Genomic DNA, 54,487 nt, shown 5'->3' with positions numbered 1-54,487 from the left:
GCGCCTCCTCGGACTCTGCCAAAGCTGCCTGCGCCTCGGCGAGGAGCGCCTTCAAACGCTCGTTCTCTTCCTGGAGAACCGTCAGATTCATGCACTAAATCAAGCACATGAGTGCCGATAACGCCATTGGAGACAAGGCACCTGAGTCACTGTGCCACACTCATCCGGCCAGCTGCGGACGCCGTGCCCGCTCGGGGCGAACCAGTCTCCAATCCAGCCCTTCGAACAAGGCCGCGAACATCGCCGGCGACATGCGCATCACGCCGTCGCGAACCTGCGGCCAGACGAACTTCGAGCCCTCGAGCCGCTTGTGAACGAGCACAAGGCCGGTGCGATCCCACACCAAAATCTTGATCCTGTCAGCCCTTTTGGCCCGGAACACGAAGGCTGCCCCACAGAACGGGTCGAGGCCTAGCATCTCCTGCACAGCCAATGCCAATCCGTCCATGCCGCGCCGGAAGTCAACCGGCCGGGTCGCCACGTAGATCTTCAGATCGTTGCCCGGTGCAATCATCGCGAGGCCCGAACCGCTCGGATCACCTGCGACAGCTGCTCGAGGTCAACCGCCGTTCGGATCACCATGTCGTCGATCACGATCTCCACCTTCGCCGGCGTCGATTTCGATGGCCTCATCCTCCGCTGAGGCACCGATGAGTCGTCCACCATCAACTGCGCGAACATCGGCGCCATGCTTTCCGGCAGTGCCAGTTGTCCCTGACGAAGGCGACGCCGCCAATCGTAGACCTGCCAGCGGGTCGCGCCATGCTTGCGTGCGACCGCCGCCACCTGCACCCCCGGCATCAGGCTCTCGGCCGCAATCCGGGCTCTCTCAGCCTCCGAGCGAACCCGCCGTCCCGTTGGACCTTCCAGAACCTCGAGCCGGCCTGCGTAGCCAGCTGTTGGGACGTCCAAATCGACGTCCATTTTGCCGTCTGCTCCCACGTAGGCCCTCCGTCTCTCGCGATCGGCGGGATTCTTCGCACATTCACCTCATGCCCCGCACGAGGGGAGCGGCGTGGCGCTTACGAAACACCGCTTACGGTCAGCATGCCATCGAGTGTTTTGCTCGCCAGAAAGGTTGGTATCGCTGCTGATAGCGCAGGTCCGGAAACACCGCCTACGCAAATGGACCAACTCGCAAAGGACGACTAACTGGCAGAACTTATGCGGATTGAGAGCCGGCCTTCTCCGAGGATACAAATTACGGCGTCACTAGGATGGAGTTCCGATTGGAACAAACAGTTTGTCACCGTTGTGGTCGATCTCGATCATCTCACTCTTGTGGCTTAAGCGTTGCGCAAATCCTTTGTGGAAGATGATGGCGTTCATATAGGCAAACGTCATCGCCAAGGCCTCGGTTCGCAGAGGATAGTCAACCAATGAATGAATGAGAAGGAAAGATACTGAGAGAAAGGCGGCCTTCTGAAAGGGGTCGCGGCGAACTCTGCCCAATGCCGCAAAAAGCAATACCAAATAACCTATGACTAGGACTACAGCTGGAATTCCGCCCTCAAGGGCCAACTCAAGATAATCATTATGAGCATGATTAACGTACTTGCTATATATCATTCCCTCCTTCTCGTAGATCGGATAGACTTTTTGAAAGTTCCCGAATCCGACTCCTGTCGTCCAATTGTCTTTTATGCCCTCAATTGTGGTTCTGGCGAATTCTCCACGCCCAAATGCCGGATCTAGCCCCTCCGCGTCCAGCTTCGTCCAGGCCCCCATTGTATAAATAGAGAGTCCGATGAACATCGCAAGTATGCTGAACCCACTCGCTCTGTTCCGCGCCGAGAGGAAGACGATGGACATAATTGTAATCGCCAATCCAATCAGAACACCAGCGCGTGAGCCGGCAGCCAAAAGAAGGAGCAAAAGCGCGGCTAATCCCAGCGATCCGGACCAAAGATGCCCACGAAACAAACCGTAGTAGACGACGAAAGGAGGCGAAATGAAAAGCAACGCGGAGAAATGATTAACGTTGGCAAACAGGCCAGCATTGATGGTAAAGGGCAACAACCCCTCTATAGCGATGCTATCTGACAGTGAATATTGAATCGCTCCCGCCAAGCCATTGCAAATAACACCCATAAAAAAGAAAGGAAGAAGCGCACTCACCTGCTCAGCACGCAAACGCAGCATTGCCAAAAAGAAGGTCGCCGTGGCCAAAAAATAGAATGCAGCTTCGACCGTCCTGCCAACCCCGACACTGATGAAGCGGTACCGGGTCTCTCCTATCCAAGGATTTCCGAGCAAAGCAGCTGGCCGCAACCCGCTGAATATCGCCGCCGGAAGTGGTATGATTTGCAGAAAAAACAATACTACCGCACACACGAACAACCACAGAACGGAACGGGAAATTCGTTGGCCAGAGGCTTGCGAAAAAACAACCGCCGCCGAGACAATTGCTGCGAGCTCAATCAGCGTGTCGGTGTAGAGACCGCTTGCCGTACCGCCGCCGATCAGCATCGATACAAACAGCACCGACCCGAGGAGGTATTTGTCCCATTCCGATGGCCGGTCGTTCAAGACGGAACTCTCTCAATGCTCAATTTGTGCATTATTAGCGTGCCGACATAGCGAAAGCGCCAGCTCTCAGCAATGGCGGCGGTCGTTAGCTTCAAGACTTGCATGGGGCACGCACCCGGTCCAACGGAAAACTCCTGGCTTAGACTTTGACGATTAAAGCTCCCCTCCGGAATGTCGAAGCGGGCTATTTCGCCGACTGGTTCGACGCAGTTAATTGACCAGAACAACCCCTTTGGGAGCTTTAGGTTCGTCGCAGACGCGATGAGCGAAATCTTATACGAACCTGGAGGCAATGCGACGTACTGCTGGAGGGCTGTACCCTTGACCGGGGTATTCAAGAAACGAACTGTTGCCCCCCTTTCTCCTCCGCCCTCCGGGGCATTTTGGGAAGTGGCAAACGTCACCTCCACTCCGGGTTGATCGTGAGCCTGCCAGTCAAAAGGCTTACCGCTGGGCATCGAGCCAAAAGTGCTGTTGAAAATGTACCCGCTGAACGTGCGTTCTTGTTCGGACAGGCTGAAAAGAAACAATCGGTAGGCCGACCCATATTTCTTTTGGCCGATATAACCGCCAATCACGGTGGACAGTTCTCTTGACGTCGGCGGCGCGCCTGAGCCGGTCAAATCCAAGAGAAGACGATTTGCAGAATCGAGCCCCCCGGCGGTTGTGCGAAGAGCGGCGAACAGGTCTGCTCTCCATGGTGCCTCCGCTCTAATGGCGGTCAGCATAGCCTGATAGCCATCTGGATTCGACAAAATTGCCGGCAAACCGTCCGTGACAGCTGGAAATTGGTCCGGCCAACGACGCAGCAATGTGTCGATCTCATTGACCGCCTTGGGCAAATCCCCTGTTTCAATTGCATGGCTAATTGACCTCTTGAGCGCATGAATCTCGGTTTTAGATAATTCTCGGGCCTGATCGAAAAGCCCATACGCCTTGTCTTTTTCGCCCTGTCGGTACTTGATTTCGCCGATCAGACTGTAGAGACGCGCGTCGGCAACATTGAAGCGAAGTGCGCCTTCGGCCTCATCAAGCAGCGAACCAAGATCGGGAGCATCCGCAGTGTCATTCAGATGTTCGGTGATTTGTTCAATCAATGCGTCGACATTAAACGGATCCAGCGCAAGAGAAACGGCGGGCGCTTTGACCTCAAGATATCGACTTAGCCCGATCGATGAAGCCACCAACACTAGAGCGGATGTGACGAACCAAACGGCTGAACGCCGGAGATTTCGGGTAAGCGGGCTGGCCTGCTCCATCATCGACTTGGCCCTCAATTTTCGGAATGCTCGTACCGTAGTCATAATATTGATAGTTCATGTATTTGTAAGCGTAATTGTAGTCGAACTTGTTCACTGAAAATTTTGACATCGCGGCTCCGACCACATTCGCGCCAGCCGCTCGCAGTCGTTTTAATGCAGTCTTGGCCGATTTGCGTGTCACCTGATTGGTTGAGATGACCATCAACGTGCCCTCGGCCAAACGGCTGAGAATAGGCGCATCTGAAAGGCCAACGATCGGGGGGGCATCGATAATGACAAGATCAAACCGCTTGCCCAAATTGGTGACGATCAACGCCATCTTTGGCGAAGATAGCAGATCCGCCGGGTTTGGAGGAATTGTTCCGGAGGTCAGGACGGTGACATTAGGATATTTCGTCGCTCTGAAAATGTTGGTCAGGTCCTCCTTGCGAACGGTATTTGTCAGGAGATTGCTTAGGCCAATTGTGTTGTCCAGGCCGAACATGCGGTGAAGGTTTGGCTTTCGGAGATCGGCATCGACAATGAGAACTTTTGCGCCGAGTGCAGCAAAATCCTGACCGAGCTTGAACGAGGTGGTTGACTTGCCCTCCGAGGGCTCGGAACTTGTAACCAGAAGTGAGCGTGGTGCTCCTTCCGCGCCAGAGAATTGCAACGAGGTTCGAAGGGAACGGTACGCCTCAGACAGCCCAGATTTCTGATCGGCGATGCTGGCTATAAGCTCGCGGTCGTCGACTAACGGCAAGATCCCAAGCATCGCCAGACCCAATTCTTTTTCGATCTGCTCTGGATTGGTGAAGGTGTTGTTCAACAGCTCGAGGACATAAACAATTGATGCGCTCAGAGCCATAAAGAGGCCAATTGCGATCGCAAGATTGATGCTTAAGCGCGGAGAATACGGCATAGTCGGCTGGGCTGCAAAATCGACAATTGCGGCGCTCTGTGTCTTTAGCTCTGAGCTAACACCGACCTCGTTCAGCTTGGCAATGAGGCTATCGTACTGAGAACGGTTGGAATCGACCTCACGTTTAAGGATGGTGTATCTAATGTTTTTGTCGTTGAAGACAACCTGCTGCTTTTCCATTTCGGCGAGCTTGCTCTTAAGATCGACCTCCTTATTCTGCGCTTCTTGGTATTTCAGCCGTAGTGAATCCGTAATAGCCAGTACGCCATTGTTATAAAGCCGTTGTAATTCCTTGATTTGCGACTGAAGCTGCTGCATTTCCGGAAATCCAGGCTTTAGAATTCCCAGCTTCTGCTGATACTGGCTAGTTAAATCAGCCAGCTTATCGCTGAGCTTCTGGAGCCCTTCACTTTCCAAGACCGGGGCCAGGCTCGACCCGCGACCTCTGTCAATCTGTTCAACCATCCGTCCAGCGTCTAAGCGATCCTGGATAGCTGTCGCAAGCGCCGTGTTCAGTACCTCGATGTTCGACCCTATCAGCGATTTGTCGTCGCCCGTTATCGTAATACCAGCATCTTTTGCATAGGCAACCAGCTCTTCTTCAGATTTCTGAAGCTTTTGTTTTACTTGCAGCACTTGTTCCTGGATGAATTGCCGAGCCAATTCGGACGTCTCACTGGTCTGGTCGAGGCGCTGATCGATAAAACTTTGTGCGACTTGATTCGCTACGTCGCTGGCGTATTTCGGTTTTTGGTCGGCAAATGTAATGGACAGCAGGCTTGTATTAGGTACCAAAGTAACCGTTAGATCTTTTAGAACGCGACCGATCGCAATAGCCTCCCGCTGCTCCGGACTTCTCTCCTGGATAGAAGGTGCCTTGGTAATTCCAAACGCGCGGTAAAAGATATTGCCGAGCGAGAAGTCCGGCGTCGGAAACAGAAAATCCGGCTTTTCACCGAGACCCAGTTGAAACACCACCCTCTGCGCCAGGGCCCGGCTTTTGAGCTTTTCACGTGCAGTCTGAAAGGCTCGTAGGTCGCTGTTCTCAGAAACCACCTCGATGTCCTGGAAGACTTTGGCCGAGGGAACAAGGACTTCCAACTGCGTGGTTGCCTGGTATTTTGGCGTCTGCATCATGGTCACGATGATGCCGGCGACACATCCGGCTGCCGCCATCATAACTATTAGCCAGCGATACTGGATAACGTAAAAGAGCAACTTTAGCGGATTGAAGCTCTCTCCGCGGTCCGAGTATTCGCCACCATATGAGCCGTAATTTTGCGCCCCATCATAATACAGGTCGGCGGACATGGCCTGGGCGTGTCCCGGACCTGCTATTTGATGCTGCCTGTTGCGATCGAGCATGATGGGGATCATCCTAAATTCGTCTACATTCTGACCGGCCGTAAATTACAAGCCGGGGACCACAGCAATCCGGGCCGCACTTGAGGCGACACCGAGGGCGTCCTTAAGATTGTTCATAGCAATTTTCGATTTCGAGGCGAAGACCACAATCTTGTCGCCGCCATAAATGCGTGGATTGCGGCTTTTGCCACCACGAATCTCCTCAACGTTGTAGTTCGCAACCAACGTGTTTGGGCCGATGGTGCGATAGATAAAGACCTTTTTTGCATCCCCAACGGTATTGAATCCTCCAGCAAGGGCGATCGCATCGATAAGGGAGGAGTTGCTCGATACCGGAAAGATACCGGCTCTGTTGACTTCGCCGTCGACGGTTATGCGCTGTCCAATCGATTCCTTTACGAAAATCGTCACATCCGGGGACTGCAGGTACTTGGCGCCGTAGGCAGTTTCGATTTCTTGCTCCAGCTGGCGGACGGTTTTCCCTGCCGCGGTAACGGTCCCGATAAGCGGAAGCGAAATTTGCCCGCCGGAATCCACTTGAACGGTTCTGTTCAAATTATCGACTTGGAACACGTTGACCTCGAGCACATCATTCGGAGACAAAGGCTGCTCGCTGCCGTTTTCGGTGTTTTGCGGCGCTGGCAGGTCCTTTACAACTTGCAGAGCGCCACCGCCCGAAAGCGGCGCTGATGATGATGTTAATTGCAACGCGTCGACCGAGTTCGATGAAGATGATGTCGTCGAGGAGGTGCTCGTGCATCCTGATGCAGCAAATAAGAGAAGCAAGACGAATGCCTTGCCTATATGGCTTCCTACGAAACGATTGCGCATCACTCAGTCCCGCCCCTGAACAAGCGGACAAATCCCCCAAAACGGCTGGTGTTGCCAGCGTCTGATTTTTTCAGATGTGCTTTTCCGACCGGCTCAAGGGGACGGTTCGCTAATATTGCGCCTGGACGTGTTAACACCATATTGCGGGCCTCATCCTCCCCACATCGTTTGGCAGCAGCCTCAACCGCGTGTGAAAGACCAGGGCGCCGGCGGCTAGCACTATGACTGTCCGACGCGATAATATCCACCCTCCCCTCGTCAATCAGCTTTTCCGAATAGTAGAGCGCCGTGCGTCCAAAAGCACCAACAATCGAGTCGGCAGTAAGCTGAATGAGGCATCCCACTGCATTCAACCTCTCGACAACGTCATAATTCGTTTTGATCCAGGTCAAACGCTCAGGATGGGTGAGAATGGGAACAAACCCGGCGTTAATGAGGCGAAGTGCGAGATCTTCCAGCCGCGGGGGTAAAACGTGGTGGGGAGGCTCGAATAGAAAATAGCGGGATCCGTTCAAGGTAGGCACATTGCCTGCCGCCAATTGGTTCGGAAGATCAGGCGCCACGTGAATATCTCCCCCGACGAAGAGAGCAAGTGGTATTGCAGCGCGCCGCAGCGCTTGGTCTAACCCGTGAACTGCTCGGATAATGCTGGATGTTCCGTTGTCGTATACGCCCGGGGTCACGTGCGGCGTGCACGCCATGTGGGTCGTTCCGTCGGCCACGGCGAGTCGAGCCATTTCCAGCGATTCAGCAATACTGGGCGAGCCGTCGTCGAGGCCGGGTAAGATATGGGAATGTAGATCGATCATTGGCATTTCTGGCCACATTCAGGCAAATCGCAAGGATGGCCTCGCGACTGGAGTAGCGTGTGAGACGCAAATACCACATTGCGGAGGATCGATCTTGATCGCCGTGTTTGCCGGGACGACGACTTATCACTCGCATCAATGCGGACAATTGCGATCCACTCTTCACGCCGGGCCACTCTGCCTCGCCGACTGTGGTCGCCTCAGCACTCTACCATGGGTCACCGCAGAATGTCCCCATCCGGGATGCTTACCGCAGGACAAGGATATACCAACCAGGTGGCGCAAAGGCACCACTAGCGGCCATTGAGGCTCCGCCCGGACAAAGGGTCATTCCAGAATCCGATGGCAAAGTGTCACTCCTGCCCCTCTGCTTAACTGCCGAGCGGCGAGCCAAAACGAGTTACCCCGACTAGCTACAGCAACAGAGCACCACCAGTGAAGATAGCACAGAGCCACGTCGCAAAAACAAAACGCAGCAGAGACAGAACACCCCTGCTGCATCGCTTGTTTGCCGGCCACCTTATGGGCTAACACCACCGTGATGTTTGTCCGCCGTTGCAGCCAAAATACCGGCCCCAAGAGCCATGCCACCAAAAATGATGAGCGGCACCTTGCTATTGTTGTTGTTCGAATTCTGAGTTTGGGCGGTCTTCTCGGAACCTAGAACATTGAGGCAAATCTTGTTCTCAACGCGCGAGATATCGAGCGTTGAATTGGCCGGCACGCTCAGATTGCAGCCACCGACCTGAACCAAAGCCGAGCCTTTATCACCAACCACGACACGACTGCCAAAATCCAGCGCGCCGCCCGCTTGCGCCGGGCCGTAGCCAGCAACTTGCGAGATCATTACGTCGCCATTAACGCGCCCGAACGTTCCAATCGGATTTACACCATTATAGGCGGTTGCACAGGTGCACGACGCATCCTGCGCGAAAGACGACACCGGGGCGAAGCCGGCCAACATAACAACGCCAGCCAACGCACTTCTCAAAACTACGCTCATCCGCATCAATCCTTCTATCCCACGTTACCTAAGACCCGCCCAACCACCAAAGTCTCCGAAATCAGCGCGTAACAGCTTTTCGCGTGAATTCCAACCCAATTCGCAGATGCGAGATGATTTTCAGTTTCGGTGTGGTGGACAGAACACACAATTAGTCAAAGCTAACGCACCATCCGTGCAGCGGGCTTGGATCGCGATTGGCCGAAAGCCGATCCGAGGGCCTTTCCGGTCGCCGTACAGCATCCGTCCGGATGTGGTGCAGCGTCTTCTGCTGATGGCAGCCAGCCAAAAAGTCTCGCTAGCAAGTTCGGTAGGTCGAGCCCGCCTGGGCGGGTTGGCCGCACAGCAAGCCGCTCTCGATCAGCCTCTCGGCCAAATCGGTGCCATCGGCCATAAAGCACTGAACAACGACGGCGTCGCCCAATTTCGACGCCATATTGCCGTCACAGGGGGTTCCTGTGCCGACTGGCCTGCAGGTAACAACGAGACCGTTATAGTCGCGGCGCAATGCTTCAGTCATTAGAGCCCGCATCGACCACGGCTTTCTAAACGCTACGCCGCACAACAAGATCTTCCGACTCCCGACACGAAAATCATCAATTGATTGAATGGCCAGTTTCCCATCAAGCGGCTTAAGCGCAGCGGATGCCCTTACGCTCGTTGCAGTTGGTCCCCTTTTCGTTGTCACTGTGATGACGAGGAAGGCAGTCGCAAAAACTGCAACCAAGAGTGCAAGGATTGCGATTTTCTTGATTGGCAAAAAGCTCTCCATCTTTCATTCGTTGACATCATGTGATGTGGGCCCGGATCCTGAGGATTGCTGGAGGGGTGCGGCCCGTCGAGTTACGATGATCTTCCTAGTGTGGTGATCGACAAATCAGTTACATTCTCGTGACGTTGAGGAGGAGACGAGAATGGCGAAGGGTCGAGCCGTGGCGATTGTACTAGATGATGCGGAGGAAGGGGAGTTGACGGCGCTGACGCGCAAACATGGAGCACCGCAGGCCTTGGCCGAGCGGGCGCGGATTGTTCTGGCAGCGGCGAGCGGACTTAACAACAAGGAGATTGCGGCCAAGGTGGGGGTCTGTGCAGCGACGGCCGGCACATGGCGCAATCGCTTCGCCGAGAAGCGTATGGACGGGCTTTATGACGAACCACGCCCTGGCGCCCCACGGGAAATCGGCGACGACGAGATCGCAAGCACGATACGCAAGACCCTGGAGACGCTTCCCCAAGGTGCGACGCACTGGAGTTTGCGAACCATGGCCAGAGAGATCGGCCACGCGCCCTCCACCGTGCACCGCATATGGCGCGCCTTTGGGCTGCAGCCGCATCGTTCGGAGACCTTCAAGCTATCCTCCGATCCGCTCTTCGTGGAGAAAGTGCGCGACATCGTCGGGCTTTACTTGTCGCCGCCCGAGCGTGCAGTCGTGCTGTGCGTCGACGAGAAGTCGCAGGTGCAGGCGCTCGACCGCACGCAACCGCTGCTGCCGATGCGGCCCGGCCAAGTCGAGCGACGCACGCACGACTACAAAAGACATGGAACAACATCGCTGTTTGCGGCGCTCGATGTGAAAGTCGGAACCGTCATCGGCAAATGCATGGTTCGGCACCGCGCGCAGGAGTTCCGCAAATTCCTCGACGAGGTCGAACGCAACGTGCCCGTCGATCTCGACATCCATGTCATTATGGACAACTACGGCACCCACAAAACCAAGCTGATCCGCAACTGGTTTGCCAAGCGCCCGCGCTGGCAAGTGCACTTCACGCCGACGTCGGCTTCATGGCTCAACCAGGTCGAACGCTTCTTCGCGCTGCTGACCGAGCGCGCCCTCAAGCGAGGTGTGTTCAGCTCCGTCAGCGAGCTTGAAACTGCCATCAAGACTTACATCGAGGCCACAAATGCCGATCCAAAGCCCTTCCGCTGGACCAAGACTGCCGACGACATCCTCGCCAGCATCCAGCGCTTTTGCCTTCGCACGATCACTGCAAACGCATAGAACGAACCGGACTTCGGAATCAGGACACTAGGAATAGTCTACATAGCCGCATACACAGCAATGCAGTCAGGCAGCCATCAACATTCGGCCCAATCAAGATGGTCGCCAGGGGCGCTGCTGCCATCTGATACGGCGGCTGCTGCCGATCAGCAGCGGCCGATCATCGAGACCGCGGCCGTGGATCATGGCCATCTAGATCTCCGCTTTCCTCGTGACCGTCATCGCCGGCGGATTGTGCTTGGTGCCCTCCAAGCTCGCCTCTCAGCACCCCTATGCCATCTCAGCTACACACGGCAAATGTGACGGCGTGACGACGTCGCCGGCGAGAGCTACCCCGAACCACTCACCAACCGCTCGATGGCGATCACATTTCAAGGTCATCTATAAGACAATACGGCAAACTACTTCAAAAACCATGTTCAAGAGCTCATCGTCTGGCATCCCGAGTACATCGCTAGCTGCGCTAAAACTCACTCCACTCACCCTCGAGCGTCATCCAGCCATCGCTGGCTCCCTCTGATCGCGCGGCCATCACTTGGCCGTCGACGACGCTGAACGTCACGAAGTCCTCAAAACCTGGAGAGGGGAGCGTTGGCCCAATCCACCCCCAATGAATATTATCCCCGGCCCGGTCCAACGCAATCACATACATTCCTACCGTGACGGCATCCGTCGAGCGCTTCGTGGCTGTGACTCTGAGCCAGCCATTGCCGTTAGCCGGAACGCCAGTAGCGGTTGCAGTAGATTCCAGAGCAAGCCGCCCTGTTTTCTTAATCCCAGGCTCATCGCGGCGGACTGCCAAGACGGCAGCATTAACTGTCCCAGCAAAGCAATTCAGCAGCGTTATTGCACAACCCCTCGATTGACCATTCCCGTCAATCAAGTTGCGACGTGAAGGGTTGCCTCCCCGAATGATGATATTGCAGTTCGACGCCATCAATCGAGCGAAAATACCATTCCTTTGGCCTCGGCCATCGGTAGATTTGCTAATCTTGTCTACATCGAGCTCTGTTGATATGTTATTTGAGCTATCTATGAGGATGTCGATTGGTAATCCGTATTCGGCGACGACTTTCGATCCGCCGCCTTTTACGCTTGACGTTGCAAGCTGCATTCCACGACTGATCGTGTAAGAATTCGTGTTGACCTTAGTAACAACCGACTTACCATTAGGTTCAACGCCGCCGACACTGCTAGCTCCTCTTATGTTAATTTCGTCGCCGGTAGCAAGACCATGGGCTCTATGCCAGACTGCAATTACTCCTGAACCTCTAGTAGTGGTCAAAGGGTGCATTTGTAAGGCTGCAGCGGCTCTCGGTTTGATCCGCCCGTTTTGCTCAAAATGGCTGGCGCCCAAAATCTTAAGTCGTACGTTGTTAATGTAGAGTCCTGCTCCATCGTTTCCTTCGAAGGTTGGAGAGTCCATTGTCAGCTCGGATAGGCTGACCCCGACATTTTCGATGTGAACGCCAGTGACTGCTGTTTGTGATGCACGAATATTGCTCAAGGTCGAGCCGTTCATCCCAGCATTGGCTCGCCAGTAGATGCCGTGTTTACCCCCTTTCAAAATCACAGATTGCATCACGCCAGCATACATAGGCATTGTCGAATTGATGCTTGCTATCACCGGATTAAGACCACGGATGTTCCGGAAATAGCTGCCCTGTATAATGACCGCCAATTCGCCACCAGCGTCAAACAAGGCTCCATTCATGGCAGTTCCACTACCGTCTATTTGAAAGTCTTCCCATTGAACCACGATATTAGTAGAGGTGTTAGCATGGAAAACGGCATCAATCCCCCCGATCGCCTTGAAAGTCGAAGCGTACATGCCGGCCCCGCGGATAAAAGTGTCTCCGCCAATGAGAGCCTTGACTGATGTCCTATAGGTTCCCTTCTTTGCTATGAGACGGAACCCGTTCGCTTGGCAGTAAGCGTTGGCGCTCGGCCAACGGGCCCCATTGTCGGTCGAATTGTCGCCGACCAGACCAAGCGCTTCGCAAGTAATCTCACCCCGCGGCACGACAAGTTCGCCCCACTTTCCGTCGCCAACGGCTACCTTGCCGAAGTGCGGAGGCTCCGAGTTTCTCACCGCGTAAAGCCAGCCACCACCATCATCAACAGCGCTATACCCACGTGTCTCGAAAGCGGCTACCCCAGCTGGAAGCTCGACCGCGGACATGCCAACTGCCGTCGCATAAACGGGGACATTGCCCCAGCTGGCGGCATCCGATGCACGAGCCGATATGGATTTATGTGCAAGGTTGGAGAAAACGGCTGCAGGCGCAACGGCCTTCAGAAACGAACGCCGGGTGGCAATTGGAGGTTTCATTTGGTGATCTTTGACACTCAGGGTGCATTGGCTGAGGCAAGCCGCACATCCAAATCACAACTCCGTGAGTCGACTCACGTCGGCCGTGCGTTCTTGAGAGCTGTTGTAGGCCTCGCGCGTGAGGGCATTCGTGTAGGCTGGTTTGTACGAAGCATTCGGTTTTAATCTCGGGCGTGTATAGCCAGGTGAAAATCCGCCGCTGCCGAGGCTTGCGGGGTTCTCTGAAAAAACCCTTGGCCGGTAGCAGGAGCCGTTGTCGGTCGTCAAGCGTTCGACCCGAATGCCGAGCTTGGCATAGTAGCTGGCGGCGGCCTCAAGGAAGGCAAGGCACGCTCCCTTCGCTCATCGGGCATGACTGGACGAAGCTACAGGCGAAGTATCGTCGATGGTAGTGACGTTGCCCCCAAGTTTTATCCAATCCTGAGTTCGCTCCGGCGATCAATGTGGCCCTGTTGGGCGGTTTGAGCGACGGGCACAGGCGCGGAGCTGATCACGGTGCGCAGCGCTGTGTCCCGTCGCGGGGTGAAGGTGTGGGCGAACTCGAAGGGGGTCTGCCATCCGAGGCGCGAATGTGGGCGATTGAAGTTGTAATCTGTCCGCCAACTGGCCAAGACCGCGCGAGCCTGTGCCAATGAGGTGAACAGCGTCTCGTTCAGCAGTTCGTCACGGAGGCGACCGTTGAAGCTCTCGATGAAGCCGTTCTGCATTGGCTTGCCCGGCGCGATATAATGCCAGTCCACGCGGCTTGCATCGGCCCAGGCAAGGATCGTTGCTGGTCAGTTCGCTGCCATTGTCACTGACCACCATCTTCGGCTTGCCGCGTTCGACGATGAGCCGATCGAGTTCGCGGGCAACCCTCACGCCGGACAGGGACGTATCCGCGACCAACCCCAGGCACTCGCGCGTGCAGTCGTCGACGACGGTCAATATCCGGAAGCGACGGCCATCGGTCAGCTGATCCGACACAAAATCCAGTGACCAACGGTCGTTAGGTGCAACGGGGGCCATCATCGGTGCCCGCGTTCCAATGGCTCGCTTGCGGCCGCCACGGCGCCGAACGGCAAGCCTCTCCTCGCGATAGAGCCGGAACAGACGCTTGTGATTGACCACATAACCTTCCCGCCGCAACAGCACGTGCAGGCGGCGATAGCCGAAGCGCCGGCGCTCATGCGCGATCGCCTTCATCCGCTCCCGCACGTCACCATCGTCGCCACGGCTCGCCTTGTGGCGAACCGTCATCCGACAGCAGCCGATGGTCTTGCACGCCCGCCGCTCGCTCATCTCGAATGCCGTTCGAAGATGCGCGACAGCCTCCCGCTCGGCAGCGGGCGTCACCATTTTTTTCCGAGAAGATCTTTCAAAGCGGCATTGTCGAGCATGGCCTCCGCCAGGAGCCGCTTCAGACGAGCGTTCTCATCCTCCAGCGTCTTCAGCCGCTTCGCTTCCGACACGTCCATGCCGCCATACTTCGCCTTCCATTTGTAGATGCTGGCGTCGCTGACCCCGTGCTTGCGGCACAGATCGGCCACCGAAACTCCGGCCTCGTGCTCCTTCAAAATCCCGATGATCTGCTCTTCACTGAAACGGCTGCGCTTCATTCTCTGGTCCTCGCGTTGGGCCAGAGCGAACTTCAAACCGGATTAAGCCAAAGGGGCAACGTCACCCCGAGAATCACAGAAGCTTCGAAATCCTCAGCTTTCCCCGTCCGGACCAGATGGACAAACTGCTAAAAGCCCACACCTAGCCACCCACTGCACGGAGCCTCGTCACCCTGGGTAAAGCACCTCCTCGGGGCATTTTTGCTAAGGGGCGCCTTCGCCACGTCTTAAGAGCTGAGCACAGGTCACTTTGGATTGAAAAAAAGATTTGCGCCGTGCTCTCTCAATGAACCTCGTTGACTATAATTATATCGTTCCATTATCTCAAGAGTCTTCCGTTTGTCTGACGTAACTTCGCAATAAAGCTTTGGTCTGATTGTCGAAAGGATCTTAGTCATTCCATCCAATACCAGATTTTCTGCTCCCTCAACATCTATCTTTACAACCGACGGAGGCGCACAATAGGCTAATAAGCTGTCCAGCTCGAAGGTTGGAACGAGGGCACTCGACCTTGCGCCGCCAGATTGTGTGCTTCCAGTCACTTCATCCAAATGATTCGATGCCCGGCCGCGGCGGGCAATCAAAAACTTCTGAATACTTGTTCTGTTAGATGCCGCAATAGGGAGCACCTCAACCCCATAGCTTCGATTCTCTTCCAACTCAAAGGTCTTTCGCAGCATGTTCACTAGCCAAAGGTCAGCCTCAATCGCCACAACTTTCCCTGTTCCGGAACGATATGCCGAAGCCAAACTAAACACTCCCATATTCGCCCCAACATCCCAGATCGTGTCCCCACGGTCCACAAGTTCATCCACTGCATTCAACAGCTGTGGGTCGAATGCCACACTCCCCGGCTTGAGCACCTTCAGTTGCGCATCAGGGCTGACGTAGATTGGCAGCGAGCCAAATTTCTTCGGTAGACGCCGTTTAAAAATCCAATTTCTCATCAAGATTTCTGCTATATGTCGCACAGCATCTCACCTCTTCGCTCCAAGGTCACAACTTACGGGACAAGCAAGTATTGGTTAGCACCGCCCAGGCCCCTAGTCTTCCAAGGCAACTAAAGCTTCCTAAAATACTCAATTGTCCGCCGCAACCCTTCGCGCAACTCAACTGTTTGCTGCCAATTCAAAATCTCACGCGCCGTTGTGAGGTCGGGACGTCGCTGACGTGGATCATCTCCTGGCAATTCCCCATTCACTATAACAGACTTTGAGCCTGTTAGCTCTATAATCGTCTCAGCAATGTCCCTTATAGCGAACTCATTATCGTTACCTAGGTTAATCGGACCGGGATATTTTATACCTTCATCCATAAAATCGATGAACCCTTTGATTAAGTCATCAACATAACAGAACGAGCGTGTCTGCTGTCCATCCCCATATATCGTGATCGGCTTCTGATCGAGTGCCTGCACAATGAAATTCGAAATTACACGTCCGTCGGCAGGATGCATTCGAGGCCCGTATGTGTTGAATATCCGTGCAACCCTAACGTCCAGATTCAACTGCCTGTGGTAGTCAAAAAATAAGGTCTCCGCGCAACGCTTACCTTCATCATAACAGGACCGGGGACCTATCGGGTTCACGTTCCCCCAATACTCTTCCGGCTGAGGATGCACAAACGGATCGCCATACACTTCGCTCGTAGACGCCTGAAAAATTCTGCAACTTAATCTCTTTGCAAGTCCGAGCATATTTATTGCGCCATGCACCGACGTCTTTGTGGTCTGAATCGGATCATGCTGGTAATGAATAGGGGAAGCCGGGCACGCAAGATTATAAATCTCATCTACCTCGACATATAGCGGAAAGGTAATGTCATGGCGGATAAACTCAAATTTCGGATGGGTTGCGAGATGTTCTATATTCTTCTTGGTTCCCGTGAAGAGATTGTCAACACATAAGACCTCGTTGCCAATATCAAGTAATTTATCAATAAGGTGAGAACCAAGGAATCCGGCACCACCAGTTACCAGGATTCTCTTCGCGCTTTGATACAGCCGTGGCACAACTACCTCCAAATTGAATGCGAACCAAACACTAAGGACATTTTGCGGCCCCCTCGTCGTGCTCTATGATTAGGTTTCGTATAGTGTGAAAGTACCATGTCTTATAAAAGGCATATGAAAAGCCTGGCCATCCGTCAAAGACCCCTCCCTTCACAAGGTAACTGTAAAAAAAGTAAGCGAATGCATACCAGCGAGCAGCGAGGTGTCTATACTTTAAGCTCTGTCGCTTTGTCAGGTTCGCTTTGCTGCCTTGCGACCGGAGCAGCATATAGCGGCGAGCCTCCCAATTTGCATAGGCCTGATGACGACTTATGAACCTGTCAATGCCCCGAAAGTCACGATGGTCAACGAACGCTTCAATCTGCCCAATCCGACCCGACAATATCGGGTGCTCGTGAACCTCCATGTCCAAACTGCTCCAACGGTCCTCATCGATGCGCTCATACAAACCTGAACCGGTTCTAAATAGCGCAAGTTTTTTCTGCGTAACGCCGAACTTTAATTCTTTCCCCATGAAATAGTTTCTATATCTTACCCAATATCCAGAACATTCATCAGATATTGTTCTGATCTTTACTTCTTCACAGAACGTGTCGTCGATTACCTCGTCGGCATCCAGAAATAGTACCCAAGGGGTGTGAATCGTATGGTTAAGAAGCACCCAATTGCGTTTCTTTGGATATAGGCCATCCCAGCGAAAGTTAAGGATTTCGGCGCCGTACTCCGCCGCGACTGCAGCGGTATTGTCTGTACTGTCTGAATCTACGACAATAACACGCTCGAATGCGCCGAGCCTCTCGAGACAGCTCGGTAAGTTCTTCTCCTCGTTCCTGACCGGAACGACCACGGTGATGGGAATCTTCTGCACAGGAAGCCTTTACCAAATTGGTTCGTCAATGGGTGCATTCGTAATAGACACGAAACTCACAACGTCACGGGTCTCTGGTTGTCTGCGCCGACACATACATGCTTCGGCTTCCTACACTACGGGCGGGATTGCCTACGACAATCTCATGCGAAGGCACATTCCTCACCACGACGGCCCGCGCACCCACAATCGCCATAGAGCCGATAGATACTTTCGGACCAACAAATGCGTCGGCGCAGATCCAAACACCGTCCGAGATGTCTATGGCCGCTTTGATAAGCGGCATCGACGAATCACGATAGTCATGAGTTCCCGCACAGAGGTGCGCGCCCTGCGAAATCGTAACTTCTGCGCCAATATTGATGGGGCCAAGCGCATATAATATCACCCTAGATCCCACAGCAGAGTTGTCGCCGACAGTCACGTTCCACGGAATCAAAATGCATACGCTCGGGTATATATGGACGTGCTTGCCGACCTTAGCTCCGAAACACCGGAGCAAAAAAACTCTCCATTTCCAGCACGGCCGAGGACTGAGGGTGAACAAAGGACTCGCCAAGGCCCACAACACGCGCCCGACTTGCTCGGCCTTGCTCCACTTTCGCGCCCGTCGGTTCTTTCCTATGTCAAGCATTGGTTGATTTCGCTGCGAACACAACCTTTTGCACCGCCCTCTCCCCTTTCAAAGCTGGCGAAGGTAAGCTACTACGCTTTGACCACGTTTTCACAGACAATGCCCCTACGAGCAAAGCAGTTCCGTGTATCCACTATCAGCCTGGCATGTTTCGCTAGCATGCCATAGTCAACCAGATCATGATCCGTGGCAACAAGAACCGCGTCATAACCTGAGAGCGAATCCGCTGATAACTCAACGGAACTCCGCCCGGCCAAGACCGGGTGCTCCCGAGTCTTTGGAATCTCCTTAACGTGGGGGTCGTGGTAGTCCACTGTCGCGCCTCGCTTAAGCAAGCTTTCGAGCATAACAAGAGTTGGGCTTTCTCTGATATCAGATACATTTGGCTTGTAGGCCAACCCGACTATTAGTATGGCGGCCGCGCTCATTGAAACCTTGCTCCTCATGTCCAATGCGTGCTCGAGCTTGGATATTACATAGCGAGGCATTCCAACGTTTATCTCACCAGAAAGCTCAATAAAGCGAGTTGAAAGACCGTATTCCCGTGCTTTCCATGTTAGGTAGAAGGGATCAACCGGGATGCAATGTCCGCCGAGACCTGGTCCAGGATAGAAAGGCATATATCCAAAAGGCTTTGTCGACGCTGCGTCAATTACCTCCCAAATGTCAATGTCCATGGCATCGTAAATTATTTTAAGCTCGTTAACGAGAGCGATGTTTACTGCTCTAAAAATATTTTCAGTGATTTTGACGGCTTCAGCCACCGATGGGCTTGTCACCACCACAACTTTTTCAACGACCAAGCTGTAAAAGGCCTCCATTAGTTCTGAAGCTTCAGCACCATCTCCCCCTATTACTTTCGGTATATTGACTGTGGAATACCTCTTGCTTCCTGGGTCTTCCCGCTCGGGTGAAAATCCGATCCAAAAATCCAATCCGGCCTGCAACCCACTCGCTGCCAAAATCGGTTTCAATACGCCTGTCGTTGTGTCTGGGTAAGTCGTTGACTCAAGGACGATTAGCTGCCCCGCGCGTAAATGTCTGGAGATCATTTCGGCTGTATCTCTGACATAGCTAAGATCTGGTTCTCGCTGTTTAGATAGGGGAGTGGGCACACAAATGACTATCACATCGCACTCACTCAGGTATTTAAAATTTGTTTCAGCTCTAAACTTTCCATCTTTTACTTTTGACACCAGTTCGGATGATCTAACAGCGTCTATATAGGAAACTCCATCGTTCAGCTTCCGCACTTTATCTGGATCGATATCAAACCCAATAACCCCAAATCCTCCGCGCGCGGCGGCAATTGCAAGCGGCAGCCCGACGTACCCCAATCCAATAACGCCTATAACCGCCTTACGAGACATTACTTTCGCAAGTAATTCAACTCCAGCCCTTCGTTCCATTGTCAAATCCACAGCCACTTTCTTGTCGCCTTTGGTTTCAGTTTAGGTGCGTTCTTGGCCAATATAGGCCGGCGTTGCAAAATCGACCCACTTGAGTTCCACAAGGTGATGTTGACAAAACCTAAAAAACGATGGTCGAGGGAACGGAACCCTCATCCCGTATCCAGCGGTACGCCTCAAGCATCCGATCACCGATTTCTGCCCACGCGAAATCCCGCATCATCCAACCCTGGCCACGGGCGCCCATCGCATTCAGTTCCTCGGTCCCGATTGAAAGCGCAGCATCGAGGGCTTTCTTAAGTGGCTCGACTCCATGGTCAATCCACCATCCACACTGGTTCGTTTCGAGCCCTCGCCAAGGCGTTGCTTTAGTGGTAATGACCGGGGTACCGCATGCTAGGCTTTCCGCAACCGTCATGGCAAAGTTTTCGGACGAGGATGGCAAAACAAACAGTCCGGCTCTTCGGTAGAGCTCGTGCTTCTGGTCCCCGTACGCCGCGTCCCCAAAAGTGCATCGCTTTAGGCCTAAGCCTACGGCCTCCTGGGTCAATTTCCTTACGTAGTTCGGTTCACCCGGACCTCGAATTTCGAGCTTCCAGTGCGGAAAGTGATCCTCTATTGCAGCCCAAGCTTGTATGAGCGTTTCAACTCGTTTGATTGGGTGCAGTCGACCAAGGTAGAGAACGACGGCTAAACCCCGGTCCGGCGGATCAAGTCGTTTGCGAGCAGGCCAATGGTGAATTCCCACCCCGTTCGGCAAAATAACAACGGGTTGTCTTAGGCCAAAGGCTCGGATATCCTCGTATTCCTGCTCGCTCGTGGCGTGTATCAGGCTTGCTGCCTCAATAGCCGCACGCTGGGCAATGACCCAAAAGACAGATTTGATCGACTTAGAATATTCTAGAGCCGCGGGACTGAGCATACCTCGCGTTGAGACTACAAATGGTACTTTGTGAGTTTTCGCGATCTGGGCGGGATAGACATTCGGCATCATCCACAGTCCATGGGTATGCAGTATTTCAGCTGTAGGCGCGATCTTCACTAATTTGCTCTTCATTCCGGAGGACAAACCAAGTTTCTTCAGTTGCGGGAGCCCCCGGAAATCGCGATCAAATTTGCTAACTTTGACTCCCTCTTCCACGGTGCTAGACGGCTCCCCCAAGGACATTAATTCCACTTGGTTGCCTGTCCTCGCAATTGCTCGAGCGAGCTGCAAGACGGAATAGGAAGGACCGGCCGCCTCGGCGTCAATCGATCCCACTATCTGGACAATTCTCATACGGTTCTTGTCAACTGCTTCGCCAGTCAGGAGCGGAAGACAATGTTGCCGGACAGACCGCTCTTATTTTTTTCCCCGAATACAACTGCCCGATAGCCAAAGCCTCTCATGAAATCTACGATGTCAACTGACGTATAGCCGAAGGCCTTTTGATTTACCTCACTAGTTTCCAAAACGATTATTTTTGGCCTGAGTTCAGGATCAGCCAGGACTGTTTTGGCACCTCGCATCACAGCAAATTCAGCCCCTTCAACATCTACCTTGATCAGCTCAGCTCTCTGTCCCTTCGCGAAGAGGAAGTCATCAAGTCGCCTCTGAGGAACGGTAATCTTTGAGTTCACGATCCGGCGCTTCGTATCACGAAGACCGGAATATCCAGAGTCGTCGGAGCGGAAGAATTGTGCATCGCCGTCAGAATCTGACAACGCTACTTTAGCCACCATACTGGCATCATAACCATTAAGCATAAGGTTGAATTCCGCTAGAGTAGCAATCAAGGGATCCGGTTCAAACGATATTACCGCTCCCGTTTTCCCGACCTTTTTCCAAATATAACAGGATATAAATCCGATATTAGCACCAATGTCGACACAGAAACTGCCATCCGATAGCTCAGCGTCGAAGAAGTCGAGCAGCTCCGTTTCATACTCTCCTTCCCAATAGAGCCGCCAACCAACTGTTTCGTGAAGTGGCACCACAATTGTAAGGCCACGTACGTTGACCGTTCTAAATGTGGGTGTCGTAGGCCGTCGAAAGCCTCCTACACGAGAGCGAACCTTCTTAAATATTGCCACGTCGTTTCTCACTCTTTAATTTTGGCATCACTTTCGACCTTTTTTACGAAGGGTATGTTTTCAAAAACACCGGACGATTAGCGCTTCGAGCACAGCTCACATAACCGAATAGCACCGTCGAACCCCTGGACCATAGCCTCAACACCGAGCCGCTCCAGGTAGAATTTCCGTGCGTTTCGCGAAAGCTTCTCACGCAGCTCAGGATCCAGAAGCCGCTCCATCGCCTCCGCCAGACCACTAACACCTCCATGGTAGAACAAAGCATTGTCCCCATCCGCGCAATATTCGAACTCGGGCGCATGACGTGTACCAGGTCGAGTTACCATTGGAACCCCGGCCCAAAACGACTGAACGACAGATAGGCCAACGTGCCAGGGCGAGATGGTTCCGATGGCGCGATCCAAAAATCTCTTTAGCCCCTCCGGTGTGCTTGTCCTCGGGTGGAATTCAATGCGGTCGGAAAAGCCGCTCCTCGCCGCCCTCGTTCTTAGAACCGCTTCTGCCGGCCCATTTCCAACAAACACAAGCCGTAATTTTGGATGTGTCGCCGAAAGCACGGAAAAAGCGTCTACAAGTTCTGTCAATCCCTTCTCGTCGCGATAGTCGCCAAAGTAGAGATAACTATCACGCTGCGCGTTCAAGTCAGCCTCGAATCCTGTGAGCGCAATCGTGTTTCTTGCTACAAAGAGCTTCTCATTTGCGATCCAACGAGCAAACTGATCCCTGCCCGAATCGGTATAAAATATAGAGGCGGTTGCCCTAGCAGCCGCGGCTATGCGCAATGGTCGCACGAAATGGCTCCCCCATCTCCGCCCATATCCATGGCTCCAGATCACCACATGACGCGCTGCACCAAATATTATTGAAAGCAGCGATAGATTGCGTAGATCAAGCCCAGTTACAAGGATATCCTCCTCGGGATCAAACCGAATATTCCATGAGTTTAAGCCAAACTTCCTTCGATCCATTTTCAAATGGACCCATCTGAACTTTACCGCCTGCTTGGGTGGTTCCTCGGTGCAAACCACAATATCAGGCCGCAATTGACAAATTTCCTCGAATACTTTAATTCTATACTCGGCAATTCGTTTCTGTAAGATGTAGATTGTCATCTGCAGGCAAGCGCCACTTACGTTCTTCTGGAAAAAATAACGTCGACTTGATAGATGCGACCAGTTGCAGGATCGGCAAAGCCTGGCTCAATAGACCAGATTTCGAAACCAAGATCAAAGAACCAGCTTAGTGCCTCCGAGAACTCCCAATACGACTCGTATAGCGGAACCAACGACAGCTCCAACTCCACGACCTCGGTGCGCTCCAACGTGCCGGTAGCGCCTTTAATGACGAGGTGCTCAGCACCTTGAACATCACATTTTAGATATAGCTTGTCGCGACCGGGCAGGCTCTCGTTACAATAGCTATCAATCGAGCGCATCGGAACAAGGATCCTACTTTCCTCTTTCGCATTCGCTGCCTTCTCCGCCAAGGTGGTCATAACAAATAGTGAACTCGATGTAGTTCTCGAAGAAACTGAAAATTCTGTCGTGGTATCGCGATCACCGATTGCCACTGGGACCACTGTCCAATTCCGCTCCCGAGAAGCGCGGCCACGCAGCGCTTGGATGGCTTGAGGCAAAGGCTCAAAAGAGTAAAGCGCCCCATCATAACCTGCTTCATAAAGCGCCGCCCCAAAGCCACCATAGTGGGCACCGACGTCTAGGACGATTTTGATCCGACGCTGCCGCAGCAGTTCAATCCTTCGGGACCATGGATCGGTATTTGGTCCGATTCGGGTTACATTGTAGCCGGCTCTCCGAGCTAGGCGTTTTAATAAGTTCACTGTCATTGAAACCTTTATCCTCGGCGAGAAAGAGCGGCGGCACCAATAAATTCCGCTATCCTTCTCCCACTCGTTTGTTCAGAGTATTCTCGGATTGCAAAGTCTCTTACCCGAACTGCCGCGGCCATCCACTCTTTCTGCGGCTTCCGTAAAAGCTCGACGATCCTATCGGCCAAAAGGTGTGGAGTAGTCACACCGCTGCATCCAAGCGCAGAAACCAAGTCGCGCGGCATACCAGCGGTATCTGTTGAGAGTATTGGCTTGGAGTATGACATATATTTCAATATCTTCGACGGAAAATTGGTGTTCGATGGTGAAAAGGTTGGATCGCGTGGATTCAGGAACGCGTATGCATCGGAGCAAATTCTGTCCAGCTCCTCCACCCCGAGAAAACCGGTGACTTGAGCACCTAATCTTTCCAAAGATATTGCTGACTGCCTATCGTTGACTCGACCCGCAATAACTATGTTCAAATCCGATGCTGCGAGGTTCTCTAGGGTGCGGACAAGGAAATCGGATCCGCTAACCTTGTCAACGCCGCCAACAAATACCAGTCGCTTTTGCTTTCTGACATCAGGAGCCGCTATTTCTGCCACTTTATGGACTGTCCCATGGAACGCGAGAGAGCGCTTGCCCACGAGGTGGGGCCCGATGCTGGCCGGCAGATAGACCAATCCACCTGTCGCCGCCTCCGCGATTTCTCTAACTAGTTCTAAGCCACGCTTGGTCGAAGGTGCGTCAGGGACAACTACGACAACACGTTGGACTATCCGACCAAGCCGCCTGACAGCTGGCACCGAAAGCGTGGCTTGGCCATAGATAAAAACGATCGCATCGTGCCTTGCGTCGATTTGAATAGCTCTCTCCAATGCGCGACTAACGGTCTGACGCTTGACAATCGGAAGATTGAGGAACCGCACCAACTTCAGCCTGCTCGAAGAAGACCCCAGTTGGGTCTCCGGCTGAACGACAGGCCCACGTGGCCATGCCGGCATATTCGAATACCAAAGACTTCCGTCGACTTGAGCAAAGGTCTCCAATGCACCTACCAAGCCTCGCGTCCAAGCAGACGCCGCGGGAGAGGCAAATGGAGAACGCAGAACTTGTTCGTCTGAAAAGTTCGGTGCTATCAAGAAGATTCGGTCGGCCATTTTGCGAACCCTCTTAGCTGTCTTTCAATCCGGCCATTGACGAAGTCTCCGCCCAACCATTGCCACCGGGCGAACGTGCTGCTGCCCCGAGAGCAATGAGTCGGAGGTTCCAACGGCCAAGAGACCAGGTAGAGACCAATAGCACAATGAGCCAATCAATCCTGGGAATAGAACCGAGTTTTCCTTGAAGAAAAACAAAACAAACAACACCAAATGCAATGCTATTAGCGGGCTACACCAATATTGCCCGGATCTAGCTACTCTCTTTATCATCTCAAACTGCAAGCATATGAATACGACAACAAATAACAGGAGACCAAGCACTCCGGTCTCTGCCACAATCATCGCCGCTCCTACTTCTGCGGCCAGACTAAGATCTCTGACTTCAAACGCCTTCCCAACCCCCGAGGCATAGCCCGTAAAATTCCCGAACGGCGCCAGCTCAATCCAGGCATACACGAATTTTAGAAAAACCGAATTCATTCGCTCGCCCAAGTCCAGCTGCCCCTCGGTTAGTAACACCAATCTCTCGCCAAAGATGATGCCGTTGACGCGATCCCAAATGAATATCAAAAGGACCACAACGAATGGGCTGGCAGTGAAAAGACCAAAAATCAATCGTCCTCGATGAATGCGGATTTCGATTGCCAACAGAACGAAACCAATAAAAAGGGCGGAAAACAGTGCACCCCGTCGTGCGGTCATCCAAATTACGCCAAGTATCATAACCGCTACTGTGACCTGGACGAGCAACTCTTTCGGCCGTTTGGCTCTCAACACCAGAGCTGACGCGAAACCGAAGGCACATAACGAGGCAATAGAATTCACTGGCGCGGTAGTAAAGTAACCAGCTAGAGTCGCCTGACCGATACGGAATTCTTTACCTGCCAGCATTTCAATCGCGTTTGCTCTAAAGACGGCTGGAAGAGCGTCGTTCCCCAAGACCAGCATTACCAAACCGAGAGGGAATTGAAACGCTATAATAAAGACAAAAAGTTTCGCTGCCTTGACAAGCCTCGCCGAGTCTCCCGGCCGATGAAACGCCAGAAAGGCCAATCCGAGTGTTGGGGTTCCTGCGCCAAGCAAAAGAGCTTGAGTCCCCAACATTCCATCGACTGCAAATGCCGGAACAGCATATATGGACACGAGTGCAATCCAACTAACAATCAATCCGTATGCCACTCCGGCACGGTTTTTGCCTATTTTGACTACACCGAAGAATATAAGAAAAAGCACTAGTGCGATTGGCAGAGCTTCGATCTGCACTGGCTGTGTGGGAATCAATTTTCTAAGTACGCCAGCAGCCGCGGGTCCAATCAACGCGATCGCCATCAGCTTGTCGACACCAACTCCGCCCTGGTCGCGATTTCCGATGGCGAATGGAGTTGGCCGACCCACCAATTTCCGGCGACCGTCCGGCTCAAAGTTCATGTTCTGGCTCGCTTTCGCCAAATCATAAAGGGTACCGTATAAAAAACTCGTCCGAGCGCAACGCCAACGGCTCCAGCCAACGAACCCAAAACCAGCGCTGCCACTAAGTTCGCAACTGCCCCGCCGATAGTTAATAGGTTCGCGTATTGCAACTCTCCGCGTCCTATCAACGAGAAATAGGGAATGATGATCATGGCGATCGCAGCGTACGAAACGGCATAAGAGGAATAGATGCCTATCACATCGGTATATCCAAGGCCCGATTGGGTGAGAGCCATCACTAGGAACGGTCCACAGGCCAGTGACGAGATCGACAAGAATAGGACTATCCGTCCCAGTTTTTTGGCGCCGCTTTCCACCAACCCAGCGAACCCATTCCTGTCTTGACTGCGATTTAGTCTAATTAGCTCTGGCAAAATAGGGGAGAAGTATGCTCGTGGCAGGGATTGTATCTGCTGATTCATTTCTCCACATAAACTTGCAATTGCAACCGTTCCAGCAGGAACAAAGTACCCCAATACAATCCGATCTGCAGACGAATACAACAACGACGACAAATTATTTACCCATTGCAACAACGAGAAATGAACAGCCTGAGGAACTAAGCTCACCGCGAGTTGGATGGAATACCCATGGATTCCTCTCATCGCTACGATTGCTTTCACTCCCCCGCGCATTACCGTACACAGCAAATTAATAATCAAAAGGTATATTAAGGACGCGCCTAGCACTCCCGCCGACGCTAAGCAGATAATACTGAAGATCCGGGTTGATATCTCACAGAGCGCGTTCTCCCTAAAGCGGCTTTGCGCCCGCAGTGTCGCTGCACACATCATATCCCACTGCAATGACGCCGCCGTAAGCGCCGCGAGAGAAGTGAACTTTGCGACATTCAGGTGATTTTCGACCCACACCAATGGCGGGTAGTAGTGAAGGACGGCGCCAGATAATGCTAACGCGACGATACTTGAAAGCACAGAAACGCCGAGACCACCAAACACAATTAGGCCTATCGCTGCTGAACGCCTTGTAGGATCGGCCTCAGACGATATCAACTGGGTAGCAGCCATCGCGACTCCCGGTGTTGCTGCTCCAAGTATACCTGCGAGCGACAAATTGAATGACCAAAGACCATATCCAGTAAGGCCAAGGGAAAATATGAGAGGAGCCGTTAAAGCAAGTTGCAATGTTGGCATACTGATCTGCTCAAGCAATGCCCACGCACCGGTCCTGGATATGCCAGACATGCTGTTCAGGATTGCTGCTCTTAAACTCTTTCGAGGCAAGGACGTTATTCTCAGCTTTTTGTCATGCGCAGCATCGACAAGTTCTGTTTGTCACTCAACGACATCCAATCTCCGCCTGACGTTTATACTCACAATCTGCCAATTAACGTCTGATACTGTGGCGAGCTTGCCACTTTGCGCTGCGCAAGGGCAATGCTTCTGACAAATATCGCGTTGCCATCCGCACTGGAGACGTCTCGCTGAATTTCACGCGTTCGAGGTTCGTATCTGATCCTGGTAAACCCATTTGCCACCAGCGTGTCTCGGACGGTATTGGCAGCAAAGCCATACCTCTGTTCCTGGCCATTAACTTCCACGATAACAGCTTGCACGCTCTCCGATCGCAAAGTTCTACCCGCACCGGCCAAAACAGATGGCTCAAAGCCCTCAACGTCGATCTTAATCAAGACTGGTGTTCTGCTTCCCAATATATCGTCAAGTGTGTTGACTTGGACCGCGACAAATGACTCCCCCTGAACTGCCACGCGATTTCTTGTGTCGGCGTCTTCAATGAAGCCTATCGATCCGTTTTCAGCGCCGGCACCCACATTATGAAGGTCAACATGATCTTCAAGAAAGTTGATGGCAATGTTGCGACGAAGATGAAGGAACGTGGACTTAATAGGTTCAATGCAAACGCAACGCGATCCAACCGCACCAGCCGCCATTACGGTATAGGCTCCCACATTCGCTCCGACATCGACAAAAAGCTCATCTGCCCTTAAAAAATGAAGCACAAAGCTCATTTCTTCCCATTCAAGAAGACCATTATAGATATTTCCTGTGGCCCCAGTCATGCCATTAGCAACCAGCAAAAGTGTATTGTCTATGAATGGAACAGCTATCGCCCCCATTGCCAGCCGCGACGCGATTTGCCAGCGAATGAACCGACTCAGCGCCGAAAACTTGCCTCCTTTATTACCCGGATGCTTAATAATTAGACTTATTGTCCGAATTATATTCATGAACACTATTCCCAGGTTTTAGACTCTCTGCGCGCCTGAAGTAGGCAAATAAGGGCTCGGAAATCGCGCAAAAGATAAGGCCTCCGGCCGACATGACTTAATGAAAGTCGGATCGCTCGTGGCGTCACGTCAATGGCTCGCGGCCAAATGGCATGGTTTGGTGCCTATGCTTCCTCAAATCCAATTTATCGCCGAACCTCACCTGAAATCAGCAGCGAAGGCTGGGGCCTGCAAACGGCCTCGCTTCACACTTTTGTCTTGTGTGATTCTATGAGAAATATTGGCCGAGTTTGCGCATTGGCTTAGCGACAAGCGCGTAGTCAAGAGGACCGGATCCGAGCCACCGGCGGCGTGAACGCAGCGCTTCCAGATTGTGGCTCAGGTGGGAGGCAAGGCCTCGAGTGCTGACGCCGCCAACCATCATGTCCACTAAAACGTGTTTGGCGGTGGTGGTTTGAAATCCGTGAAGTTCAACCGCCCGCAGCATCCAATCATAGTCCGACGCCACTTTGAGGTCGAGGTCGAAAACACCAACTGCGTCTACTACCTTCCGCTTAGCGTAAAACGTCGGGTGGGCCGGCATCCAGCCGGTACGAAAACCCTTGGCGGGTCGGGGAGAGGCACGCCAGCGTCGTACAACGCGCTTGTTGATATGATCTTTAACAAAATCCAGATCGCCGTGCACGATGTCGGCATGCTCGAGCCCAGCCGAAATCCGCCTAAGCGCCGTGTGATCGTGGAAACAATCATCGGAATTCAGCACACCTACCGCGTCTCCGGTATAGAGGCACAGCCCCTTGTTAAGTGCATCATACATTCCGCTGTCAGCCTCGCTGACCAGCCGAATCTGGTCCTGCGGATAAGACTGGACTATTGCCAGCGTCCCGTCCGACGAATTGCCGTCGATGACCACCAGCTCCTTGTCACCATGATCCTGGGCCAAGAAGCTCTCGACTGTATGCCGGATTGTCGCCGCGGAGTTCCGACAGACGGTCAAGACCGAGATTTTCATGTCGACCCGGCCCAACGCCGCTTACTGTGCCGCAACGCGAATGCGATCCTCGTCGAGCCGGCGATGTTCGGATTCCCGCCTTACTGTTTGAAGGTCGGACTGGACCATTTCCTGGACCATTGTCGCCAGCGACGTTGTCGCTTTCCACCCGAGAACGCGCTCTGCTTTCGAGGCGTCGCCGATAAGAAGCTCGACTTCGGTCGGCCTGAAATAGCGCGGATCCACCTCGACCACAACAGCGCCGGATTTTGCGTCGATACCTTTTTCTTCGACTCCGGAACCAACCCATTGGATTTCGGTGCCGACTTCGTTGAACGCAAGCTCAACAAAGCGACGCACCGAATTCTTCACCCCAGTTGCAAGGACATAGTCGTCGGGCACTTCATGCTGAAGAATTCGCCACATGCCCTCGACGTAATCGCGGGCATGGCCCCAATCGCGTTCAGCCGACAGATTGCCGAGGTAGAGCTTGTCCTGGAGGCCAAGGCTGATCGCAGCAGCCGCCCGCGTGATCTTGCGGGTGACAAACGTCTCGCCGCGCATCGGGCTCTCGTGGTTGAACAGTATCCCGTTGGACGCATGGATTTCGTAAGCCTCGCGGTAATTCACGGTGATCCAGTAGGCATAGATCTTTGCCGCCGCATATGGGGACCGAGGATAGAAGGGCGTCGTCTCCCGTTGCGGGATCTCCTGGACCTTGCCGTAGAGCTCGGAAGTCGACGCCTGATAGAAACGCGTCTGTTTTGTGAGGCCAAGCAGCCGGATGGCTTCGAGCAGGCGCAATGTACCGATCGCATCGGCATTTGCCGTATATTCCGCGGTCTCGAAGCTCACCTGGACATGCGATTGCGCGGCGAGATTATAAATTTCGTCTGGCCGCACTTCCTGGACGATGCGGATGAGGTTGGTGGCATCGGTCATGTCGCCATAGTGCAGCGACAGTCTCACGTTCTTTTCATGCGGATCCTGATAGAGACTATCGATACGACCCGTATTGAACGATGACGACCGCCGCTTGATGCCATGGACATCATAGCCCTTTGCCAAGAGGAGTTCCGCCAGATAGGCGCCGTCCTGGCCCGTGATGCCCGTGATGAGCGCGGTCTTCCTAGTCATTGTGCTTTCCCCGAGGTCGATACAACCGTATTTTCAACTTTAGACATTGCAAATACCCATTTCAAAAAGGTGGTGGTTATCTTCATCCCGCGAAACTCGTGAGCGGCGGCTTGGCTACGTCGCCTAGCTATCTTTCAGCTTTGTCAACGCGCGCCAAATCCTGTCAGCATGGTTCGGATAGTACGAAAAACGATCAGCACGTCGAGCCAAGGGGAGAAATTCTTGATGTAGTAGAAGTCGTAGTGAAGCTTTTCCAAGACGTCGTCCACGGCTGCAACATGGCCCTGGTTGACTTGCGCCCATCCGGTAATGCCAGGCCGAACGATGTGCCGGTAGCGATAGAATGGCAGCTCCGCCTCGTACCATTTCGACAGTACCAGTGCTTCGGGCCGCGGGCCGATCCAGCTCATGTCGCCGCGCAGGATATTGAAGGCCTGCGGCAACTCGTCAATTCTGGACTTTCTCAGGAACTGTCCCAAGCGAGTGATGCGTGAATCGCCGACCTTCGTGATGGCTGCTTCCTTCTCGTCGACAACGGTGTCGCTGAATTTCATTGTTCGGAACTTGTAGACCTCGTAAGGCTGTCCTCTGTAACCCATTCGCTTTTGCTTAAATAGAGCCGGTCCAGGTGAATCAATCTTTATTGAAATAGCCACAAATAACAGCAATGGCGAGAAAACAACGAGTATAATGGACGCGGAAACCCAGTCCATTGCTTGCTTTATTTTCAGATAAGCCTGGTTTGGATTCAATGAACCCAAGGTATTCTCGGAAAGATGCTCGATCTCTACCCTACCTGTGAGCGACTCACTGATTTGCTTCACATGATAGACCGGCGTTCCTGAGAGCGCGCGATCCGCAATATATCGCTCCCATTCATCCGATAAATCAGCACGAAGATCAGCCACCACACCGTTCGCATACTCGACGACCGTGGCGGGCGAGTGAATCCTATGCCAACTCACACCCGGTATGTTCTCGAGTCTGTCGACGTCTCCTCCGGGAATTATAGCTAACCGATACGTGTTGAGCCGTCGCGTGGCCAAACTCAAACCGAAATACCACAACGTTGACTGGATGAAGCTCGCTGCCGCTTGGAACCGGCTGTAATCCATCCGAAAAAAGAAGATCGTTGCAAATACAATTCCGTATGTCAGTGCAAAGGTCGGGAGAATGTAACCGGTCGCGGCGACGCCGGGGAAATTGCCGATACGCTTGTAAAACAGGTAACCTGCAGTGTGAGCGATGAACGCCGCCACAATCGTGACCTGCATGTTGGACGAGAAGATCGCGCCGAAGCCAAACGACATCCGAATTAATGCGGGGATCAAGATAGCGAACGTTAACCCACCAAGAAGCTGGAAACGGATACGAAGCAGGAGATGTCTGGCCTTCGGCAGATTTATCGTGGAAGTGGTCAAGTTGAATCCCGCGAACTTGTCGATCAGAACTTTAACTATCGGCGCTTCCCTGACGAGATGTCGCTCCCTCGCCCCACGCTTGAATAGGCGATACCCACCTTTAGAACATCCTCGCCGCGATAGACGTTTCGAAGGTCGACCATCACCGGCGTCGCCATGAGCGTACGGAGCCGCTCAAGATCCAATGATCGAAACGCGTTCCACTCGGTGACGATGACGATCGCATGCGAGCCATCGGCTACCGCGTAGACGCTTTCCCCGAATTCAATGCCTTCGATCATCTTGCGTGCCTGCTCCATGCCGACAGGATCATAGGCCTTAATTGAAGCGCCCGCGTCCTTGAGTGCCTGAATGATGGCCAATGAGGGGGCGTCGCGCATATCGTCGGTGTTCGGCTTGAACGTAAGGCCAAGGATGCCGATGGTCTTGCCGCGCACAGAGCCGCCGCAGGCCTCGACGACCTTGCGTGCCATCGCCCGCTTGCGCTGTTCGTTTATCGAGACCGTCGTTTCAATGAGCCGCACGGGGCATGCCGCATCCTGAGCAGTCTTGACCAGCGCCAGAGTATCTTTCGGGAAACAAGAACCACCGTAGCCCGGCCCGGCATGAAGAAATTTTGCGCCGATGCGATTGTCCATGCCAATGCCGCGCGCAACGTCCTGCACATCCGCTCCCAGCCGCTCGCAAAGATCGGCAATCTCGTTAATGAAGGTGATCTTCATGGCCAGAAAGGCGTTGCCGGCATATTTAGTGAGTTCCGCCGTACGCCGGTTAGTAAAGAAGATCGGGGCGACGTTCAGAGAGAGCGGGCGGTAGATCTCGCCCATGACCGCTTTGGCTCTGTCGACATCGGTTCCGACAATGATTCGGTCGGGCCGCTTGAAGTCTTCGATCGCCGATCCTTCGCGCAGAAACTCCGGATTGGAAACCACCGCAAAATCAGCACTAGGATTTTGCTCGCGGATAATTCGCTCCACCTCATCGCCAGTCCCAACAGGGACGGTGGATTTCGTCACCACGACCGTAAATCCCTTGAGCGCACGGCCAACTTCGGCGGCCGCCTCATAAACGAAGGACAGATCGGCATGACCGTCGCCACGTCGCGACGGCGTGCCCACGGCGATGAAGACGACATCCGATTGAGAAACCGCATCCGCCAGATTGTCATCGAAACGCAACCGACCTTGCACGGTATTGGTGGTGACGAGTTCGTCAAGCCCTGGTTCGTAGATCGGTATCTTGCCAAGTTTGAGCGTGGCAAGCTTTTCCGCATCACGATCGACGCAGCACACCTGGTGACCGAAGTCGGCGAAACAGGCGCCCGAGACGAGCCCTACATATCCGGCACCAATCATTGTGATTCGCATATCGCGTACTCTCAATCAGCGCCGACGAGACGATCTCGTCAGACAGCGCCTAGTCCCACCGAAGAACGGCTACCGCACTCCCGGGTGAAAACCCGAGAGCCGATCCTACAACAATTTGCATCGCCTCGCCGCACCTCGATGCTTACGACTATGCGATGGCGACGAGATCCCTGGTGTCAAGGTCGACAGGTATCTCGCCATTCATGATGGCAACCAGAACCCGAGCCCTTCCGGCTGGATCGAGCCGGTCAAGGCGACCAACCATTTCCGCAAAAGGACCCGAAAGAATCCGGACCGAAGCACCGGCTGCGAGGCCGCCCCTGAAATCTAGCAGGCCGTCCTTACCGGTCAACGCAATGAAACGTTCTACCAGACCCGAGGGGACCGGCAAAGGCCGGTCGCCTTGCATGACTAGCGAGCGCACACCGAATGTTCCGTTGATAGACCGCCAGCGTTGCAGCGCGAGATCAAGGGCGATGAACATGTAACCTGGGAAATACGCAGCCATCCGTGTCTCGAGTCGCCGGGCATGACGCACGGTTTTCTCGCAGCGAGGCACAAACGGCTGAAATCCCTGGATCCGGAGGTGGCGCTCGGCGACCGCTTCTTTTCCGGGAAAGACGCCGGCCGCATACCAGCGAACTGCACGCCCTGCGCCCGGCTCTCGCGACAGGATATTCGCCTTGCTCGTTGTTTTGTCCGCGCTAGTCACGTGTCTCAATCTGGGGTTTGGGGAGTGATCGGCGCCAAGGGTTACGACAGTGTGTGGACAGCAGCAAGCAACCATGCCGCGAGAACCGTCGCAGTTCGTCGAAAAATTTGCTGTGAATCTCGCATGAAATTAGCTGTGCCTAAAAACTCATCGGGCCGCTTTCTTTTTCGGCCGGCTAAGATGCGGAGTCGAGCAATTTGGGTCGAAGCGTAGCCGCCCGTCACTCCGGCCACTACGAATCGCCGTTTCCCATGTGCTTAGTCTGCCCCCTTGAAGCTAATGTGACGGGCTCGCCGAGTCATGGGGCTCAGGCAACAACATGGTGAGCGATGCAACGTGCAGTTCCGACTCTGACCTCAGTTCGGCTCGACCGGCTCACGACCGCTTCAACAGCGACCAGACAGCCGGCACCAGGCTAGCGGCCAGCGCAACCTTGATCAGATCACCGACGATAAAGGGCACCACCCCGAACTGCCAGGATTTTTCCGGGCCGATCAACAGCGCGAGCCAGGCAAAGCCCATCGCCATCATGACGATCTCGGCCACCAGCATGGCATTGAAGAGCTTGATAGGATGGCGATCCCAGCCACGGTCGGCAGCCCAGCCGACGATCGCCGCCATGACGACGAAGCCGGCTAGATAACCGCCGGTCGAACCGAGCATGTAAGCGATACCGATGCCCTTTTCGGGCGTGCTCTGGAAGACCGGAAGGCCCAACGCGCCCTCAGCCATGTAGAGAAGCAGCGTGGCAACGCCAAGGCGCATGCCGAAGGCGGCAGCGATCAGGAAGACGGCGAGCGTCTGCATCGAGATATCGACCGGTCCAAGCATGACCTTTGTCTTGGCAGACAAGATCAGCAGCAGCGTTCCGGCGATCGCCAGCAAAAGCTGTCCTGCCAGCCGGGCCGTGCCCTTTTCAGGCAAAGCGAGAGAAATGAGCGGACGCATCGTCGTTGCAGTTGCCATGGTCTTCTCCGTTCCGGATTGCCGCCGAACGCGGCCTTGCGTTTTCCTATATTGGCTTCCGTGCTATGCGGCAATCGGTTTTGCCCTCGCCCAAAAAAGGTCGCGACGTTCGCATGGCGCTGAAATTCGATACACGCTTCGATCCGGCCTACGGCCAGGGCGTAGCCGTTGTGCCTGGTATTCAACGCGTCACCGCCCCGAACCCAAGCCCGTTCACCTTTCACGGAACCAACAGCTATATCGTAGGGCGCGAGACGCTGGCGGTGATCGACCCGGGTCCGGATGACGAGGCGCATTTTCGAACACTGCTCGAAACGATCGGGACCAGGCCGGTCAGCCATATCTTCATCAGCCACACGCATCGCGACCATTCGCCGCTGGCGGCGCGGTTGAAGCAGCATACGGGTGCGGTGGTTCTGGCGGAGGGCCGGCATCGACCGGCGCGGCCGTTGCGTACCGGCGAGGTCAATCCACTCGATGCCAGCGCCGACACCGGCTTTGTTCCTGATATCGCACTGCCGGACGATATGGTGATCGACGGCGACGGCTGGGCGATCCGGACGGTGCTGACGCCCGGCCACACCGCCAACCACGCGGCCTTCGCGCTGGAGGGAACCGGCATCCTTTTCTCGGCCGATCACGTCATGGCGTGGGCAACCACGATCGTCGCGCCGCCGGATGGCGCGATGGCTGACTATATGACATCGCTCGACCGGCTGATCGAACGCGATGACCGGCTGCTGCTGCCCGGTCATGGTGGGCCGGTGACCGACCCGCGCAGCTTCATGCGCGGATTGAAAATGCATCGCAAAATGCGCGAGCGGGCAATTCTGGAGCGGATCAACAGCGGCGACCGGACAATCAAGGACGTGGTGGAGGCGATCTATCGAGACACCGACCCGCGACTGCATGGCGCGGCCGGCCTGTCGGTGCTTGCCCACCTGGAAGACCTGGTGGCGCGCGGCCTGGTCCACACCGATGGCGCGCCGGCTATCGACGGCATCTATTCGCCGGCAACGTAGCACACTTCGGATATCATTCCGCCGGCGCCACGCCCACCTGGCCGGCGACTTCCTGGTCGAGTTCGGCAAGGAAGTCGGTGATGCGCGCTGCATTGTCGCCAAGGTCGTAGCGGCCGTAACGCGAGGCCGAGCGCATATCGACGATGACCGCATCGCCGTCGTCGCTCACGCGGATGGCGACATCGGCCGGAAGGCCAAGCAGCAAGCTCTTGGCCAGCGCATCGACCGTCACGTCGTTTTGCCCTGCTGCGTCTGGAAACGGCGCCGTGAGCTGCCAGCCGCGCCGATCGAGCACCGTTTTGACCGCCTCCAGAACGCGATCGAAAGGCAAGGTGTAGCTGCGTCCGGTAACAAGCGGATAAGCTTCGATTTGCAAGCGCTGCTCGCCGGGTGTCGGCGGCAAAAGCTCGTTCATATCCTTTGTCCGGGTAGAAATATCGAGCGCCGGCGGGTCGTCGAGATCCGTCGAGATGTCGCGCAGCGGCGGATAAGTCGCCGCCCAATAGGCCGCGAGAGCGTAAGGGACTAGCACCAGAACCGCCAGCAAGGCGCCGATGGTCAGGTCTTGGCCGCCACGATCACCGAAGTTCCACAATCGCGCGAAGGCAAACCCGGCAAACAGAAGCGCAAACGCGGCCAGCAAGGCGACAATGCCAAGCACCCATAGGAAAGCTTGGGTCTCGACGAGGTCATAGCGATGGCCGATGAGAGCGGTCAGCAGCAGGACTGCCGAAAACGCGCCGGCGCGCCGCGACCAACCGGCAGCCCTCGACGTTTGTCGCTCGGGAATTCCCGTCATTGTTTTCCGCGCTGCCCCAACCCGAACAAAGGCATAGTGCCTTTCAGCGGCGGCTTGAAGGCGCAAAGACGCGGCATCTCCGGTCAATCCGTCGGCAGGTGATAATCCCGGAACTGCTGGCGCAAGGTAATCTTCTGGATCTTGCCGGCAGCGGTGTGTGGGATTTCGCCGACAAAGGCGACGTCGTCCGGCATCCACCACTTCGCCACCTTGCCGTCCATAAAAGCGAGAATATCCGTCTTGGTCGGCTCCCTACCCGGCTTGCGCACGACCACGAGCAAAGGCCGCTCGCCCCATTTCGAATGCGGAATGCCGATGGCGGCGGCCTCCGCCACATCGGGATGGCCGACCGCCAGGTTCTCGAGCTCGATGGTCGAGATCCATTCGCCGCCCGACTTGATCACGTCCTTGGCGCGGTCGGTGATCTGCATATAGCCTCCGGGGTCGATATGCGCGACGTCACCGGTATCGAACCAGCCGTCTTGATCGAACTGTTCGGATCCGATGCCGCCATAATAGGCGCGCGCGACGGCCGGCCCGCGGACCTTGAGCCGGCCGAAGGTCTTGCCGTCCCATGGCAGTTCGTTTCCGGCGTCGTCCGTCACCTTCATTTCGATGCCGAACGGTGTAAAGCCTTGTTTCTGCTGGACGCCGAGGCGGGCCTCGCCCTCCAGCCCGGCGTAGTCCGGCTTCAGGGTGCACAGCGTGCCGAGCGGCGACATCTCGGTCATGCCCCAGGCGTGGACGACCTGGACATCGTAATTGTCCTGGAACTTCGTCGTGATCGCGCGTGGACAGGACGAGCCGCCGATGACGACTTTCTGCAGATAGGGTAGTTTCTTGCCGGTCTCTTCCAGATGCTGGAGGAGCATCATCCACACCGTCGGTACGGCGGCGCTGAAGGTCACCTTCTCGGTGTCGAGCAGCTCGTAGAGCGAAGCGCCATCCATCTTGCAACCGGGCATGACCAGCTTGGCGCCGACCATCGGCGCGCTCTGGCCAAGGCCCCAGGCATTGGCGTGAAACATTGGCACGACCGGCAGTATGGTGTCGCGCGACGACAGGCCCATGGCGTCGGGCATCGCGGCGATCCAGGCGTGCAGCACGTTCGAACGATGGCTGTAGAGGACGCCTTTCGGATCGCCCGTCGTGCCCGATGTGTAGCACATGCCGGCGGCGGTGTTTTCATCGAATGTCTTCCAGGCGAAGTTGCCGGCGGCTTCAGCAAGCCATTCTTCGTAGGCAACCACATTGGGCAGCGCAGTCTCCGGCAAATGCGCGTTGTCGGTCAGCACGATAACCTGCTTCAGCGACTTGACCGCGCCGGCGATCTTTTCAAGCAGCGGCAGGAAGCTCAGGTCGACGAATATCGCCTTGTCCCCGGCATTGTTCATGATCCAGGTAATCTGCTCGGGAAAGAGCCGCGGGTTGAGCGTGTGATAGATCGCGCCGACACCCATGATGCCGTACCAGGCCTCGATGTGGCGCGCGGTGTTCCAGGCCAGGGTCGCGATGCGGTCGCCAAGCCCGAAACCGTCACGCTCGAGCCGCTCGGCGACCTTCAGGGCACGAGCATGGATTTCGGCATATGTGCTGCGCACGATCGGCCCCTCGATCGAACGCGACACGATCTCGCGGCTGCCGTGCTGCCTCTCGGCGTTGTCGATCAGCTTATGGCAAAGCAGCGGCCATTCCTGCATCAGCCCGAGCATCTTGTTCCTCCCGATATTTTTTTCGCCATTGTGGAGCGAACCGGCGGATTGTCCAGCCAGGATCGGGCTGGATCGGTCCATGGAGCCAAATGAGGCCGAATTCGCCACAATCCGGCCATGCTCGGCGTTAACGTTGATTAACAGGCGGGGCGCGATTGGCGAATGAAAGAGGTTCGCATGGACGCGCAGCTCGACGACAAAGCCCTCGAAAATACGCTTGCCGAAAGTCTGGCCGATCTGGTGGCGGCCGATGTCGCGCAGGCCGATCTGGTGCCCGACGCCAAAACCGTTTCCGAAGATGAATTCGTCGAGGTCGTCGGTGGCGCCCTCGAAGCGGTCGGCGGCACGCTCTTGTTCAAGATGTGCGTCGAGAACGAGGGCGAAAGCCAGCACGTCGCTGCCGCCTGCGTCGGCGACGGCGGCAGTCGCCAGTTCCTGCTGCTCACCTTGCCGACCAGCGGTGGTGCGCTGAAGGTCGAGAGCACCTCGAAAAGCACCAATCCGGTGGCCGGCATTGCCGCCGCCTATGCCGGGTTGATGGACGCATTCCAGGCCGCGGCCTGATTTTAGCCGGGATACCGGAGGAAAGCGCAAGTCCGCCGCCCAGGGGCGACGCCCGCCGGTGGCTGACAGGTCTTGCGCAACGCGTTTGCCAGACACATCTTGGGCCAGACACATCTTGGGGTTGAGGCAAGGAGATCCGATATGGACCAGATCGCAAACCCGTCACCGGGCTTTCAGCGCAATCCGGGCAAGGTCATTACCGTCGAGCCTTACAAGGGCACCGTGACGGTGCGCGCCGGCGATGTCGTCATCGCCTCGTCCGGCAAGGTCAAGGTGCTGACCGAAGCGCCCTACCCTCCGGTTTTCTACGTTCCGTTCGGCGACATCGACTTCAAACAGCTTGGCAAGACCGAGCACTCGACCCATTGCCCCTATAAGGGCGATGCCAGCTATTGGAGCGTGCTGCCCGCCGGTGATACAGGCAAGGATGCGATGTGGGCCTATGAGCGGCCGTTCGACGAGATGGCTGATATCCGCGACCACGGCGCGTTCTATCCGAACAAGGTGACCATCGAGGCCACGCCCGACTGATCAGTCGGTGGTGCCTTCATCGCCGACGCCGTCGGCATCGTCGAGACGCACGAAGGTGAGGCCCTTGGCCTTCAGCGCCAGAAGTCCCTGCACCACGCCTTCGCCGGCCGCATGGGTCGGCTGGTTGATATGAGCGATGATGACGTCGCCGTCCTTTGCCGCGCCAATGCGCCGGGTGGTCTCTTTTGCGCCGAGCAATGAGCCGCCATCGCCGTTGATTGAGAATCCGGCGATCTTGAAACCAAGCTTGCGTATCATCGCGATTGCCGACGGGCTGTATTCGGCGGTTGCGCCGCGAAACCATTTCGGCGCCGGTTCGCCGGTCATGGCAAGAGCGGCAGCACCCGATTCGACCTCGGCCAGCACAGCCTCCGGGCTGCCGGCACTGCGAATGCCGTAGATCTTTTGCGGCGTGTCGACGGCCGGGACATGGCGGCCGCCATGGTTTTCCAATTCAAACAGTTCGGGATGCGCCCGCATGATCTCGACGGCGGCGGCGTTGTGCTTCAGCCAGATGCCGGTGACGAAAATGGTGGCAGGAATCTTGTTTTCCACCAGCGCCGAGAGAATCCGTGTGTCGGTCCTTCCGCCGCACGCATCGAGCGTCAGCGCGACACGGCCGCCACCCGCCTCGGCCTTGATGTGCAGCGTCGGTGCGACGAGCAACTGGGCGTTGCCAGGCGAAACAGCCCACAGCGATATCGCAACGGCGCAAAAATACTTTTGGAACGGGCGCATCGATTACTTCCAGGTCGGCCGGATCAAAGTTGAAGCGGCGACCCCAGACCGCCATCAAGGCGGAAATCGGGACGATGCCCCTGCAAAAGCGTCGGCAGCGGCAATTTGACCGCCGGCCCGGCCTTTGGCAAGCGCGAGGTCACAATGCGTGCTCCACGTCCTTAACCTTACGTGAAAGGATCGCGCGCACCGCGTCGACCACCGCTTTGACCTCAAGTCGCCAGACGCAGCAAGCCTTGCTCGGATCGGGACGTCGGCATAGGTCCCTGGCTATGCACTCGCAAGGCATGGAGGGTCGTGGCGTAGCAGTGGCCACGCCGAAAAGGGCCCCAGACGGCCGGGTCGGTCAGGCCGAACAGGCCAACAACCGGCGTTCCGGCGGCGCCGGCCATGTGCATCGGGCCACTCTCGTTTCCCAGAAACAGGCGTGCCTGGCCGAGGACCGCCAGCAGTGTTGCCAGCGACAGCGCCCCGACCACGTTGACGACCGGCGAAGCGGCCTTGGACGATGCGCTCGGCAGATGCCTGTTCACCGGGGCCGCCGATAAGCAGGAAGTCCAAGCCGTCTGTCGCGAGAGCTCGTCGATCGCCAGCGCAAAACGTTCCGGCTGTCATTGCCGCCCCCGGAAGCTCGCTCCCGCATCAACGGCTATGAAGGCGTTACGCCGAAGATGATGCCGGTCGAGAAGCGCCAATGCCTTGGTGGTCTCCAGCGGCAGCGGCTCAATCTTTGGGACCGGCGCACGCAACTCCACGCCGAGTGCCTCAAGCGGAGAAAGATAGCGGTAGAGATAATGCTGGCAACCAAAGCCAAACGGCTTGGCCAGGACGTTGGCCGGCTGGCGTTCCAGCCAGCGCAACGGTTTTTCGGGAGGATCATACCCGACGCGGGTCTTGGCGTTGACGAGCCTGACGATGATGCGTGAGGTTTTGGAATCGGCCAGGTCGATGGTCAGGTCAAACCGGAACCGGCGCAGAGCGCGCACCATCGAGTAAAGCTCGCGACCACGCTGCACAGGGGTGCCACGCATCCGTACGCGTCGGAACGCCACCACGTCCGAGGCGATGCCATGAGCCAACAGGAAACTGGCAAAGTTCGCCTCGCAAAGGAACACGATCCTGGCCTTGGGATATTGGAGGCGCAGGTTTCTGGCGAGTGCCGAAGCGAGGACAAGATCGCCGATGAATTTCGTCTGGAGGATGAGAATCGAGCGGATGTGCGTGGGCGGGTTCTGCAACATCTGTTTCTGGCACCGGCGGGTTCGGGGGCCGGAAGCTGGGCAGAAACGATGTCGGGATTGGAGCCGATACACGCACGTTCGCGTGAATTCGGTTACAAATCGGTAAGGTAATATGGTGGCGGACTGAAACTCTTATCTGCGGCCGTTCTTTATGGCCTGCAGCGCCGCTCGCGCCGGCCATCGACCAGATTAAGTCGAGGCGGCGATCCAAGACCGACCTCACGGAGCGAAGTTACAGTGCGTGCTCCATTGCCTTAATCGGCCTGAAAGAGCTCACGCAGTGCGCCAACAAACCCGTTGACCTCCAGCAGCGAGCCGCAAGCTTTGTTTGCATCCGCAATGGCACACTTCGTTGGATACGCATACACGAGATGGATCAAACCCGTCTTCACGACAGACTATTGCCACCCGAAGCAGCGCCTCAATTCCCTCGCGTGCCCCCCGCAGAGTTCATGCTGCACGACTCACTCGCTTACCGAGAGTTGCCCTGTGGCTTTTCCTTGCTTTGGGATTTCGACCACCAGACAAAATACAGCGAGCCCATCTTCATCACAGGCACGCGGCGGTCGCGTTCCCGGGCTCGCAACTCACGATAGGTCTTCATCTTCAGAGTGCCGCCCGGCAACCTGATACGCACTGCCATCGGTCCAACTCCCGTTGTGCAACGCAGCAATTTTCGTGCAATGCGGTGACTAGAGACCTTCCGTTGCGGAAGAGTCAACAGCAGCGTCATCAACTTATTTTGCGAGCTCGCCTGTGGAGGTCGGGGCGGGCTTTCCCAGGCGCATGGCAAGCCGAAAAAATTGGGGCGTCACCCCGGCGACTGATCGTCAACCAGGCGCTGGCGGTTCGACCACCAGGTGAAATAAACCCGGCCGATCTTGACGACGGGTATGCGGCGGGCGCGCTCGCGGTCGCGCAATTCGCGGTACACTTTCACCTTCAGCGTGCCACCCGGCATTCTGATACGCACTGCCATCGCTTCCGCCGCCCCAAATTGTGCATTGCAGCATCAAGACCTTCCGTGGCGGAAGAGTCAACGCCCGCCCGCTGACTTTTTCTGATATTTGGCGAGCGGTCTTCGGAGGTTTGGCGCGCGGTGGTTCCTGATCCCTTCACCGAGGGGTCATGCCCAGCCGGGATCGTCGGGTGCGGGGGCTATTTCCTGGGCGAGGACTTGTTGGGCGAGGATGGGCGATCGGACATGCCGCTCGGCCACCAGATGACGAAATAATTGCCGACCTGCCAAACCGGCACCTCGCGCTTCTGCTCGCGCCGCCGCAGCTCGTCCCTTTTCTTGATCTTCAAAGTCCCGCCTGGAAGCCTGATTCTTATCGTCACATGTCCTCCCGCACCCCTCCAGGTACGAACGATAGGCGTAACAGTTTCATCCCGGCTAAGCAATTTCATCCAGGTCGAGCAATTTCGGGCGCGGTAGACTCAGGAACCGCGACGCGAGCGAAATCGCCGGAACCGGCTTCATTTGAAGAAATCCGCAATGCCGTTGATGGCCAGCACCGCATAGACGATCGGTCCGGCGATGAACGCACAATAGAGACAGAGGATCGCCGCCAGCACCAGTAGCAGCGGCTTGTCGCGGCCGACGGCGCGGAACTCGGACTTCACCGTCCAGCGCGCCGCGGCGGTTTGTTCATCATCAGACATGTGCACCATCCCGTCGCCATTTCACACGGCGGGTCGAAAACATCAACCTTCCTTGCCACGCGGAGGAATCGTCGGTGGGGATCTATTCACGCTCTGGCTTTCCCAGCCTGCACTGCCGCTTGCGCGGCGGCCAGCCTGGCGATCGGCACCCGGTAGGGCGAGCACGAGACGTAGTCGAGGCCGACCTTCTCGCAGAAATGGATTGAGGCTGGGTCGCCGCCATGTTCGCCGCAAATGCCGAGCTTGATGTCGGGCCGCGTCGCCCTGCCCTTGTCGGCCGCCATCCGCACCAGCTCGCCGACACCCTCTATATCGAGCGACACGAATGGATCCTGCTCGATGATGCCTTTTTGCCGGTAGGTCTCAAGGAACGAGGCCGCGTCGTCGCGCGAGATACCGAACGTGGTCTGGGTCAGGTCGTTGGTGCCGAAGGAGAAGAATTCGGCCGCCTGCGCGATAACGTGGGCGCGGATTGCGGCGCGCGGTAGTTCGATCATCGTGCCGGTCAGATAAGCGATTCTGACACCGGTCTCCTCCATCACGCTTTTGGCGACGGCGTCGATGCGTGCCTTGACGAAGTCGAGCTCCTTCACCAGCCCGACCAGCGGCACCATGATCTCCGGCACCACCAGCGCGCCGGCCTTCCTGCCGGCCTCGACGGCCGCCTCGAAAATGGCTCGTGCCTGCATCTCGGCGATTTCGGGATACGAGACGGCAAGCCGGCAGCCGCGATGGCCGAGCATCGGATTAAACTCGTGCAACGCTTCGGTGCGCCGCCGGAGCTTGTCCGGCGACACATTCATGGCAGCGGCGACCTCGGCCACCTCCTCCTCGGTCTTGGGCAGGAATTCGTGCAGCGGCGGATCGAGCAGGCGGATCGTCACCGGCAGACCGGCCATGATCTCGAACAGTTCGAGGAAATCCGAGCGCTGCATCGGCAACAGCTTGGCCAGCGCCGTTCGCCGATCCTTTTCCGTATCGGCCAGGATCATCTCTCGCATTGCAACGATGCGGTCGCCGTCGAAGAACATGTGCTCGGTGCGGCAAAGACCGATGCCTTCGGCGCCGAAGGACCGCGCCATGCGCGCATCGAGCGGCGTCTCGGCGTTGGTGCGCACCTTCATGCGGCGCGCGCCGTCGGCCCATTCCATAATGGCGGCGAAATCGCCCGAGAGTTCGGGCTGCAGCATCGGTACCGCGCCCTTCAGCACCTGGCCGTTGCCGCCATCGATGGTGATGATGTCGCCCTTGCGGAAGGTCGCGCCCATCGCCATCAGCGTGCCGGCCTTGTAGTCGACACGCAGCGAGCCAGCGCCCGAAACGCAAGGCTTGCCCATGCCGCGCGCAACAACAGCGGCGTGGCTGGTCATGCCGCCGCGCGTCGTCAGGATGCCTTCGGCCGCATGCATGCCATGAATGTCTTCGGGGCTGGTCTCAATGCGCACCAGGATCGCCTTGCGGCCTTGTGTCTTGGCCTCCTCGGCGTCGTTCGATGAAAACACGATCTCGCCGGTGGCAGCACCGGGAGACGCCGGCAGGCCGACGCCGATGATGTCGCGCGCAGCCTTCGGATCGATCGTCGGATGCAGCAACTGATCGAGCGAGGCCGGATCGATGCGGGCGACAGCCTCTTCCTTCGAAATCAGTCCATCCCTGGCCATGTCGACGGCAATCTTCAGCGCCGCCTTGGCGGTGCGCTTACCGGACCTGGTCTGCAACATCCACAATTTGCCGCGCTCGATGGTGAATTCGAGATCCTGCATGTCGCGGTAATGCTTTTCCAGGCGGTCGGAGATGCTGACGAAAGCCTGGAAGGCGTCCGGCATCAGCTTCTGCAGCGACGGCTTGTCGGAGCCAGCGGCAATGCGCGCCACCTCGGTGATGTTCTGCGGCGTACGGATGCCTGCAACGACATCCTCGCCCTGCGCGTTGACCAGGAATTCGCCATAAAGCTGCTTTTCGCCGGTCGAGGGATTGCGGGTGAAGGCGACGCCGGTGGCCGAGGTGTCGCCCATATTGCCGAACACCATGGCCTGGACGTTGACCGCGGTGCCCCAGCTTGCGGGAATATCGTGCAGGCGCCGGTAGGTGATCGCGCGGTTGTTCATCCAGCTGGAAAACACCGCGCCGATGGCGCCCCAGAGCTGCTCGTTCGGATCCTGCGGAAAGGGTTTACCAAGCTCCTCCTCGACCTTGGCCTTGTAGAGCGCGATCACGCCTTGCCATTCGATGGCTGTCAGCTCGGTGTCGAGCTCATGGCCGAGGCCACCCTTCTGGTCTTCGAGGATCTCCTCGAACACCTCATGGTCGAGGCCCATGACGACGTCGGAATACATCTGGATGAAACGGCGATAGCTGTCATAGGCAAAGCGCGGATCGCCTGAATCGGCGGCCAAGGCTTCGACCGTCTCGTCGTTGAGGCCGAGATTGAGCACGGTGTCCATCATGCCGGGCATGGAAGCGCGGGCACCAGAGCGCACCGACACCAAAAGCAGTTTCGACGGATCGCCGAAACGGCGCCCGGTCAGCCGGCCGATATGATCGAGGGCAACCGCAACATCCGCCTCCAGTGAGGCCGGATAGGCGTGGCCGTTGGCGTAATAGGCGTTGCAGACTTCGGTGGTGATGGTAAAGCCCGGCGGCACCGGCAGGCCCAGGCTGCACATTTCGGCAAGGTTGGCGCCTTTGCCGCCGAGCAGATTGCGGTCGCCGGCACGGCCTTCTGCGGCGCCGTCGCCAAAGGTGTAGACCCATTTGGTCATGCTTGCTCCCCGGTTTGCAGGAGATTGGAAAGGTGGCAAATCGAGCGATATGATGCTGCAATGCGAAAGGCAAGGCGTCGGCCAAGCCGGCCGGCCTCTACAATCGATTAAGGAAAAGCGGCGCCGTAAAGACTTGCTTTTTGGAGAGCTTTGCTTTAGCACATAACAAGAACAAATGGCAGAAGTGAAGAAATGACCGGAAAGCTCGATTATCTGGAAAATGCCGACGACGGGCGGAACGCTGGACGGCGTGAAGGCTTTCTACAGCGCGGCTTTGTTATCGTCGTTCACGGTTTAGGGGGCCGACCTATTCAGCCTTTGCCGAAGGGCTGGAGGGGTTTTCAGGGCTAATCCCGAGGAGGTGTCCGCGAGCCCCTCAAGCTGTTGGCGGCATCATGGCTAAGGCGACCTTCTGGTTCCCGGCTGTGGCCGGATCAGTCGTCCATTCAGGTGGCAATGAAGTGGCGGTCCAAAGGTGAATGGCCATGGCGTTGCTTAAAAAACGCGACATATCGCGAACTGGCGGCCTGAGACATTGGATCGGTCTCTTGGTATCTTCGCCGTTGAGCTTTCCCTCGGCTCGGCTTATAAGGCCGCGCGCAGCGGGCACGTCCCGACTGATGGGGCGTCGCCAAGTGGTAAGGCATCGGTTTTTGGTACCGACATTCCCAGGTTCGAATCCTGGCGCCCCAGCCAATTTCGCATGGTCCATTCCGGACACATTAAGGCCCATTCTGGACACATTGGTCAGCTTCTGACAACGAAAGTAGAACCCAAAATACACGTGCCCTTGGAGGTTTCACGCTTCAGAGGCACAATAATTTGCGGGACGAGAAATAAACGCGTTTCCTGACGCGTATCACAAATTTTGATTGGCGAATGTGGCGGCTCACCTGGAAGTTCAGTTGATTTTGGACAAGTCGGATGCGATTGTGGTGGGGAAGCTACCGCCTTGCCTCGGACCACGCGGGAGCCGGTATGGACCTCGGAGCCGGGCTTTGCCCAACAGCCTTCACCCTGCAAATAGCACCGTCGGAGCACAATGAGTTTACACCTAATCGCCGAAAAAGTAGTCTTTTTCGTCACCCTGATCGTCGTTCTGGTGCTTGCACTTCTGCCGGTTCTCCGTCTCAAGGAGTTCGGCTTCGATATAGGCTTCCACTATGACAAGCTTAATCACGGTATCGCTTTCGCGGCGCTGATGATTATTGGGAGCCTCGGTTGGCCGGAACGCAAAATGAGTTTAATAATCTTCCTCGCTCTAGCTGGTGCCGCGATTGAGGTCCTTCAGGGTACGACCTTGATAGGGCGCGATCTGGATGGATTTGATTGGGCGGCTGACTGCGTCGGCATCGCGTGCGCTCTGGCAGCCATCGGCTGTGCCAATTCGCTTATTCAACGAGCGGCTTAAGGCACGTTCTCGGGAATGGCGCCAAGCTCTTCCCGCAGAGATACTCTCGAGCGGCGAACCGAGGTAGAGCGCAGTCACTGGTTGCCGCCGAAATTTTTTAGGGCGGGCGAAATCGTACAATTCGAGTGCAGCGCCAAGGCTTTTGCAGGAAAAGCCTAATCAACTTCATCGGACTGGAGTCGCTCGGCGCGCCATCGCGCGTTCTTCCCGTTCGAGGCGGAGCGTGGCACCTCTTCTCAGTCACGATCGGTCCCTGGTAGAGCCTGCTTTTTTGGCGACGGACAGAATCCACACGTGACGATCTCCTGTGGCGGTAATCTCGTTGCAGAGCTTGGTCGCGGACTGGCACCTGCGGCGTCTGTCCACAACAAATTGGTGTCGCCGGCAGAGCGCGATCCGGCTGACATCTTTAGCTTAATGTCGGCTAAATTGACCGTAACGAAAATTCATCTTATGTATAAAAGCAGTTTTTTCTGCCGCAGCTGGCATTTTATCTTATGGTTTTGAGACTTTCATAATCAAAACACTTCAGAGTTGTCGCTCCTCTTTAGATATATCATCATACACAACGCCTCTCCATTGGCAATTGACGCAATTGTAAAAAACTAAATATTTAGTAAGATTCAATTCTCTTTTTACTCGATAAGTATAATGTCTTTTGTATTGTTACCAAAAAATAGAACATAGAAGAAATGGCACCTAATACTCTCTCGGAACAACACGAGCCATCTCTGAAATTAAATTGTTTTACCCGCACAGTGTCAACCATCCGGAAGTATAGTTTTCGCCGCAATGCGACAATCCTGCCGCCGATCAATCATTCTATCAGGGCGTGCAGGTATGTGATTTGGCGCTAATATACACCTTCTAGTAGGCAGACATCCGCGGGGCGCTATCGAATCAAAAGAGGGATTATGGATGGCGACTCTCCATTACACGTCAGGCGGATCCGGCACGGAAATTACTCAAGCCGGATTCAACCTGGCTGACGTTTCATCCGTTGACCAACTCAATGCGCTGCCGGACGGGATGAAAGGTTTGGTCTATCTGAACGAAACCGACGGAGTAACCCAATCGTTTATCGACAAGGTCACGCCCTTCATCGGCAATCCGAAGCTGTTCGGATTCTTCCTTGTCGACGAGCCGGATCCCACCGGCCAATGGGGCACTTACGCCTCCGCTGCGAATCTGAAGGCAGAATCCGACTGGATTCATTCCAATGTGCCGGACGGCAAGACCTACATCACGATGATGAGCTTGGGGACGTCGGCGAATCCGGATTTTTCGGGCACGTACAATCCCGCCAACACCGGTATCGATTACTACGGCGTGGATGTCTATCCTGTCCGCACGGATGGCGCGGTCGACTACAACATGATCGACAAATTCGTCGCTGCCGCTCAGGCATCGGGCATCCCGACGAGCAAGATCGTTCCAGGCTACCAGACGTTTGGAGGCGGCGACTATAACACCGACATGGGTGGCAAATATGTCGTGCCCACCGCCGCCCAGATGGAAACCATGATGGACCACTGGGCCAAGCTGGTTCCGTCACCCGCCTTCGACTACGCATACGCCTGGGGTTCGCAGCGAGGCGACACCGCGCTTGAAAGCTCCCCGGAACTGCAGGCCGTTTTCCGGCAACACAATCTCAGCACTGCCGGGACTGCTCCTTCCGAAGCCGCGGCCACCGATCCCACTTCTACGGCGAGCATCCCTTCCGAGGCCACCACCGGCGATAGCACCTCGACTGCCACCGCTCCTTCCGAAGCCACCACCGGCGACAGCACCTCGACTGCCACCGCCCCTACCGAGGCCACCACCGGCGGCAGCACCTCGACCGCCACCGCCCCTTCTGAAACCACCTCCAGCGGCAGCACCTCGACCGCAACCGCCCCTTCCGAAGCCACCACCAGCGATGGCAATCATAACAAGACCGCGCTGTCGCACCTCCTCGCCAGCGACGACAGTTCGACTGTCACCGCCGCCTCCGGCGCTACCACCAGCGATGGCAGCCATGGCAAGAGCGCGTTTTCGCACCTCCTCGCCGGCAATGGTAGTTCGACTGATACCGCCGCCTCCGGCGCTACCACCAGCGATGGCAGCCACAGCAAGACCGCGCTGTCGCACCTCTTCGCCACCGACGGCAGTTCGACTGACACCACCCACGACAATGCCGGCGACAAGGTAAGCGAGGGCAGCAGCGTTGACCGCATATTGGCCTCGTTGAGCCATTCTCTTTCGGCCGGCTCGGAGCTTCTCCCGACCAACGATCCATCCGACAAGACGGCAACCAGCCTGATCCGCCACGGGTTCGCGCAAACCGTCCAGCCCGATGAAAGTGTCGGCGCCCAGGCAAAGAACGGCGCTGCCGCCGAAATCATGTCTGGCCACGGAGGCAACGATGCCTTCGACTTCAGCAAGCTTCAGGACAACCTCCACCTCGATCAAGCCGCTCATACCGAGCTAAAGTCGAGCGGGCTTCCATTGCATACTTCCCCTGCTGGTACGGCCACCGATGATGGTTCCCACCACATCATCTTTGACAGCTCAACCGGGTCGCTCTCGATCGACAGCGACGCGGTCGGCGGCGCAGCTCAAGCGCAGTTCGCTACCCATCTCCCGTTGCAGCATCACTCTTTGATCTGAAAACCAGAGCGGCGGACCATCGACTCGCGTCGTGGTCGCCGCTCCGTCAATGGCTCGTCTTAGATTGGAACCGGTGAAATGGTTGCTCCTGCCGCTCGGAAGACGCAGCCATTTTTGCTAAGATCCGCGGTAGCGGGACGAACGTCCAATCGCGCCGATAACTATCGCCAGGCTTTCTCGATGTCTCTAGATGACGACAGGATCGTGAACTGAAAAACCAGAGCGGCGGCACCGTTAACGCGGGTTGTGACGCTGCTCTGTCCAGTTGCCGACAGCCCTGCGGGCTGGAAAGATGTTGACGACCAGGGAGCGCCGCTTGATCTCCTAGTTTAGCCGCTTCAGCATGTTTGTCGACCTCATGTGCTTGTGGTGGGCAAACGGCAGGCCCCGGATTTCCTAAAGCTCCCGGGTCAAATTTCGCACCTCAGCTTGTCCCGCTTGCCGGTCGGCCGCAGGCCGCGCAGCCTGCCTCTTTGTGACCAGCAGAACAGCCGATTCGACGCTTTCGATGTCGCCAACCTGATCTGCCGACCGCGTAGTCGCCTACGAATTGTCCACAACTAATCGCTCGCGACAGTCAGACTGTGGAGGGACGAAAACCTTAGATTAAGGTTGGGCAGGATACCATCTACGAGCGCTACGCTAAATAAAAACACAATAATTAAAATTATAAACTGCGACGCTAAGCGCTTTTTTGAAATTTGTAAACTGCAGAAAATCATACTTAATCAGATATAGCCGAAGGGATTCGGGCAATCAATAAGGTATTATTCTCCTTCTCGTTCTATATGTCACGCGGGTTTTGTTATTCATTTTAGAATTCCTATTGAATATCACCCATTCTATCAGGGCGTGCAGGTATGTGATTTGGCGCTAATATACACCTTCTAGTAGGCAGACATCCGCGGGGCGCTATCGAATCAAATGAGGGATTATGGATGGCGACTCTCCATTACACGTCGGGCGGATCCGGCACGGACATTGCAAAAGCCGGATTCAATTTGGCTAGCGTGCAATATGTTGAGCAGGTCAACGAGCTGCCGGAAGGCATGAAAGGCTTGGTGTACCTCGACGAGGCCAACGGCGTGACCCAGTCCTTTATTGACAAGGTTACTCCTTTCCTCGGCAATCCGAACGTATTTGGATTCTTCCTTGTCGACGAGCCGGATCCCACCGGTCAATGGGGCACTTACGCCTCCGCCGCAAATCTGAAGGCAGAATCCGACTGGATCCATGAGCATTTTCCGGGCGCCAAGACCTACATCACGATGATGAGCTTGGGGACGTCGGTGAATCCGGATTTTAGGGGCACGTACAATCCCGCCAATACGGGTATCGATTACTACGGCGTGGATGTCTATCCGGTCCGCACGGATGGCCCGGTCGACTACAACATGATCGACAAATTCGTCGCCGCCGCTCAGACATCGGGCATCCCGACTAGCAAGATCGTTCCGGGCTACCAGGCGTTTGGAGGTGGCGAGTATCACACCGACATGGGTGGCAAATATGTCGTGCCCACCGCCGCCCAGATGGAAACCATGATGGAGCACTGGGCCAAGCTGGTTCCGTCACCCGCCTTCGACTACGCATACGCCTGGGGTTCGCAGCGAGGCGACACCGCGCTTGAAAGCTCCCCGGAACTGCAGGCCGTTTTCCGGCAACACAACCTTGCAACGACGGGGACCACTCCGCCTCCCGTCGACACAAGCGACACCTTGTATGGCACCAGCGGCGACGATGTGTTTCACGGGGCCGGCGGCCACACTATGATCGGCTATAGCGGCAATGACACCTATTATGTCGATGACGTCCGCGACAAGGAGGTTGAAGCGGTGGGCGGCGGTACCGACAAAGCATTCGCCTCCGTAAGTCATGCGCTTGCGGCCGGATCGGAAATCGAACTTCTCGCCACCAACAGCGCGTCCGGCACGACGGCGATCAACCTGACCGGCAATGCGTTCGCCCAGACCATCCAGGGTAATGCCGGCGCCAATGTCATCAACGGCCTCGGTGGCGCCGACACGATGACCGGCTATGGTGGCAACGACACCTACTATGTCGACAAAGCCGGTGACAAGGTCATCGAGACGGTGGGCGGCGGTGCTGACAAAGTGTTCGCCTCCGTAAGTCATGCGCTTGCGGCCGGCTCGGAAATTGAGCTTCTCAGCACCACCAACTCAGCCGGAATGACGGCAATCAACTTCACCGGCAATGCGATCGCCCAGTCCATCCAAGGCAATGCGGGTGCCAACACCATCATTGGTGGGGGCGGCGCCGACAGGATGGCCGGCTACGGTGGCAACGACGTCTATTATGTCGACAATGCCGCCGACAAGGTGATCGAGGCGGTCAGCGGCGGTACCGATAGGGTGCATACTTCGGTGGGCTATGCCCTCGCAACTGGCCTGGAGATTGAGCTTCTTGCCACCACGAACCCATCCGGCATCACGCCAATCAATCTTACCGGCAACGAGTTCGCCCAGAAGATCCAGGGCAACGCCGCCACAAACATCATCAATGGTGGCGGCGGTACCGACATCTTGACCGGCAACGGAGGCAACGATGCCTTCGTGTTCAATAGCGCTCTTGGAACCGGCAATATTGACAGGATCACCGACTTCAACAAGCTCCAGGACAAGATCCAGCTCGACGACGCCATTTTTGCCGGCCTTAAGCTGGGCGGCCTTTCATCCGACGCTTTCTTTGCCGGTACGACCGCACATGATAGCTCCGATCATATCATATATAACAGTTCAACCGGGGCGCTCTCTTTCGACAGCGACGGGATCGGTGGTGCACACCAAACACAGTTCGCCACGCTTTCTCCAGGTCTATCGATTACGGCAGGCTCATTTTTCGTGACCTGAAGGAGCTAGAGCGGCAGACCTTCAGCTCGAACCGGCCGCCGCTCTATCATTGTTTAAGCACCGGATTTTCCAAGCGAAGTGGTTAGTCTGGGTGGCGCTCTCCTCCTGGAGCTGGCGCGACATGCCTCGTAAGATTCGCCCAAAAATGGAATGGTTCGTCCCTTGGCCTCATCCTGCTAAAAAGACACCGGGATGATCTCACCCTGCGTCAATACTGAGATTTGGCGATAGCCCGCAGCGGCCAAAAGCGCTCAAAGGCGTCTTGTCTCCAACTTGACTTTGAGCAGAGATGCGGAGCTCCATCCAACTCGCGACCCTCAATTATGCACTTGTGGTCGAGGAGGGCAGCTTTCTTCGCGCCTCCCGACGCACAGGGATCGATCACACCGCGCTCAGCCGGCGCATCCGCGACCTGGAATTCGCGGTAGGTACGAGGATATTCCATCGCCATGCTCGCGGCGTCGGCCAAACCCCGGCCGGCGAACGCTTCCTGGGGGTAAGCGCTCATTTCCCCGCACGTCGACGCCGCCTTTCAACGACGGTCGCTTTCAGATGGACGCGTCCGGGCGGATCAGGCTGCGGCGGTTTTGGCGAAGTTGAAGGGCAGCAGGTCGTCGATGGCTGCGTTCTCGGGGCGCTGAGGTAGTTCAGTGAGGACGTGGCGCAGCCACGCCAACGGCTCGACGCCACAGGCGCGGCAGGTCAACATCAGGCTGTAGATGACGGCGCTGGCCCGGGCTCCGTCGACGGTATCGCTGAACAGCCAACTTTTCCGGCCAGTGGCAAAGATTCTGATGTCACGCTCGAGAAGATTATTGTCGATCGGCATGCTGCCGTCCTCGGTGTAACGAGTCAGATATCCCCATTGGTTCAGGGTGCAGGAGACGGCGTCGCCGAGCTTGCTGTCCGGCAAGACTTTTGGGGCGATGTCGTCGAGCCATGCCTTGAGAGCATGGAGGATGGGGACACTATGTTGCTGGCGGAAGTGGCGAATGCAGTGATCTCGCGTTTCGCCGTCATCGGGGATTTCGTTCCGCGCCTGCCTTTCAACCCGATAGAGCTGTTCGAAGAACCGGAGCGCCTGTTCCGGCGGGCCGCCGCCTTTCTTCCTCGCCCTTAGGGCATCGACGAAGCGCCGCCTCGAATGGGCCATGCAGCCAAGATGCGTTGCCCCTTCCAGCGTGCGCCAGGCGGAATAGCCATCACTCATCAGTATGCCGCGGTAATCGCCCAAGAAGGTCTGCGGGTGTATCTGGCCGCGACCCGGCTGATAATCGAGCAGCACGATCGGCTCGTCACTGTCCTGGCCGCTCCGGTATGCCCACATGTACGAGGTGCTGGCGGCCTCTCTGTCCATTTCCTTCAGCACCTGGACCGTGGTCTCGTCGCCATGGATGAGGGGCTGCGATCTGAGCCTCAGCTTCAGCGCGTCATAGATGCGGGAGAGATGCTTTTCGCTCGAGCCGATCACCCAGTGGCCCAGAGCGCCACGGCTGACAGGAACACCCGCGCGCTCGAAGGCCTGCGCCAGGCGGTAGAGCGGTGTGCCGTCGACGTATTTGTGAACGAGCGCAAAGGCCAGCGTCGAAGCCGTGGCGATGCTGCCCGGCAAGGGTTGCGCGGGCATCGGC

At 56.0% G+C, this 54,487-nt stretch carries 47 protein-coding genes, 1 tRNA gene and 1 pseudogene; 9 read left to right on the top strand and 40 right to left on the bottom strand.

Features of this window, described 5'->3' with window-relative positions:
- Positions 1-160: 160 nt before the first annotated feature.
- From tnpB to NKI19_RS29825, 9 genes are all read right to left on the bottom strand, one after another.
- Positions 161-514: an IS66 family insertion sequence element accessory protein TnpB gene (tnpB, locus tag NKI19_RS29865; protein ID WP_352480788.1), complete on the bottom strand. Its 354-nt coding sequence runs from the start codon at positions 512-514 to the stop codon at positions 161-163.
- Entirely contained in the window at positions 511-924 is a 414-nt protein-coding gene (tnpA, locus tag NKI19_RS29860; protein ID WP_352622406.1) for an IS66-like element accessory protein TnpA, read from the bottom strand. The genes tnpB and tnpA overlap by 4 nt, the downstream gene beginning before the upstream one ends.
- 288 nt (positions 925-1,212) lie before the next feature.
- Complete coding sequence (locus NKI19_RS29855) at positions 1,213-2,529, bottom strand: O-antigen ligase family protein (protein WP_352567219.1); 1,317 nt, start codon at positions 2,527-2,529, stop codon at positions 1,213-1,215.
- Positions 2,526-3,713, bottom strand: coding sequence for a tetratricopeptide repeat protein (locus NKI19_RS29850; protein WP_352567217.1), 1,188 nt, complete (start codon positions 3,711-3,713; stop codon positions 2,526-2,528). The genes NKI19_RS29855 and NKI19_RS29850 overlap by 4 nt, the downstream gene beginning before the upstream one ends.
- A complete protein-coding gene (locus NKI19_RS29845) occupies positions 3,679-6,069 on the bottom strand; it encodes a GumC family protein (protein WP_352567215.1) in 2,391 nt (796 codons plus the stop codon). Before NKI19_RS29845 ends, NKI19_RS29850 begins: the two co-directional genes overlap by 35 nt.
- A gap of 33 nt (positions 6,070-6,102) precedes the next feature.
- The gene (locus NKI19_RS29840; protein ID WP_352567213.1) at positions 6,103-6,888 is read right to left on the bottom strand and encodes a polysaccharide biosynthesis/export family protein; all 786 of its coding nucleotides are present in this window, start codon (positions 6,886-6,888) and stop codon (positions 6,103-6,105) included.
- A complete protein-coding gene (locus tag NKI19_RS29835; RefSeq protein WP_352567211.1) occupies positions 6,888-7,697 on the bottom strand; it encodes a tyrosine-protein phosphatase in 810 nt (269 codons plus the stop codon). Before NKI19_RS29835 ends, NKI19_RS29840 begins: the two co-directional genes overlap by 1 nt.
- Positions 7,698-8,217: 520 nt before the next feature.
- Positions 8,218-8,700 carry a hypothetical protein gene (locus tag NKI19_RS29830; RefSeq protein ID WP_352567209.1) on the bottom strand — a complete coding sequence of 161 codons (483 nt, stop codon included), beginning with the start codon at positions 8,698-8,700 and terminating at the stop codon, positions 8,218-8,220.
- A 298-nt stretch (positions 8,701-8,998) separates the two neighbouring features.
- Entirely contained in the window at positions 8,999-9,472 is a 474-nt protein-coding gene (locus tag NKI19_RS29825; RefSeq protein ID WP_352567207.1) for a hypothetical protein, read from the bottom strand.
- Between the two features lie 142 nt (positions 9,473-9,614).
- On the opposite strand from NKI19_RS29825, the gene NKI19_RS29820 reads away from it, so the two are divergent.
- Positions 9,615-10,700: an IS630 family transposase gene (locus tag NKI19_RS29820; RefSeq protein ID WP_352567205.1), complete on the top strand. Its 1,086-nt coding sequence runs from the start codon at positions 9,615-9,617 to the stop codon at positions 10,698-10,700.
- Between the two features lie 463 nt (positions 10,701-11,163).
- Here NKI19_RS29820 and NKI19_RS29815 read toward each other — a convergent pair whose 3' ends face one another.
- The 20 genes and pseudogenes from NKI19_RS29815 to NKI19_RS29720 all read right to left on the bottom strand — a co-directional run bounded on the left by NKI19_RS29815 (position 11,164) and on the right by NKI19_RS29720 (position 34,892).
- Positions 11,164-13,032 (bottom strand): hypothetical protein, encoded by a 1,869-nt coding sequence (locus NKI19_RS29815; protein ID WP_352567203.1) that lies wholly within the window; start codon positions 13,030-13,032, stop codon positions 11,164-11,166.
- Between the two features lie 410 nt (positions 13,033-13,442).
- Positions 13,443-14,630 (bottom strand): annotated as a pseudogene (locus tag NKI19_RS29810) (IS3 family transposase).
- A gap of 245 nt (positions 14,631-14,875) precedes the next feature.
- Positions 14,876-15,577: an FkbM family methyltransferase gene (locus NKI19_RS29805; protein ID WP_352567201.1), complete on the bottom strand. Its 702-nt coding sequence runs from the start codon at positions 15,575-15,577 to the stop codon at positions 14,876-14,878.
- A 113-nt stretch (positions 15,578-15,690) separates the two neighbouring features.
- Entirely contained in the window at positions 15,691-16,641 is a 951-nt protein-coding gene (locus NKI19_RS29800; protein ID WP_352567199.1) for a UDP-glucuronic acid decarboxylase family protein, read from the bottom strand.
- Positions 16,642-16,672: 31 nt separating this feature from the next.
- Positions 16,673-17,509, bottom strand: a complete 837-nt coding sequence (locus NKI19_RS29795) for a glycosyltransferase family 2 protein (protein ID WP_352567197.1) — start codon at positions 17,507-17,509, stop codon at positions 16,673-16,675.
- A gap of 705 nt (positions 17,510-18,214) precedes the next feature.
- On the bottom strand, positions 18,215-19,552 hold the full coding sequence (locus NKI19_RS29790) for a nucleotide sugar dehydrogenase (protein WP_352567221.1): 1,338 nt from the start codon (positions 19,550-19,552) through the stop codon (positions 18,215-18,217).
- Positions 19,553-19,673: 121 nt separating this feature from the next.
- On the bottom strand, positions 19,674-20,831 hold the full coding sequence (locus tag NKI19_RS29785) for a glycosyltransferase (protein ID WP_352567195.1): 1,158 nt from the start codon (positions 20,829-20,831) through the stop codon (positions 19,674-19,676).
- A gap of 26 nt (positions 20,832-20,857) precedes the next feature.
- Positions 20,858-21,625 carry an FkbM family methyltransferase gene (locus tag NKI19_RS29780; protein ID WP_352567193.1) on the bottom strand — a complete coding sequence of 256 codons (768 nt, stop codon included), beginning with the start codon at positions 21,623-21,625 and terminating at the stop codon, positions 20,858-20,860.
- A gap of 77 nt (positions 21,626-21,702) precedes the next feature.
- A complete protein-coding gene (locus NKI19_RS29775) occupies positions 21,703-22,737 on the bottom strand; it encodes a glycosyltransferase family 4 protein (protein WP_352567191.1) in 1,035 nt (344 codons plus the stop codon).
- Positions 22,738-22,754: 17 nt separating this feature from the next.
- Positions 22,755-23,471 (bottom strand): FkbM family methyltransferase, encoded by a 717-nt coding sequence (locus NKI19_RS29770; RefSeq protein WP_352567190.1) that lies wholly within the window; start codon positions 23,469-23,471, stop codon positions 22,755-22,757.
- A gap of 8 nt (positions 23,472-23,479) precedes the next feature.
- A complete protein-coding gene (locus NKI19_RS29765) occupies positions 23,480-24,616 on the bottom strand; it encodes a glycosyltransferase (protein ID WP_352567188.1) in 1,137 nt (378 codons plus the stop codon).
- A gap of 24 nt (positions 24,617-24,640) precedes the next feature.
- Positions 24,641-26,047, bottom strand: a complete 1,407-nt coding sequence (locus NKI19_RS29760) for a hypothetical protein (protein ID WP_352567186.1) — start codon at positions 26,045-26,047, stop codon at positions 24,641-24,643.
- Entirely contained in the window at positions 26,044-27,261 is a 1,218-nt protein-coding gene (locus NKI19_RS29755) for a lipopolysaccharide biosynthesis protein (RefSeq protein ID WP_352567184.1), read from the bottom strand. Before NKI19_RS29755 ends, NKI19_RS29760 begins: the two co-directional genes overlap by 4 nt.
- 161 nt (positions 27,262-27,422) lie before the next feature.
- Positions 27,423-28,298, bottom strand: coding sequence for an FkbM family methyltransferase (locus tag NKI19_RS29750; protein WP_352567182.1), 876 nt, complete (start codon positions 28,296-28,298; stop codon positions 27,423-27,425).
- Between the two features lie 268 nt (positions 28,299-28,566).
- Complete coding sequence (locus tag NKI19_RS29745) at positions 28,567-29,310, bottom strand: glycosyltransferase family 2 protein (protein ID WP_352567180.1); 744 nt, start codon at positions 29,308-29,310, stop codon at positions 28,567-28,569.
- 21 nt (positions 29,311-29,331) lie between these two features.
- A complete protein-coding gene (gene gmd, locus NKI19_RS29740; RefSeq protein WP_352567178.1) occupies positions 29,332-30,426 on the bottom strand; it encodes a GDP-mannose 4,6-dehydratase in 1,095 nt (364 codons plus the stop codon).
- Positions 30,427-30,569: 143 nt separating this feature from the next.
- Positions 30,570-31,847 (bottom strand): sugar transferase, encoded by a 1,278-nt coding sequence (locus tag NKI19_RS29735; RefSeq protein WP_352567177.1) that lies wholly within the window; start codon positions 31,845-31,847, stop codon positions 30,570-30,572.
- 35 nt (positions 31,848-31,882) lie between these two features.
- Positions 31,883-33,214 (bottom strand): UDP-glucose dehydrogenase family protein, encoded by a 1,332-nt coding sequence (locus NKI19_RS29730; RefSeq protein ID WP_352567175.1) that lies wholly within the window; start codon positions 33,212-33,214, stop codon positions 31,883-31,885.
- A 148-nt stretch (positions 33,215-33,362) separates the two neighbouring features.
- Complete coding sequence (gene nusG, locus NKI19_RS29725; RefSeq protein WP_352951267.1) at positions 33,363-34,001, bottom strand: transcription termination/antitermination protein NusG; 639 nt, start codon at positions 33,999-34,001, stop codon at positions 33,363-33,365.
- A 300-nt stretch (positions 34,002-34,301) separates the two neighbouring features.
- Positions 34,302-34,892 (bottom strand): biotin transporter BioY, encoded by a 591-nt coding sequence (locus tag NKI19_RS29720; RefSeq protein WP_352567171.1) that lies wholly within the window; start codon positions 34,890-34,892, stop codon positions 34,302-34,304.
- A 113-nt stretch (positions 34,893-35,005) separates the two neighbouring features.
- Here NKI19_RS29720 and NKI19_RS29715 point away from each other — a divergent pair, with 113 nt between their 5' ends.
- Positions 35,006-35,914 carry an MBL fold metallo-hydrolase gene (locus NKI19_RS29715; protein ID WP_352567169.1) on the top strand — a complete coding sequence of 303 codons (909 nt, stop codon included), beginning with the start codon at positions 35,006-35,008 and terminating at the stop codon, positions 35,912-35,914.
- 13 nt (positions 35,915-35,927) lie between these two features.
- On the opposite strand, the gene NKI19_RS29710 is transcribed toward NKI19_RS29715, so the two are convergent.
- Entirely contained in the window at positions 35,928-36,713 is a 786-nt protein-coding gene (locus tag NKI19_RS29710; protein ID WP_352567167.1) for a DUF1499 domain-containing protein, read from the bottom strand.
- Between the two features lie 83 nt (positions 36,714-36,796).
- On the bottom strand, positions 36,797-38,425 hold the full coding sequence (locus NKI19_RS29705; protein ID WP_352567165.1) for a fatty-acid--CoA ligase: 1,629 nt from the start codon (positions 38,423-38,425) through the stop codon (positions 36,797-36,799).
- Between the two features lie 177 nt (positions 38,426-38,602).
- Between NKI19_RS29705 and NKI19_RS29700 the strand changes: the two genes are divergently transcribed.
- Positions 38,603-38,989, top strand: coding sequence for a hypothetical protein (locus NKI19_RS29700; protein ID WP_352567164.1), 387 nt, complete (start codon positions 38,603-38,605; stop codon positions 38,987-38,989).
- 141 nt (positions 38,990-39,130) lie between these two features.
- Positions 39,131-39,520 (top strand): DUF427 domain-containing protein, encoded by a 390-nt coding sequence (locus NKI19_RS29695; RefSeq protein WP_352567162.1) that lies wholly within the window; start codon positions 39,131-39,133, stop codon positions 39,518-39,520.
- Here the strand turns inward: NKI19_RS29695 and NKI19_RS29690 are convergent, their stop codons facing one another.
- The 8 genes from NKI19_RS29690 to ppdK form a co-directional block, all read right to left on the bottom strand.
- On the bottom strand, positions 39,521-40,258 hold the full coding sequence (locus NKI19_RS29690; protein ID WP_352567160.1) for a polysaccharide deacetylase family protein: 738 nt from the start codon (positions 40,256-40,258) through the stop codon (positions 39,521-39,523).
- Between the two features lie 212 nt (positions 40,259-40,470).
- A complete protein-coding gene (locus NKI19_RS29685; protein WP_352567158.1) occupies positions 40,471-40,791 on the bottom strand; it encodes a glycosyltransferase family 9 protein in 321 nt (106 codons plus the stop codon).
- A gap of 78 nt (positions 40,792-40,869) precedes the next feature.
- Complete coding sequence (locus tag NKI19_RS29680; protein WP_352567156.1) at positions 40,870-41,499, bottom strand: glycosyltransferase family 9 protein; 630 nt, start codon at positions 41,497-41,499, stop codon at positions 40,870-40,872.
- A gap of 472 nt (positions 41,500-41,971) precedes the next feature.
- Complete coding sequence (locus tag NKI19_RS29675) at positions 41,972-42,142, bottom strand: hypothetical protein (protein WP_352567154.1); 171 nt, start codon at positions 42,140-42,142, stop codon at positions 41,972-41,974.
- A 168-nt stretch (positions 42,143-42,310) separates the two neighbouring features.
- A complete protein-coding gene (locus tag NKI19_RS29670; protein WP_352564264.1) occupies positions 42,311-42,478 on the bottom strand; it encodes a hypothetical protein in 168 nt (55 codons plus the stop codon).
- A gap of 179 nt (positions 42,479-42,657) precedes the next feature.
- Positions 42,658-42,807, bottom strand: a complete 150-nt coding sequence (locus NKI19_RS29665; protein WP_023721750.1) for a hypothetical protein — start codon at positions 42,805-42,807, stop codon at positions 42,658-42,660.
- Between the two features lie 171 nt (positions 42,808-42,978).
- Positions 42,979-43,164 (bottom strand): hypothetical protein, encoded by a 186-nt coding sequence (locus NKI19_RS29660; protein ID WP_352567152.1) that lies wholly within the window; start codon positions 43,162-43,164, stop codon positions 42,979-42,981.
- 86 nt (positions 43,165-43,250) lie between these two features.
- The gene (gene ppdK / locus NKI19_RS29655; RefSeq protein ID WP_352567150.1) at positions 43,251-45,926 is read right to left on the bottom strand and encodes a pyruvate, phosphate dikinase; all 2,676 of its coding nucleotides are present in this window, start codon (positions 45,924-45,926) and stop codon (positions 43,251-43,253) included.
- A 621-nt stretch (positions 45,927-46,547) separates the two neighbouring features.
- Between ppdK and NKI19_RS29650 the strand changes: the two genes are divergently transcribed.
- The 5 genes from NKI19_RS29650 (at position 46,548) to NKI19_RS29630 (ending at position 53,502) form a co-directional block, all read left to right on the top strand.
- Positions 46,548-46,622, top strand: a tRNA-Gln gene (locus tag NKI19_RS29650).
- A 346-nt stretch (positions 46,623-46,968) separates the two neighbouring features.
- Positions 46,969-47,337: a VanZ family protein gene (locus NKI19_RS29645; protein ID WP_352567148.1), complete on the top strand. Its 369-nt coding sequence runs from the start codon at positions 46,969-46,971 to the stop codon at positions 47,335-47,337.
- Positions 47,338-48,255: 918 nt separating this feature from the next.
- Positions 48,256-49,986 carry a calcium-binding protein gene (locus NKI19_RS29640; RefSeq protein WP_352951266.1) on the top strand — a complete coding sequence of 577 codons (1,731 nt, stop codon included), beginning with the start codon at positions 48,256-48,258 and terminating at the stop codon, positions 49,984-49,986.
- A gap of 938 nt (positions 49,987-50,924) precedes the next feature.
- Complete coding sequence (locus NKI19_RS29635) at positions 50,925-52,856, top strand: calcium-binding protein (protein ID WP_352711889.1); 1,932 nt, start codon at positions 50,925-50,927, stop codon at positions 52,854-52,856.
- A gap of 289 nt (positions 52,857-53,145) precedes the next feature.
- Positions 53,146-53,502, top strand: a complete 357-nt coding sequence (locus tag NKI19_RS29630) for a LysR family transcriptional regulator (RefSeq protein ID WP_352567681.1) — start codon at positions 53,146-53,148, stop codon at positions 53,500-53,502.
- On the opposite strand, the gene tnpC is transcribed toward NKI19_RS29630, so the two are convergent.
- Positions 53,428-54,487 (bottom strand): IS66 family transposase (tnpC, locus tag NKI19_RS29625; protein ID WP_352951265.1); only part of this gene is annotated, 1,060 nt, incomplete at its 5' end. The genes NKI19_RS29630 and tnpC overlap by 75 nt on opposite strands.

The organism is Mesorhizobium sp. M0751, from assembly GCF_040320265.1.
Lineage (GTDB): Bacteria > Pseudomonadota > Alphaproteobacteria > Rhizobiales > Rhizobiaceae > Mesorhizobium.
Note: the sequence above shows the minus strand (reverse complement) of the source record. Positions and strands in the feature narration are given on the sequence as shown.

Excerpts from the sequence above, each read along its gene's own strand:
- ppdK (WP_352567150.1), bottom strand. The coding sequence starts at position 45,926 with ATGACCAAATGGGTCTACACCTTTGGCGACGGCGCCGCAGAAGGCCGT.
- NKI19_RS29730 (WP_352567175.1), bottom strand. The coding sequence starts at position 33,214 with ATGCGAATCACAATGATTGGTGCCGGATATGTAGGGCTCGTCTCGGGC.
- NKI19_RS29805 (WP_352567201.1), bottom strand. The coding sequence starts at position 15,577 with ATGAGAAATTGGATTTTTAAACGGCGTCTACCGAAGAAATTTGGCTCG.
- tnpA (WP_352622406.1), bottom strand. The coding sequence starts at position 924 with ATGGACGTCGATTTGGACGTCCCAACAGCTGGCTACGCAGGCCGGCTC.
- tnpB (WP_352480788.1), bottom strand. The coding sequence starts at position 514 with ATGATTGCACCGGGCAACGATCTGAAGATCTACGTGGCGACCCGGCCG.
- NKI19_RS29820 (WP_352567205.1), top strand. The coding sequence starts at position 9,615 with ATGGCGAAGGGTCGAGCCGTGGCGATTGTACTAGATGATGCGGAGGAA.
- NKI19_RS29700 (WP_352567164.1), top strand. The coding sequence starts at position 38,603 with ATGGACGCGCAGCTCGACGACAAAGCCCTCGAAAATACGCTTGCCGAA.
- NKI19_RS29835 (WP_352567211.1), bottom strand. The coding sequence starts at position 7,697 with ATGATCGATCTACATTCCCATATCTTACCCGGCCTCGACGACGGCTCG.
- NKI19_RS29670 (WP_352564264.1), bottom strand. The coding sequence starts at position 42,478 with ATGGCAGTGCGTATCAGAATGCCGGGTGGCACGCTGAAGGTGAAAGTG.
- NKI19_RS29680 (WP_352567156.1), bottom strand. The coding sequence starts at position 41,499 with ATGTTGCAGAACCCGCCCACGCACATCCGCTCGATTCTCATCCTCCAG.
- NKI19_RS29640 (WP_352951266.1), top strand. The coding sequence starts at position 48,256 with ATGGCGACTCTCCATTACACGTCAGGCGGATCCGGCACGGAAATTACT.
- NKI19_RS29825 (WP_352567207.1), bottom strand. The coding sequence starts at position 9,472 with ATGGAGAGCTTTTTGCCAATCAAGAAAATCGCAATCCTTGCACTCTTG.
- NKI19_RS29830 (WP_352567209.1), bottom strand. The coding sequence starts at position 8,700 with ATGAGCGTAGTTTTGAGAAGTGCGTTGGCTGGCGTTGTTATGTTGGCC.
- NKI19_RS29705 (WP_352567165.1), bottom strand. The coding sequence starts at position 38,425 with ATGCTCGGGCTGATGCAGGAATGGCCGCTGCTTTGCCATAAGCTGATC.
- NKI19_RS29785 (WP_352567195.1), bottom strand. The coding sequence starts at position 20,831 with ATGAGAATTGTCCAGATAGTGGGATCGATTGACGCCGAGGCGGCCGGT.
- NKI19_RS29760 (WP_352567186.1), bottom strand. The coding sequence starts at position 26,047 with ATGAACTTTGAGCCGGACGGTCGCCGGAAATTGGTGGGTCGGCCAACT.
- NKI19_RS29675 (WP_352567154.1), bottom strand. The coding sequence starts at position 42,142 with ATGGCAGTGCGTATCAGGTTGCCGGGCGGCACTCTGAAGATGAAGACC.
- NKI19_RS29720 (WP_352567171.1), bottom strand. The coding sequence starts at position 34,892 with ATGGCAACTGCAACGACGATGCGTCCGCTCATTTCTCTCGCTTTGCCT.
- NKI19_RS29775 (WP_352567191.1), bottom strand. The coding sequence starts at position 22,737 with ATGACAATCTACATCTTACAGAAACGAATTGCCGAGTATAGAATTAAA.
- NKI19_RS29695 (WP_352567162.1), top strand. The coding sequence starts at position 39,131 with ATGGACCAGATCGCAAACCCGTCACCGGGCTTTCAGCGCAATCCGGGC.
- NKI19_RS29750 (WP_352567182.1), bottom strand. The coding sequence starts at position 28,298 with ATGAATATAATTCGGACAATAAGTCTAATTATTAAGCATCCGGGTAAT.
- NKI19_RS29715 (WP_352567169.1), top strand. The coding sequence starts at position 35,006 with ATGGCGCTGAAATTCGATACACGCTTCGATCCGGCCTACGGCCAGGGC.
- NKI19_RS29815 (WP_352567203.1), bottom strand. The coding sequence starts at position 13,032 with ATGAAACCTCCAATTGCCACCCGGCGTTCGTTTCTGAAGGCCGTTGCG.
- NKI19_RS29690 (WP_352567160.1), bottom strand. The coding sequence starts at position 40,258 with ATGCGCCCGTTCCAAAAGTATTTTTGCGCCGTTGCGATATCGCTGTGG.
- nusG (WP_352951267.1), bottom strand. The coding sequence starts at position 34,001 with ATGGTTGCTTGCTGCTGTCCACACACTGTCGTAACCCTTGGCGCCGAT.
- NKI19_RS29635 (WP_352711889.1), top strand. The coding sequence starts at position 50,925 with ATGGCGACTCTCCATTACACGTCGGGCGGATCCGGCACGGACATTGCA.
- NKI19_RS29840 (WP_352567213.1), bottom strand. The coding sequence starts at position 6,888 with ATGCGCAATCGTTTCGTAGGAAGCCATATAGGCAAGGCATTCGTCTTG.
- NKI19_RS29745 (WP_352567180.1), bottom strand. The coding sequence starts at position 29,310 with ATGAAAATCTCGGTCTTGACCGTCTGTCGGAACTCCGCGGCGACAATC.
- NKI19_RS29645 (WP_352567148.1), top strand. The coding sequence starts at position 46,969 with ATGAGTTTACACCTAATCGCCGAAAAAGTAGTCTTTTTCGTCACCCTG.
- NKI19_RS29660 (WP_352567152.1), bottom strand. The coding sequence starts at position 43,164 with ATGTCTGATGATGAACAAACCGCCGCGGCGCGCTGGACGGTGAAGTCC.
- NKI19_RS29710 (WP_352567167.1), bottom strand. The coding sequence starts at position 36,713 with ATGACGGGAATTCCCGAGCGACAAACGTCGAGGGCTGCCGGTTGGTCG.
- NKI19_RS29790 (WP_352567221.1), bottom strand. The coding sequence starts at position 19,552 with ATGGAACGAAGGGCTGGAGTTGAATTACTTGCGAAAGTAATGTCTCGT.
- NKI19_RS29765 (WP_352567188.1), bottom strand. The coding sequence starts at position 24,616 with ATGGCCGACCGAATCTTCTTGATAGCACCGAACTTTTCAGACGAACAA.
- NKI19_RS29845 (WP_352567215.1), bottom strand. The coding sequence starts at position 6,069 with ATGATCCCCATCATGCTCGATCGCAACAGGCAGCATCAAATAGCAGGT.
- gmd (WP_352567178.1), bottom strand. The coding sequence starts at position 30,426 with ATGACTAGGAAGACCGCGCTCATCACGGGCATCACGGGCCAGGACGGC.
- NKI19_RS29630 (WP_352567681.1), top strand. The coding sequence starts at position 53,146 with ATGCGGAGCTCCATCCAACTCGCGACCCTCAATTATGCACTTGTGGTC.
- NKI19_RS29770 (WP_352567190.1), bottom strand. The coding sequence starts at position 23,471 with ATGACAGTGAACTTATTAAAACGCCTAGCTCGGAGAGCCGGCTACAAT.